At 62.1% G+C, this 49,946-nt stretch carries 42 protein-coding genes and 3 tRNA genes; 32 read left to right on the top strand and 13 right to left on the bottom strand.

Annotated elements, in window-relative coordinates; genetic code table 11:
* Positions 1-137 precede the first annotated feature (137 nt).
* Positions 138-2,852: a M10 family metallopeptidase gene (locus JKL45_RS30860; protein ID WP_376771058.1), complete on the top strand. Its 2,715-nt coding sequence runs from the start codon at positions 138-140 to the stop codon at positions 2,850-2,852.
* Positions 2,853-2,941: 89 nt separating this feature from the next.
* Here JKL45_RS30860 and JKL45_RS22010 read toward each other — a convergent pair whose 3' ends face one another.
* On the bottom strand, positions 2,942-3,598 hold the full coding sequence (locus JKL45_RS22010; RefSeq protein WP_201863759.1) for an alpha/beta hydrolase: 657 nt from the start codon (positions 3,596-3,598) through the stop codon (positions 2,942-2,944).
* A 233-nt stretch (positions 3,599-3,831) separates the two neighbouring features.
* On the opposite strand from JKL45_RS22010, the gene JKL45_RS22005 reads away from it, so the two are divergent.
* From JKL45_RS22005 to JKL45_RS21980, 6 genes are all read left to right on the top strand, one after another.
* A complete protein-coding gene (locus tag JKL45_RS22005; protein ID WP_201863764.1) occupies positions 3,832-5,004 on the top strand; it encodes a cysteine desulfurase family protein in 1,173 nt (390 codons plus the stop codon).
* 69 nt (positions 5,005-5,073) lie between these two features.
* On the top strand, positions 5,074-6,546 hold the full coding sequence (gene sufB / locus JKL45_RS22000; protein WP_201863757.1) for a Fe-S cluster assembly protein SufB: 1,473 nt from the start codon (positions 5,074-5,076) through the stop codon (positions 6,544-6,546).
* Positions 6,547-6,675: 129 nt separating this feature from the next.
* Positions 6,676-7,428 carry a Fe-S cluster assembly ATPase SufC gene (gene sufC, locus JKL45_RS21995; protein ID WP_201863754.1) on the top strand — a complete coding sequence of 251 codons (753 nt, stop codon included), beginning with the start codon at positions 6,676-6,678 and terminating at the stop codon, positions 7,426-7,428.
* Between the two features lies 1 nt (position 7,429).
* Positions 7,430-8,743: a Fe-S cluster assembly protein SufD gene (sufD, locus tag JKL45_RS21990; protein ID WP_201863752.1), complete on the top strand. Its 1,314-nt coding sequence runs from the start codon at positions 7,430-7,432 to the stop codon at positions 8,741-8,743.
* 121 nt (positions 8,744-8,864) lie between these two features.
* Positions 8,865-10,100, top strand: a complete 1,236-nt coding sequence (locus tag JKL45_RS21985) for a cysteine desulfurase (protein WP_201863750.1) — start codon at positions 8,865-8,867, stop codon at positions 10,098-10,100.
* Positions 10,101-10,185: 85 nt separating this feature from the next.
* Positions 10,186-10,482: an SUF system Fe-S cluster assembly protein gene (locus JKL45_RS21980; protein WP_376771059.1), complete on the top strand. Its 297-nt coding sequence runs from the start codon at positions 10,186-10,188 to the stop codon at positions 10,480-10,482.
* A gap of 221 nt (positions 10,483-10,703) precedes the next feature.
* Here JKL45_RS21980 and JKL45_RS21975 read toward each other — a convergent pair whose 3' ends face one another.
* Entirely contained in the window at positions 10,704-11,468 is a 765-nt protein-coding gene (locus JKL45_RS21975; RefSeq protein ID WP_201863746.1) for an SDR family oxidoreductase, read from the bottom strand.
* Positions 11,469-11,669: 201 nt separating this feature from the next.
* On the opposite strand from JKL45_RS21975, the gene JKL45_RS21970 reads away from it, so the two are divergent.
* On the top strand, positions 11,670-12,890 hold the full coding sequence (locus tag JKL45_RS21970) for an FAD-dependent oxidoreductase (RefSeq protein ID WP_201863744.1): 1,221 nt from the start codon (positions 11,670-11,672) through the stop codon (positions 12,888-12,890).
* On the opposite strand, the gene ybaL is transcribed toward JKL45_RS21970, so the two are convergent.
* A complete protein-coding gene (ybaL, locus tag JKL45_RS21965) occupies positions 12,789-14,684 on the bottom strand; it encodes a YbaL family putative K(+) efflux transporter (protein ID WP_201863741.1) in 1,896 nt (631 codons plus the stop codon). The genes JKL45_RS21970 and ybaL overlap by 102 nt on opposite strands.
* 168 nt (positions 14,685-14,852) lie before the next feature.
* Here ybaL and JKL45_RS21960 point away from each other — a divergent pair, with 168 nt between their 5' ends.
* Together JKL45_RS21960 and JKL45_RS21955 are read left to right on the top strand one after the other, a co-directional pair.
* Positions 14,853-15,233, top strand: coding sequence for a HesB/IscA family protein (locus JKL45_RS21960; protein WP_201863763.1), 381 nt, complete (start codon positions 14,853-14,855; stop codon positions 15,231-15,233).
* 2 nt (positions 15,234-15,235) lie between these two features.
* On the top strand, positions 15,236-15,631 hold the full coding sequence (locus tag JKL45_RS21955) for a TfoX/Sxy family protein (protein WP_201863740.1): 396 nt from the start codon (positions 15,236-15,238) through the stop codon (positions 15,629-15,631).
* Here the strand turns inward: JKL45_RS21955 and JKL45_RS21950 are convergent.
* The gene (locus JKL45_RS21950; protein WP_201863739.1) at positions 15,624-17,102 is read right to left on the bottom strand and encodes a DEAD/DEAH box helicase; all 1,479 of its coding nucleotides are present in this window, start codon (positions 17,100-17,102) and stop codon (positions 15,624-15,626) included. The two genes, JKL45_RS21955 and JKL45_RS21950, sit on opposite strands and share 8 nt — an antisense overlap.
* Before the next feature lie 185 nt (positions 17,103-17,287).
* Between JKL45_RS21950 and JKL45_RS21945 the strand changes: the two genes are divergently transcribed.
* The 3 genes from JKL45_RS21945 (at position 17,288) to JKL45_RS21935 (ending at position 19,641) form a co-directional block, all read left to right on the top strand.
* A complete protein-coding gene (locus tag JKL45_RS21945; protein ID WP_201863738.1) occupies positions 17,288-17,986 on the top strand; it encodes an alpha/beta fold hydrolase in 699 nt (232 codons plus the stop codon).
* 309 nt (positions 17,987-18,295) lie between these two features.
* Complete coding sequence (locus JKL45_RS21940; protein ID WP_201863737.1) at positions 18,296-18,922, top strand: outer membrane protein; 627 nt, start codon at positions 18,296-18,298, stop codon at positions 18,920-18,922.
* A 230-nt stretch (positions 18,923-19,152) separates the two neighbouring features.
* Positions 19,153-19,641, top strand: coding sequence for an anthrone oxygenase family protein (locus JKL45_RS21935; RefSeq protein WP_201863736.1), 489 nt, complete (start codon positions 19,153-19,155; stop codon positions 19,639-19,641).
* A gap of 90 nt (positions 19,642-19,731) precedes the next feature.
* Here the strand turns inward: JKL45_RS21935 and glnA are convergent, their stop codons facing one another.
* On the bottom strand, positions 19,732-21,141 hold the full coding sequence (glnA, locus tag JKL45_RS21930; RefSeq protein WP_201863734.1) for a type I glutamate--ammonia ligase: 1,410 nt from the start codon (positions 21,139-21,141) through the stop codon (positions 19,732-19,734).
* Between the two features lie 73 nt (positions 21,142-21,214).
* Positions 21,215-21,553: a P-II family nitrogen regulator gene (locus JKL45_RS21925; protein ID WP_036352735.1), complete on the bottom strand. Its 339-nt coding sequence runs from the start codon at positions 21,551-21,553 to the stop codon at positions 21,215-21,217.
* A 180-nt stretch (positions 21,554-21,733) separates the two neighbouring features.
* Between JKL45_RS21925 and JKL45_RS21920 the strand changes: the two genes are divergently transcribed.
* Positions 21,734-23,221 carry an NAD(P)H-hydrate dehydratase gene (locus tag JKL45_RS21920; protein ID WP_201863732.1) on the top strand — a complete coding sequence of 496 codons (1,488 nt, stop codon included), beginning with the start codon at positions 21,734-21,736 and terminating at the stop codon, positions 23,219-23,221.
* Here the strand turns inward: JKL45_RS21920 and JKL45_RS21915 are convergent.
* Positions 23,214-24,554, bottom strand: coding sequence for a multicopper oxidase family protein (locus JKL45_RS21915; protein WP_201863731.1), 1,341 nt, complete (start codon positions 24,552-24,554; stop codon positions 23,214-23,216). The genes JKL45_RS21920 and JKL45_RS21915 overlap by 8 nt on opposite strands.
* A 169-nt stretch (positions 24,555-24,723) precedes the next feature.
* Here JKL45_RS21915 and JKL45_RS21910 point away from each other — a divergent pair.
* From JKL45_RS21910 to JKL45_RS21880, 7 genes are all read left to right on the top strand, one after another.
* Positions 24,724-24,808: transfer RNA gene (locus JKL45_RS21910), tRNA-Leu, on the top strand.
* 115 nt (positions 24,809-24,923) lie between these two features.
* On the top strand, positions 24,924-26,285 hold the full coding sequence (gene tig / locus JKL45_RS21905) for a trigger factor (protein ID WP_201863762.1): 1,362 nt from the start codon (positions 24,924-24,926) through the stop codon (positions 26,283-26,285).
* 77 nt (positions 26,286-26,362) lie between these two features.
* Positions 26,363-26,995, top strand: coding sequence for an ATP-dependent Clp protease proteolytic subunit (locus JKL45_RS21900; RefSeq protein ID WP_201863730.1), 633 nt, complete (start codon positions 26,363-26,365; stop codon positions 26,993-26,995).
* A gap of 225 nt (positions 26,996-27,220) precedes the next feature.
* Entirely contained in the window at positions 27,221-28,489 is a 1,269-nt protein-coding gene (gene clpX, locus JKL45_RS21895; protein WP_201863729.1) for an ATP-dependent Clp protease ATP-binding subunit ClpX, read from the top strand.
* A gap of 229 nt (positions 28,490-28,718) precedes the next feature.
* Entirely contained in the window at positions 28,719-31,145 is a 2,427-nt protein-coding gene (gene lon, locus JKL45_RS21890) for an endopeptidase La (RefSeq protein WP_201863728.1), read from the top strand.
* A gap of 195 nt (positions 31,146-31,340) precedes the next feature.
* A complete protein-coding gene (locus JKL45_RS21885) occupies positions 31,341-31,619 on the top strand; it encodes an HU family DNA-binding protein (protein WP_009490969.1) in 279 nt (92 codons plus the stop codon).
* Between the two features lie 81 nt (positions 31,620-31,700).
* A tRNA-Val gene (locus JKL45_RS21880) sits at positions 31,701-31,776 on the top strand.
* Between the two features lie 36 nt (positions 31,777-31,812).
* Here JKL45_RS21880 and JKL45_RS21875 read toward each other — a convergent pair.
* From JKL45_RS21875 to JKL45_RS21860, 4 genes are all read right to left on the bottom strand, one after another.
* The gene (locus tag JKL45_RS21875) at positions 31,813-32,391 is read right to left on the bottom strand and encodes a DUF1003 domain-containing protein (RefSeq protein WP_201863727.1); all 579 of its coding nucleotides are present in this window, start codon (positions 32,389-32,391) and stop codon (positions 31,813-31,815) included.
* A gap of 239 nt (positions 32,392-32,630) precedes the next feature.
* Positions 32,631-33,242, bottom strand: coding sequence for a DUF4142 domain-containing protein (locus tag JKL45_RS21870; RefSeq protein WP_201863726.1), 612 nt, complete (start codon positions 33,240-33,242; stop codon positions 32,631-32,633).
* Positions 33,243-33,485: 243 nt separating this feature from the next.
* A tRNA-Pro gene (locus JKL45_RS21865) sits at positions 33,486-33,563 on the bottom strand.
* Between the two features lie 99 nt (positions 33,564-33,662).
* On the bottom strand, positions 33,663-34,064 hold the full coding sequence (locus JKL45_RS21860) for a DUF2141 domain-containing protein (protein ID WP_201863724.1): 402 nt from the start codon (positions 34,062-34,064) through the stop codon (positions 33,663-33,665).
* Between the two features lie 172 nt (positions 34,065-34,236).
* Here JKL45_RS21860 and JKL45_RS21855 point away from each other — a divergent pair, with 172 nt between their 5' ends.
* Together JKL45_RS21855 and JKL45_RS21850 are read left to right on the top strand one after the other, a co-directional pair.
* Positions 34,237-35,262, top strand: coding sequence for an ABC transporter ATP-binding protein (locus JKL45_RS21855; protein ID WP_201863723.1), 1,026 nt, complete (start codon positions 34,237-34,239; stop codon positions 35,260-35,262).
* Positions 35,259-36,464 carry an ABC transporter permease gene (locus JKL45_RS21850; protein WP_201863721.1) on the top strand — a complete coding sequence of 402 codons (1,206 nt, stop codon included), beginning with the start codon at positions 35,259-35,261 and terminating at the stop codon, positions 36,462-36,464. Before JKL45_RS21855 ends, JKL45_RS21850 begins: the two co-directional genes overlap by 4 nt.
* 6 nt (positions 36,465-36,470) lie before the next feature.
* Here JKL45_RS21850 and JKL45_RS21845 read toward each other — a convergent pair whose 3' ends face one another.
* Together JKL45_RS21845 and JKL45_RS21840 are read right to left on the bottom strand one after the other, a co-directional pair.
* The gene (locus tag JKL45_RS21845; protein WP_201863719.1) at positions 36,471-38,912 is read right to left on the bottom strand and encodes an AI-2E family transporter; all 2,442 of its coding nucleotides are present in this window, start codon (positions 38,910-38,912) and stop codon (positions 36,471-36,473) included.
* Between the two features lie 96 nt (positions 38,913-39,008).
* A complete protein-coding gene (locus tag JKL45_RS21840; protein WP_201863717.1) occupies positions 39,009-39,980 on the bottom strand; it encodes a threonine ammonia-lyase in 972 nt (323 codons plus the stop codon).
* Between the two features lie 160 nt (positions 39,981-40,140).
* Between JKL45_RS21840 and argE the strand changes: the two genes are divergently transcribed.
* The 9 genes from argE (at position 40,141) to JKL45_RS21795 (ending at position 49,801) form a co-directional block, all read left to right on the top strand.
* Complete coding sequence (argE, locus tag JKL45_RS21835) at positions 40,141-41,295, top strand: acetylornithine deacetylase (RefSeq protein ID WP_201863715.1); 1,155 nt, start codon at positions 40,141-40,143, stop codon at positions 41,293-41,295.
* 152 nt (positions 41,296-41,447) lie between these two features.
* Entirely contained in the window at positions 41,448-43,046 is a 1,599-nt protein-coding gene (locus JKL45_RS21830; protein ID WP_201863713.1) for an ABC transporter substrate-binding protein, read from the top strand.
* 106 nt (positions 43,047-43,152) lie between these two features.
* Positions 43,153-44,133: an ABC transporter permease gene (locus JKL45_RS21825; RefSeq protein ID WP_201863711.1), complete on the top strand. Its 981-nt coding sequence runs from the start codon at positions 43,153-43,155 to the stop codon at positions 44,131-44,133.
* Between the two features lie 10 nt (positions 44,134-44,143).
* A complete protein-coding gene (locus JKL45_RS21820) occupies positions 44,144-45,100 on the top strand; it encodes an ABC transporter permease (RefSeq protein WP_201863709.1) in 957 nt (318 codons plus the stop codon).
* Positions 45,101-45,114: 14 nt separating this feature from the next.
* Positions 45,115-46,107 (top strand): ABC transporter ATP-binding protein, encoded by a 993-nt coding sequence (locus JKL45_RS21815; protein ID WP_201863707.1) that lies wholly within the window; start codon positions 45,115-45,117, stop codon positions 46,105-46,107.
* Positions 46,104-47,108 carry an ABC transporter ATP-binding protein gene (locus JKL45_RS21810; RefSeq protein ID WP_201863705.1) on the top strand — a complete coding sequence of 335 codons (1,005 nt, stop codon included), beginning with the start codon at positions 46,104-46,106 and terminating at the stop codon, positions 47,106-47,108. The genes JKL45_RS21815 and JKL45_RS21810 overlap by 4 nt, the downstream gene beginning before the upstream one ends.
* A 68-nt stretch (positions 47,109-47,176) precedes the next feature.
* The gene (locus JKL45_RS21805; protein WP_201863703.1) at positions 47,177-48,112 is read left to right on the top strand and encodes a bifunctional helix-turn-helix transcriptional regulator/GNAT family N-acetyltransferase; all 936 of its coding nucleotides are present in this window, start codon (positions 47,177-47,179) and stop codon (positions 48,110-48,112) included.
* Positions 48,112-48,999: a DMT family transporter gene (locus JKL45_RS21800; protein WP_201863702.1), complete on the top strand. Its 888-nt coding sequence runs from the start codon at positions 48,112-48,114 to the stop codon at positions 48,997-48,999. Before JKL45_RS21805 ends, JKL45_RS21800 begins: the two co-directional genes overlap by 1 nt.
* Positions 49,000-49,363: 364 nt before the next feature.
* Positions 49,364-49,801, top strand: a complete 438-nt coding sequence (locus JKL45_RS21795) for a hypothetical protein (protein ID WP_201863701.1) — start codon at positions 49,364-49,366, stop codon at positions 49,799-49,801.
* Positions 49,802-49,946: the final 145 nt, after the last annotated feature.

Below are 49,946 nucleotides of genomic sequence, written 5' to 3'. Positions count from 1 at the left end.
GCTTGCCTCCCGGGCCATATCCTAGTCAACGCGCAGCCCACCCGAATGGATTCAAGCCCAGATCAAAAGCGCTTTAGTGGAGCTTGGCAATACATTTATAATGGTATATAGTATCATAAATTAGTTTGGAGAGCCCTATGTGTGTGAGCTGCGCAATGACAGGAGCGTCAACCTCTTGGGGTCTTTTTAGCCACGATCTACCTAGTCCAAGTCCATATGCATTCAGTTATAGCGGTTCGACTTCCGTTACGGACTACTGGGCTGATGTCGCTGAGGCTGTCTCAACAGACGTCCAATATACCAATATGCTCTCTCTCTTATCGGGAGATCGATGGGATCAATCCAACGTTACCTTTAGCTTCCCAGATACCGAGTCGGATTATGGGTGGATCTATCCAGATGCGTCTGGGTTCCGGCCTGTCAGCTTCGAGCAGCAGCAGGTTGTCCGCTTTGTTCTTGAAGGTTCAAGCCCTTATGCTGGTGGTCCTCGCATGTCTCTGAACTCCGTGGAGGCTTTAACCAATCTTTCGATTTCCTTCGCTGGTTCCAACGATGCGAATATTCGGATTGGCAACTCGGATGTTAGTGCAAGCCGGACTTATTATCCGAATGTTCCAGTCTATGGCGGCGATGTCTGGATTCATAAGAATGTCACTAACGTCACTTTAGGTACGTACGGCTACAAGGTTATCCTTCATGAACTTGGCCATGCACTAGGGCTCAAGCACGCCCATGAGGGTAGTTCTTGGTATGCAGGAGTAATCAATAAACCCATCAGTGCAGATCGTGACTCACTTGAGTTTACAGTTATGACATACAGGTCTTATGTGGGAGGGCCTGCTGGCAGTTATTCATTTGAGGAATACGGCGCACCGCAAACTTTCATGATGTACGACATTGCTGCTTTGCAGCATCTGTATGGTGCAGATTTCACAATGAATAGCGGCAATACGGTTTATCGTTGGACTCCGACGACTGGAGAAACATTCGTTAACGGCGTGGGTCAAGGCATCCCCGGTGGGATCGGTGCTTGGAATTCCAATCGCATATTCTTGACGATTTGGGACGGCGGAGGCTCCGATACTTACGATTTCTCGAGCTACGGATCGGGCTTAGTCATCGACCTCACGCCTGGGGGATGGTCAAAGCTGTCGTTCGCTCAAACTGTAGATCTGGGTGGTGGATTTAAAGCCCGCGGAAATGTCTTCAATGCTTTCCAGTACAAGGGAGATTCTCGATCTTTGATCGAGAATGCGAACGGAGGTGCAGGTGATGACCGTATCCAAGGCAACAGCGCTCATAACAACCTCACAGGAAATGATGGTAGCGACTCCCTAAACGGAGGGACTGGATCGGATACACTCGACGGTGGCTCGGGTAACGATGACCTTCAGGGTGGGGCCGGCGGCGATCACCTCTCCGGCGGCGCGGGCTACGACTTTGCGAGCTACTACCATGCGTCGGGCGCGGTGGTGGCCAACCTGACGAATGCCGGTGCCAACACGGGCGAGGCGGCGGGTGACACCTACAGCGGCATCGAGGCTCTCGGCGGTTCGCGGTTCAACGACACCCTCACCGGCGACGGGGACGGCAACAACCTCTACGGCCATGACGGCAACGATCGTCTGGTGGGTCTCGCCGGGCGCGACTACATGGTCGGCGGTGCTGGCGACGACGTGCTCGAGGGCGGGGCTGAGGGCGACTGGCTGATCGGCGGCGATGGCTACGATGCCGTGGCCTACACGACGGCCGTGACAGTCAACCTGTCCGATGCTTCCCAGAACACCGGCGAGGCTGCCGGTGACACGTACGAGAGCATCGAGGGCCTCTACGGCTCGAACTTCGCCGACCGGCTCACCGGCAATGCCGTCGACAACACCATCTATGGCGGCTGGGGCGAGGACATGCTCGCAGGGCTTGCTGGCAACGACCGGCTGTATGCCGGCGACAGCAACGACAACCTGGTCGGCGGCGCTGGCGCCGACGTGCTCGATGGCGGCAATGGCTTCGACTATGCCGAGTACCATACGGCCACAACCGGCGTGGTGGTCGACCTGCTGAGCGCCTGGCGCAACACCGGGGATGCGGCCGGCGACAGCTATGTCTCGATCGAGGGCATCGGCGGCTCGGCCTACAACGACGAGCTGGTGGGCAACCATCTTGGCAACGAGCTCTACGGCCATGGCGGCTGGGACTCGCTCGAGGGCCGTGGTGGCGCCGACTGGATGTATGGTGGTGCCGGCTATGACTTTGCCACCTACTACGCGGCCACAGCAGGCGTGAAGGCCAACCTGTCGAATTCGTCCGGCAACACCGGCGACGCCGCTGGCGATATGTACTTCGACATCGAGGGGCTGGGCGGCTCATCGTACAACGACGTGCTCACGGGCAATGGTGGCTACAATGAGCTGTTCGGGCACTGGGGTAACGACGAGCTCTTCGGCCTGGCGGACGGCGACTATCTGTCCGGTGGCGAGGGGCATGACCTATTAGTCGGCGGTGCCGGCTCGGACTGGCTCACCGGCGGCAACGGCTCGGATCTGTTCCGGTTCGACACCGCCTTGAGCTCGGCGAACGTGGACATCGTCAATGACTTCACGGTTGGAGCGGACAGATTGCAGCTAAGCCGGTATGTGTTCACGGCCTTCCAGAACGTGGGTGAGGTGAGCGCGTCTCAGTTCACCATCGGGGCTGCGGCCAGCACGAGCGCGCACCGCCTGATCTACAACAACGCCACAGGTGCGGTGTCGTACGATGCCGATGGCGTGGGCGGAGCGGGTGCGATGCAGTTTGCCACCATCGGCAAGTATCAGGCCCTGTCGGCCTCCAGCTTTGCCCTGATCTGGCCGTAAGCACAGCAACTAGGCCTAGCCCCAAACAACAAAGCCGGTGTCGTGAGACACCGGCTTTTTGCATTAGTGAATTCTGCTTGGGAGAAGGTTCAGGCAGCTTCCTCGGCCGTTCCCAGCCGCTTGTCGAGATACTCGTCCACAGACACCATCAGCTCATCGACGCGGCCGTCGAAGAAGTGGTTGGCGCCTTCGATCACGGCGTGTTCGAGCTTTACGCCCTTCTGGGTTTTCACCTTCTCGATCACGCTGACCACGTCCTTGACCGGGGCAACGCGGTCTTCCGAGCCGTGCACGAAGAGGCCGGAGGATGGGCAGGGGGCGAGGAAGGAGAAATCGTAGCGGTTTGCCATGGCGGCAATAGAGATGAAGCCTTCGATTTCCGGGCGGCGCATGAGGAGCTGCATGCCGATCCAGGCGCCGAAGGATACGCCGGCGATCCAGCAGGCGCGGGCGTCCGGGTTCATGGCCTGGGCCCAATCGAGGGCTGCTGCCGCGTCGGAGAGTTCGCCCTGACCATGGTCGAAGGCGCCCTGGCTGCGGCCGACGCCGCGGAAGTTGAACCGCAGCACCGAGAAGCCGCGCTTCGCGAAGTCATAATACAGGTTGTAGACGATCTGGTTGTTCATCGTCCCGCCGAACTGCGGGTGAGGGTGCAGGATGATGGCGATGGGAGCGCCCTTTTCCTTGGCGGGCTGATAACGCCCCTCGATGCGACCGGCAGGACCCGTAAAGATGACTTCAGGCATAGACGCGAACCTCTTGCTCACCCCTCCATTGGGAGAGGGAAAACCCGTGACAGCCTTGACTCCAGGCTGCGGATCCTCATAAAAGAACCCTTAGAATAGTTCTAAATTGTTCCAATGTTTCATTTGAACGGAGCGGCTTCCGCCTCCGACGAGACATCGGACAGATGTGGTTGCGGTGCTTTAGCACGGCAACCTAGGTCGATTGCAAGAATTTCGTGAGGCTCACGGCAGCTATGGCGGCAGGCCAGCGCACATATCTCGACCATAATGCGACCTCGCCCATGCGGCCTGCGGTTGCCGAGGTCGTCCTGCGCGCCCTTCAGCTTCCTGGAAATGCCTCCTCAGTCCATGCCGAGGGCCGCGCTGCACGAGCCGAAGTGGAAAGTGCCCGTGAGCGAGTGGCACGCCTCGTCGGGGCCCGGACCAAGAATGTCATCTTCACGAGCGGCGGCACCGAAGCTGCGAATCTGGTTCTGACTCAGGGCTTCCGCCGCCTCGGTCAGCCAGGGTGCTCCCGGCTGCTCCTGGGGGCTATCGAGCACACCTGTGTGCTCAACGGTCACCGGTTCCCTTCGGACGCGGTTGAGATCATCCCGGTCGATGCCAACGGAATCCTTGATCTGGCCTGGCTCGAAGCTCGTCTCCGGAAGGCTTGCGACGAGCGCGTCCTTGTCTCCATCCAACTGGCCAACAACGAGACCGGGGTGCTCCAGCCCGTGGCCGAGGCGGCCCGGATTGTTCATGAGCATGGCGGGTTGATCCACACCGATGCGGTTCAGGCCGCTGGGAAGATCCCGGTCGATATGGCCGGGCTCGAGGTCGATGTGCTCACCCTTTCGGCTCACAAGATTGGCGGACCGAAGGGAATCGGCGCTGTCGTTCTCGCCTCCGACCAGTACGAGATCGCCGATCGGCTGATCCGGGGCGGCGGGCAGGAGAAGGGCTTCAGGGCTGGCACCGAAAACGTGGCGGCCATCGCAGGCTTCGGTGCTGCGGCCGAGATCGCTCTATCCGGACTGGCGCAGGAAGCGGAAAGGCTCGGGGCGCTGCGGGACGACGCCGAGACGCATGTCCGACGGATTGCGCCGGATGCGGTTGTTGTGGGTGCGCAAGCTGAGCGGTTGCCTAATACCTTCGCCTTTGCCATACCCGGCCTCAAAGCCGAAACGGCATTGATCGCCTTCGATCTGGCGGGGGTAGCCCTGTCCTCCGGCTCGGCCTGCTCGTCCGGAAAGGTCAAGCGATCGCATGTGCTCGACGCCATGGGCGTGGAGCCCGCCCTCGCGGAGGGCGTTTTGCGCGTGAGTTTGGGGTGGTCGACCACGAAAGAGGACGTTATCCGCTTTGCGGAGGCGTGCGAAAGGGTGGTCGGCACCTTATATAAGCGGAAGGCGAGCGCAGCCTGAAAAGGCTCCGCTTCGCATTCCAGGTCATCAACCCGCGGTCCTTGAAGCCGTGAGCGGTGGGAGAGACACATGCCTGCAGTGCAGGAAACGATCGATCAGGTCCGCCTGATCGACGTCGATCAATACAAGTACGGCTTCGAGACCGAAGTCGAAATGGAGAAGTCCCCGAGGGGGCTCTCCGAGGACGTGATCCGCTTCATCTCGGCCAAGAAGGGCGAGCCCGAGTGGATGCTCCAGTGGCGCCTCGACGCCTACAAGCGCTGGCTCACTATGAAGGAGCCGAACTGGGCGCGGGTGTCGTACGACAAGATCGACTACAACGACATCTACTACTACGCCGCGCCGAAGAAGAACCCGGCGCCGAAGTCCCTGGACGAGGTCGACCCTGAGATTCTCAAGACCTACGAGAAGCTCGGCATTCCCTTGCGCGAGCAGGAGATCCTGGCGGGCGTCGAGCCGCAGCGCCGGGTCGCCGTGGACGCGGTGTTCGATTCTGTGTCGGTGGCCACGACCTTCAAGGAAGAGCTCGCCAAGGCCGGCGTGATCTTCATGCCGATTTCCGAGGCGATCCGTGAATACCCGGACCTCGTGAAGCAGTATCTCGGCTCGGTCGTGCCAGTGACGGACAACTTCTTTGCCACCCTGAACTCGGCCGTGTTCACGGACGGGTCGTTTGTCTACATTCCGCCGGGCGTGCGCTGCCCGATGGAGCTGTCCACCTACTTCCGCATCAACGAGAAGAACACTGGTCAGTTCGAGCGCACCCTGATCATCGCCGACAAGGGTTCCTACGTGTCGTATCTCGAGGGCTGCACGGCCCCGAAGCGCGACGAGAACCAGCTCCACGCTGCCGTGGTCGAACTCGTCGCTCTCGACGATGCCGAGATCAAGTATTCCACGGTCCAGAACTGGTATCCGGGCGACGCGGAAGGCCGGGGTGGCATCTACAATTTCGTGACCAAGCGCGGCGATTGCCGGGGTAAGAACTCGGTCATCACCTGGACTCAAGTCGAGACGGGCTCGGCCATCACCTGGAAGTACCCGTCCTGCATTCTGCGCGGCGACGGCTCCCGCGGCGAGTTCTACTCGATTGCGGTGTCGAACGGCATGCAGCAGGTCGATTCCGGCACCAAGATGATCCATCTGGGCAAGAACACCACGAGCCGGATCATCTCGAAGGGCATCGCGGCGGGCCGCTCCGAGAACACCTATCGCGGTCTCGTCTCGGCCCACCGCAAGGCGACCGGCGCGCGCAACTTCACGAACTGCGACTCGCTCCTCATCGGCAACCAGTGCGGCGCGCACACAGTGCCTTACATCGAGTCGAAGAACGCCACCGCCGTGTTCGAGCACGAGGCAACCACATCGAAGATCTCCGAAGATCAGATGTTCTACTGCCAGCAGCGCGGCCTCTCGGCAGAGGAGGCGACGGCGCTCATCGTGAACGGTTTCGTGAAGGACGTGCTTCAGCACCTCCCCATGGAGTTCGCAGTCGAAGCGCAGAAGCTGATCTCGATCTCGCTGGAAGGCTCGGTCGGTTAGTCGAAAACCAATGGTTTCATCCCGGCCGAAGCGCAGCGGAGAGCCGGGATCGTTCAAACCAGTTTAATTCGGATAGCGATCCCGGGTCTCGCTAAGCTCGCCCGGGATGACGCAGATGGAAGTGTAAAGATGCTCGAAATCAAGAACTTGGTTGTCCAGATCGAGGACAAGCGCATTCTCAACGGCCTCAACCTCACCGTGAACAAGGGCGAGGTCGCCGCCATCATGGGGCCGAACGGCTCCGGCAAGTCGACCCTGTCTTATGTGATCGCCGGCAAGGAGGATTATGAGGTCCTCGACGGTGAGATCCTGCTCAACGGTGAGAATGTGCTGGAGATGGAGCCTGACCAGCGCGCCGCCGCCGGCGTGTTCCTGGCCTTCCAGTATCCGCTGGAGATCCCCGGCGTTGCCTCGATGACGTTCCTGAAGGCCACCCTCAACGCGCAGCGCAAGGCCCGCGGCGAGGCGGAGCTGACCACGCCGGACTTCATCAAGCGCGTGAACGCTGCAGCCACCCAGCTCGAAATCCCCAAGGACATGCTCAAGCGCGCCCTCAACGTCGGCTTCTCCGGCGGCGAGAAGAAGCGCATGGAAATCCTGCAGATGGCGCTGCTCCAGCCGTCCTTCTGCATCCTGGATGAGACCGATTCTGGCCTCGACATCGATGCGCTGCGCATCGTGTCCGAGGGCGTGAATGCTCTGCGCTCGCAGGACCGCGCCTTCCTGGTCATCACCCACTACCAGCGCCTGCTGAACCACATCGTGCCCGACACCGTGCACGTGATGTCGTCCGGCCGCATCGTGAAGACGGGCGGTAAGGAGCTGGCGCTCGAGCTCGAAGCCAATGGCTATGCCGATTACCGGGAAACTGAGGCTGCTTGATATGGCTGACGTCACCCTCATGAAGACGCCGGCGGAAACCGCGCTGGCGCAGGCTTTCGAGAGTGCGAAGACCAGTCTGCCGGGTCAGACCGAGTCGCGCGCGCAGGCCTTCGAACAATTCACCCAGCGAGGCTTGCCGCATCGCCGGGTGGAGGAGTTCAAGTACACCGACCTTCGCGCCATGATGCGCGAGATCGCACCTTTCGCCGGTGTTCCCGCCGCGGACGAGGTGAAGGCGGCCCTAGCCGGCGCGAAAGCGCTTGCAGGCGTCGAGGCGCTGCAGGTGCCGTTCGTGAATGGCCACTTCGTTCGCGACGCGGTGGACTTCCACAATCTGCCCGAGAATGTCGAGATTGTACCTCTGGCGGAGGCTTTGGCGGATGGCCATGAGTGGCTCGCCCGTCTGAGCCCGGTTCCGTGGGCGAACGACAATCCGGTCTATCAGCTCAACACGTCCTTCATGGCTGACGGCGTGATGATCCGGATTGCTGGACCCGTCGAGGCCCCGGTGCACCTGCGCTTCGTCACGGCGGCCAGCTCCGCTGTCGCTACCGCGACCCGTATCCTCGTGGTCGTGGAGGAGGGCGCTTCGGTGACCCTGCTCGAAACGCACGAGAGCACGAACGGCGCCAACCACCAGCCGAACGACGTGATCGAGATGATCGCGGGCGATCGCACCAACGTGCAGCACGTCCGCGTCAACGCCGAGGGCGACAAGGCGCTGGCTCTCTCCACCCTTGCCGCCAAGATCGGCGGGGAAGCGTTGTTCAACAGCATCAACGTGGTGGCCGGTTCCGCCACCTCGCGGCATCAGGTCTTCGCCATTCTCGATGGTGAGAACACGAACCTTCGCGTCAACGGCGCGACCATGCTGAAAGGCACGCAGCACGCCGACTCGACCCTGGTGGTCGAGCATGCGGCTCCCCATTGTGAGAGCCGAGAGCTGTTCAAGACGGTCATCGACAACGAGGCGACCGGCGTCTTCCAGGGCAAGATCATTGTCCCACATCACGCCCAGAAGACCGACGGGCGCATGATGTCGGCGGCGCTCCTCCTGGAGGAGGGCGGCTCCATGAACAACAAGCCGGAACTCGAGATCTTCGCCGACGACGTGCAGTGCGCCCACGGCGCCACCTGCGGTCAGCTCGACGAGGACCTCCTGTTCTACCTCATGGCCCGCGGCCTGCCGAAGAAGGAGGCCGAAAGCCTCCTGGTTCAAGCCTTCCTGGGCGAGGCGCTGGAGTTCGTAGAGAACGAGGCCGCTCGCGAAGCGCTTGTGGGTACGGTCGAAGGCTGGCTGAAGGCTCGTTCGTAATACTCAATGCGTCATGGCCGGGCTTGGCCCGGCCATCTCGACTGGAAGGGTAAAACGCCTTCCCTAATCGAGATCACCGGCACAAGGCCGGTGATGACGAAAGAGGAAGACAGGTAAGGCAATGAACGCTCCTGTGAAGCCATACGACATCGAAGCCGTCCGGGCGGAGTTTCCGATCCTGGCGCAGCAGGTCTATGGCAAGCCGCTCGTCTATCTCGACTCTGCCGCCTCGGCCCAGAAGCCGCGCGCGGTGATCGACGCCATGGTGAACACCATGGAGACGGGCTACGCCAACGTTCATCGCGGCCTGCACCACATGGCGAATGTGGCGACCGAAGGCTTCGAGCGCGCCCGCGAAACCGTACGCGAGTTCCTCAACGCCGGGTCCATCGACGAGATCGTGTTCACCAAGTCGGCCACGGAAGCCTACAACTTGGTGGCGGATTCCTTCGGGCGCATGAATATCGGGGAGGGCGACGAGATCATCCTCTCCATCATGGAGCACCATTCCAATATCGTGCCCTGGCACTTCCTCCGTGAGCGCAAGGGCGCAGTGATCAAGTGGGCGCCGGTGGACGATGAGGGCAACTTCCTCGTCGAGGAGTTCGAGAAGCTCTTTTCCCCCCGCACCAAGATCGTCGCCATCACCCACATGTCGAACGTGCTCGGCACCGTGACGCCGATCAAGGAGATCATCCGGATCGCCCATTCCCATGGGGTTCCGGTTCTGGTGGACGGGGCTCAAGGGGCAGTCCATCTCCAGGTCGACGTACGCGATCTCGATGCGGACTTTTACGTCTTTACCGGTCACAAGGTCTATGGGCCGACTGGCATCGGCGTTCTCTACGGCAAGCGCGAGTGGCTGGAGAAGATGCCGCCCTATTCCGGCGGCGGCGAGATGATCCGCGAGGTGCTCTGCGAGGGCATCACCTATAATGACCCGCCGCACCGTTTTGAGGCGGGAACTCCGCCGATCATCGAGGCCATCGGTCTCGACGCAGCCCTCCGGTTCATGATGAGCCTCGGGCGCGAGAACATCCAGGCTCACGAGGCGGCGCTCTCCGCCTATGCCCATGAGCGTTTGCGGGCCATGAACTCGGTGCGCATCATCGGGCAGGCCAAGGGCAAGGGCGCCATCATCGCGTTCGAGATGAAGGGTGCGCATGCCCACGATATCGCCACTGTCATCGACCGGCAGGGCGTTGCGGTCCGGGCCGGCACCCATTGCGCCATGCCGCTGCTGAACCGCTTCGGCGCGACCTCGACCTGCCGGGCCTCGTTTGGCCTCTACAACACCATGCAAGAAGTCGATAAGCTGGCGGACGCCCTGCAGAAGGCGGAAGCCCTGTTTGCTTGAGGATGAACCTGTGAACGACCAATCCCCGTCCAACGCGCCGCAGGTGACCCCTGGCTCCGCGATCCCGCCGGAAGAGCTCGACCGCATGACGGACGACATCGTCTCGGCCCTGAAGACCGTTTATGACCCGGAGATACCGTCCGACATCTACGAGCTCGGCCTGATCTACCGTGTCGACATCGACGACGACCGCAATGTGGCCATCGACATGACCCTGACCGCCCCGGGCTGCCCCGTGGCGGGCGAGATGCCTGGCTGGGTGGAGAATGCCGTCGCGACGGTCCAGGGCGTCCAGAGCGTCAAGGTCAGCATGGTCTTCGATCCGCCGTGGGATCAAAGCCGCATGTCTGACGAGGCGCGGGTCGCGCTCGATATGTGGTGAGGCTTCACACCTTTTGAATTTTGCGACGTCATGGCCGGGCTTGTCCCGGCCGTTTTCGTTCAAGCACCACTGTCATTCCCGGGCCGCGCAGCGGAGCCTGGCATCTATATCTACTGGTCGTGCAGGAAGGGGCGTAACGGTGTTTACGCTGTCATGAAACGTCGTGTTTATGGATTCCGGGTTCGCACCAGAGGTGCGCCCCGGAATGACAGTGTGGCTCCTCAGGTTCGGTTGATGGACACGCCCCCGTCGACGAGCAGCGCCGTGCCCGTGGTGAAGCTCGATGCGTCGGAGGCAAGGTAAAGCGCCGACTTGGCGATCTCCTCGGGCCGGGCTCGGCGCTTCAGAGCGTGAAGACCCTCGACGAACGCCAGGGCTTCTGGCGTACTGACCCAGGCTTCGGCCAGAGGCGTATCCGTGCCGCCCGGGAGCAGCGCATTGACGCGAACACCTCTTGGACCGAACTCGCTGGCGAGAGACTGGGTCAGCCCGATCAAGCCCGACTTGCTGGCAGCGTAGGAGGCCACACCGGGCATCCCTGCCGTGTAGCCGACGAAGGTCGAGGTAAAGATCACAGAGCCGCCTCCACGGTCGAGCATGGCCGGGATCTGGTACTTGGCGCCTAGAAAAGCAGCCGTGAGATTCACCGCGAGGGTCTCGTTCCATCCCGCGAGCGATACGCCCGGCGTCGGCCCCATTTCGCCATTCATGCCGGCATTATTGAAGGCAATGTCCAGACCGCGGAAGTGGCGGATGGCGGTTTCGACCAGCGCATGCGCCAACGTCTCGTCCTTGATGTCGCCAGCCAAGGCGACGGCGCGTCCGCCCTCCGCCTCAATCTCTGAGACCAGCTTATCCAAGGCATCTGAACTCCGTGCGGTGACGATGACGTTGGCACCTTCACGCGCAAAGAGCCGAGCCGTCGCATAGCCGATGCCTGAGCTGGCGCCGGTCACAATGGCGGTCTTGTTTTTAAGTGTTGTCATAGCTGAGATCTTTCCTCATCGAGCTCATGGCTCGACATTGGGGATCTCAAATTCCTTCACGGCTTCCGACCCGCTTTCTGCGCCCGATTCCTGTGATGGGGCATGGTTTCACGTCATACGCCCGACGGACTTTGGCCTGGGAAGGAAAGACGGTAGACTCGGCTTGCATCCGAGCAGTTGCGGTTTTTCCCGAGGGAGCCGATGAACACGCCTCACGCAGCCGAAACCCTCCACGTCCGCTGCTGCATTGCCGGCGGTGGGCCAGCCGGGATGATGCTCGGGCTCCTGCTGGCCAGGCAGGGCGTCGAGGTGCTGGTTCTCGAAAAGCATGCAGATTTCCTGCGCGACTTCCGCGGCGACACCATCCACCCCTCGACCCTTGAGGTCATGGGTGAACTCGGCCTGCTCGACGAATTTCTCACCCGGCCCCACCAGCGGGCGCAGACGGTCAGCCTCGTGGTCGGCGGCGTGCCGCTGACGCTCGGCGACTTTTCGCATCTGCCGACCCGCTGCAAGTTCATTGTTTTCATGCCGCAATGGGAGTTCCTGGACTTCCTGGCCGATCACGCCCGCGAGTATCCTCACTTCAAGCTTCGGATGCAGGCGGAGGTAACTGATCTGCTCGAGGAGCAGGGCAGGGTGACGGGTGTGCTGGTCTCGACCCCCGAAGGTCTTCTCGAGGTAAAGGCTGATCTCCTAGTGGCGGCCGACGGTCGCCGCTCCGTGGTGCGAGAGAAGGCAGGCCTCGAGGTGATGGATCTAGGCGCGCCGATGGATGTGCTGTGGATGCGGGTATCGAAGCGCCCTGGTGATCCGAGCCAGCTGCTCGGGCGGATTGAAGCCGGGCAGATGCTCGTGATGATCGACAGAGGCGATTACTGGCAGTGCGCCTACCTCATCGCCAAGGGTTCGCTGGAACGGCTCAAACAGGAGGGGTTGCCGGCTTTGCGCGCAAAGCTCACGAAGCTTGCTCCGTTTCTGGGGGATCGCCCTGAAGAGCTGCAATCCTGGGATGACATCAAGCTTTTGACCGTCGCGGTCGATCGGCTCAAGCAATGGTACAGGCCCGGGCTGCTCTGCATTGGCGATGCGGCCCATGCCATGTCGCCCGCCGGCGGGGTTGGCATTAACCTGGCGATCCAGGACGCGATTGCGGCAGCCAACATTCTCGGGCCGGAGCTGAAGCGCGGTTCCGTGGAGCCTGAACAGCTCGCTCAGGTGCAGAAACGGCGCGAGTGGCCGACCAGGATGACCCAGAGGCTGCAGGTGATGCTTCAGAACCGGATGATCACGCCGGTCCTCAACAGCACGCAGCCGGTCTCACCGCCCTGGCTCATCCGGTGGCTCGCGCAGCAGCCCCTGTTCCGGCGCATCCCCGCCCGCCTTGTCGGCATAGGCTTTCGGCCCGAGCACGTGCGCTGACGCTTCTGCCCCATCGTGAGGCAGCCCAGCATCGTCCTGGTCCTCGTTCAGGACGTCATCCGCTTCTTCGACCGAGGACAGCACCGGCTCGCGCGGGGCATCAGGCACGGCGGCGAACATGGCGCGGGCGATCTCTTGCTCACCCATCACGATTCTGGTCGCACCAAATTTCATCACATGCTCCTCCTGGGCGAAGGAGTGGGCGCGCACGATGATTGGCAGGTCGGCATTGATCCTGCGGGCCTGCTCGACCACTTGGCCGCTCTCGAACGCGTCGGGAATGGCCACCAGGAGGCAGCGGGCCTGCCCGATATTGGCAGCTGCAGCGACTTCGGGATCGGCCGCATTGCCGATGATGACCTCACGACCCTCCTTCTGCAGGTCGGCAACCTGTTCCTTGTTGGTCTCGATCACGAGCAGGGGTGCACCGATCGAAGCCATCTTGCGGCTGATATACTTCCCAACACGCCCGTGCCCTACGAGCACCACGTGATCGGTCAGAGATGTGGTGGGGAGTGGCCCGCGCGCGGCGGCTGCCGCAGCTTCCTCTGCCGCGACGGCTTTCTTCTCCGCGGCCACAGCGTCGGCTTTCGCTTGTGCTCTGATGGTGTCTCCCTTGATGAACCAGCGGTCCAGCAAGGTGAACAGGAACGGGTTCATCAGGATCGACAGGATGGCACCGGCGAGGATCAGATCGTGTCCCTTCTCAGGCAGGATCTGAAGACTGAGGCCTAAACCTGCGAGAATGAACGAGAATTCGCCGATCTGGGCGAGGCTTGCCGCGATTGTGAGCGCAGTCGAGTTCGGGTGGCCGAAGAGCCGCACAATGGCGAAGGCCGCGAGCGACTTGCCGACGACGATGATCAGGAAGGTCGCAACGACAGGGCCGAAATCAGTGATCAGGATCATCGGGTCGAACAGCATGCCGACCGAGACGAAGAACAGAACTGCGAAGGCGTCCCGCAGGGGCAGGGTTTCAGAGGCGGCCTGATGGCTGAGTTCCGACTCGCTCAGCACCATGCCGGCAAAGAACGCTCCGAGGGCGAAGGAAACCCCGAACAGTTCGGCCGCACCGAAAGCGGCCCCCAGGGCGATGGCCAGAACGGCCAGGCGGAATAGTTCCCGCGAGCCGGTATGGGCCACATAGTGCAGGATCCACGGGATGACCCGTCGGCCGACGATCAGCATGATGGCCACGAAGGCAATGACTTTGCCGAGGGTGAGGCCGAGGGAAATCACGATGGATTCGAGATCGGCCGATCCACCGGACGTGGCGTTGGCAAACGCCGGCAGCAGCACCAGGGTGAGCACCATGGCCAGATCTTCAACGATCAGCCAGCCGACCGCGATATGCCCCCGTTCGGTCTCGACAAGGCGACGCTCCTGCAGAGCCCGCAACAGCACGACCGTACTGGCGACCGAGAGCGCCAGGCCGAACACGATGCCGCCCCCGATACTCCAGCCCATCAGCCAGGCGAGACCCATGCCCAGAACCGTGGCGCTGGTGATCTGCACGACGGCGCCGGGAATGGCGATGGCGCGAACCGACAGAAGATCCTTCAGGGAGAAATGAAGGCCGACGCCGAACATGAGCAGGATGACGCCGATTTCCGCCAGCTGGTTGGCGAGGCCCTGATCCGCCACGTAGCCCGGCGTGAAGGGGCCGGCGAGTACGCCGGCAAGCAGGTAACCGATGAGAGGAGAAAGGCGGAACCGATGCGCAACGGCGCCGAGAGCAAATGCCAGAACCAAGCCGACAACGATGGTTGAAATCAGCGGCGTGTGATGCGGCATCTGCTCTCCTCGGATCAGCGGCTTTCGGGATTGGTTCATCCCGATATGGTCGACCTCGGCCGTTGGGGCAATCCTTATTGGCCTCGACGTTTGGCCTTTGACCCCTTATCTATTCATTATGTGAACTCGTTCTGCCCGGGCCTTGAACCCGGCTGTCAGGAGAGAATGATGGCTCTACCCGGCTTCAAGGTCGTGACCTTGACCGACGCGGCAGCAGACCGCGTCAAGGATATCATCTCGAAGGCCGACCGTCCTATCGTTGGCGTGCGCGTCGGCGTGAAGAACGGCGGTTGCGCCGGCATGTCCTACACGATGGAATATGCCGAAAGCACCAATCCCCTGGACGAGGTGGTCGAGGATAAGGGTGTGACCGTGCTCATCGATCCCAAGGCTGTGCTGTTCCTGCTCGGCACCGAAATGGATTTCCAGACGAGCAAGATGTCATCCCAGTTCGTCTTCAACAATCCGAACCAGACCTCTGCCTGCGGCTGTGGCGAATCCGTCGCCATTACGCCCGCGACGCCCCCGGCTCTTCAATCGGCAGGCTAGCCATGGATGCCGAGGCCATTCGCGAAGTCTTTCGCGGCTTCGGCCCCGTTCAGATCCGCCGGATGTTCGGCGGGCAGGGCATCTATCGGGACGGGCTGATGTTCGCCCTAGTGGCCGGCGGCGAGGTGTACCTCAAGGCGAATGAGGACAGCGTCAGGGTTCTCCAGGAGCTGGGCTCCCGGCCCTTCACTTTTGAGACGCGGGATGGCCGCACAACCCTCACGAGCTACTGGCTCATGCCCGAATCGGCTTTGGACGATCCTGACGAAGCGCGAGACTTTGCGGCTACGGCCCTAAGTGTTACCCGACGCGCCAAAACCAGCAAAGCCGGCAAGGCAGGGCGGGCCAAGAAGGCTCCGAAGAAGCCTCGAAAGCCTGCTGCCGAGCCTGCTACTTAACCTTCTTGACTGACACCGGCCGCATGAGGAAGGCCGGAACGTGATCGCCGAGGCCGATGACGCGCTCATCGTCATCCTCGCGCCGGGAGCGACCCTGATACCCACGGTCTGGACTTCTGTTGCGCTCAGGACGATCCCGCTCGCGCCGGGGGCTGCGATTCGGCTGTTCCTCGCGTGGAACCGGGACCGGACGTGGAGCCGGAGCCTCTTCTCTTGCCGCTTCAGCAGGTTCCTGCGAGCGTCCCGAAGACCGGACCTTGACCTTGCGGCCCCGGGACCGTTCCTCGCCCCGTTCACTACGACCGCCACGGCGGCGGGAGGGGCCCTCGGACTGCGGACGCTCCGCCAGGGTCGGACCCTGCCATTCGACCGGCTGGCCGATCAGCTTCTCGATCGCTGCGAGAGATTTCTCGTCGCCCGGACCCACCAGGGTAAACGACTGGCCGGCACGTCCGGCGCGACCCGTGCGGCCGATGCGGTGCACGTAATCTTCGGCATGGTGCGGGATGTCGTAGTTGAACACATGGCTCACGGCGGGAATGTCGAGGCCTCGGGCCGCGACGTCGCTGGCGACCAGGATCGGCATTTCCCCGGTTCGGAAGCTGTCGAGAGCCGCCATGCGGGCATGCTGATCCATGTCGCCATGGAGCGCTGCTGCCAAGAATCCATGCTTCTGCAGAGACTTGTGAAGGACCGCCACGTCGCGCTTGCGGTTGCAGAAGACGATGGCGTTCTGCAGGTCCGTGGCGTTGCGGATCAGCTCACGCAGGGTCTCTCGCTTGTCGAAATCTTCCCTGCCCGTCGCCACGAGGCGCTGGGTGATCGTCGAAGCCGTCGAGGCGGCGCGGGCCACCTCCACCTTGACCGGATTGTGCAGGAAGGCGTCGGCCAGGCGCTGGATCTCCGGCGGCATGGTCGCGGAGAAGAACAGGGTCTGCCGGGTGAACGGCACGAGCTTCACGATACGCTCGATATCCGGGATGAAGCCCATGTCGAGCATGCGGTCGGCTTCGTCGATGACGAGGAGCTCGACGCCCGTGAGTAGAAGCTTACCGCGTTCGAAATGGTCGAGCAGGCGACCGGGGGTGGCGATCAGCACATCGACGCCGCGGGTGATCTTGGCGTCCTGGTCCCCGAAGGACACGCCGCCGATCAGAAGGGCCACAGAGAGCTTGTGGTTGATGCCGTACTTGTCGAAATTGTCCTCGACCTGGGCAGCGAGCTCACGCGTCGGCTCGAGAATGAGCGTGCGCGGCATGCGGGCCCGGGCGCGGCCCGTCTCCAGCAGGGTGAGCATCGGCAGGGTGAAGGCGGCCGTCTTGCCTGTGCCGGTCTGGGCAATGCCCAGCACGTCCTTGCGGGCGAGCACATGGGGAATGGCCTGAGCCTGGATCGGCGTCGGCTCCGTATAGCCTGCGCTGGATACGGCCTGTTGAACTTTCTCGCTAAGTCCGAGTTCGGCGAAGGACATGAATTCTCATTACCGTTGGGGCTGGGCGCGCTCTTCAGTGCCGGCCGCCCTCTACGGCAACAAACAGGCGCGAAACTGGTTTCACCTGAGGCTCTTGCTCAAGTTAAGGAGTGGCGGGACCATAAGATAAGCTATGCGCTTGTCAATCCAAGGAAAGTTACCAGAGGGCAGCGAAGGGATACTTGATGGCTGAAACACTCGTTCTGATTCCCGGTCTGGCCTGCACGGCCCGCCTCTTCGCCCCGCAGGTAGCCGCCTTGGGGTCCGAACGAACGATCCTGGTTGCAGATCACACCCGCGATGATTCGATTCCCGCCATTGCAGCGCGCCTCTTAAGGGAAGCGCCTGAGCGTTTTGCGGTCGCCGGGCTCTCGATGGGCGGATACATCGCCCTGGAAGTCATGCGTCAGGCCCCGGAGCGGGTGGCGCGGCTGGCCCTCCTCGATACGAGCGCGCGCCCGGACTCGGCAGAGGCGAGCCAGGATCGCGAGCGGCTCATTACCCTGGCTCAGGCGGGGCACTTCGAGGACATTCATTCCAAGCTCTGGCCGCGCCTCGTTCATCCCGACCGTCAAGCCGATCAGGACCTTCAGGAGGTCGTGCTCGGCATGATGCGGGAGACGGGCCCCGAGGCCTATATCCGCCAGCAGCGTGCGATCATGGCCCGCGCCGACTCGCGCCCGAACCTTCCAGGCATCGAGGTTCCGACCCTGGTGCTCGTCGGGGAGGGGGACGCCATTACTCCACCGGAGATCGCGCGGGAAATGGCCGAGATGATCGAATGGGCATCCCTCGTCGTCGTGCCTGAGTCGGGCCACCTGTCGACTCTGGAACAGCCCGAGCGCATTACCCAGGCTCTGAGTTTGTGGCTGAACAAGGATTAACCACAATCTCGCACATCGCTTGCGGGGCTCTTCGCAATCATGGTCAATGATTGGTTACTGCTCGTTCGGGCCGGCGAGAGACAAGTGTTGTCTCAATATAAAGCATTGATTTTTATGAATATTTTATGGCGCCGAATTGGCGATAAAGGGTGCCTGACACTGCCCTGATGAGCGAAAACGCACAGGCATGACAGCTGTGAGCTCGGCGAACTCGCCGTTGAGATATCGACTGTGGCAGGAAAGTGACAGACGGAGCGGCAGGCCTGGGTTACAAGCTCCCCACATCCTTCCTACAGATGGACCAAACCAATGAAAAAGATTCTCCTCTCTTCGGTTGCTCTGCTCGGCCTCGCCACCGGCGCTGTCGCTGCTGACCTTCCTTCCCGTCGCGCTCCGGCTCCGATCATTGCCGCTGCTCCGCTCTTCACCTGGACCGGCTTCTACGTCGGTGTGAACGCTGGCTACGGCTGGTCGAACGACGACTTCGACTCCGTTGACCTGGCTGACGAGGACGACGACGGCGGCTTCGTCGGCGGCGCCCAGGTTGGCTACAACTACCAGATCGGCTCGTTCGTGGTCGGTCTCGAAGGCGACATCCAGTACGCCGACTTCGGCTCTGAAGGCGCCTTCATCGGCACCGACGGCGCCACCTACGACCTCGACCGCAGCGACTGGTTCGGCACGGTGCGGGCTCGCGCCGGTGTGGCCTTCGACCGCGCTCTGATCTACGCCACCGGCGGCTTCGCGTTCGCGGACGACGCCAATGGCTGGACCGTGGGTGGTGGTGTGGAGTACGCCTTCACCAACAACCTATCGGCCAAGATCGAAGGCCTGTACGTCAACCTCGACAACGACGACGACTTCCCGGGCTTCGACGGCGAGACCGACTTCGGCGTCATCCGCGCCGGCCTGAACTTCCGCTTCGGCACCTACTAAGATCGTTCGCCTCGGCGATCGACGACAAGGCCCGGGTCACCCCGGGCCTTTTTCTTTGGGCTAACGTTGAGCGAAGCCAGATATAAAATTTGCGACGGACATAATTGAATTACTGAGCTTACCCGGAAGCTTGACCCTTAGGGCGTTTTTGGAGGGAGTGAATGTTGCGTGTTATAAACGCGACGGGATAGTTCTTCTCCGCATCATCCAAGTCGTTTGGAGAGATGAATATGCGCCTCTTCTTTTATATTGCGGCCGCATGCGGAACAGCTGCTTTCACCGGGGCAATGCTCACCATCGGTCTTGTTCTTGGGGCCTACTGGGAAAGCCTGCCACCTGCAGAGTTCATCGAGTGGTTTGCCGAGAATAGCTATCTGATAGGGCGAGTGATCCCTCTGTTCGTCATTCCCGCGCTTATTGGCCTGATCGGGGGATCGTTCTGTGACAGGCGCTCGCCTCAATTGAAGTTCTGGCTGGCTTCCCTCGGATGCATGATCGGAATTTTGATCATCACCATTGTCTTCCATCTCCCAACAAATGCAGCGTTCAACACCAGATCGATCCCGCTCGGGGATGTTGGTTCTATGCTGGATCAATGGCTTTGGTTGCACGCGGTTCGGATCGCCCTTGGCCTGGCCGCAAGCATCTTAAGCGTGGTGGCGATCAGCGGTGGGGCAAAGCAAATTGCTACCGATCCCAAAAGAGCCCTTGCGATCTGAGGTTTTAGTGACCGGGTACAAAAAAGCCGGAGCCCGTAGGCTCCGGCGAAGGAAGGCTGCGGATCCGCAGCCGGGAGGAAAAGTGATCCGTTAGACGGAGTAGTACATCTGGAACTCGACCGGATGCGGTGTCATTTCGAAGCGGGCGACCTCGGCCATCTTCAGCTCGATGTAACTGTCGATGAAGTCGTCGCTGAACACGCCGCCAGCCTTGAGGAACGCGCGGTCCTTGTCGACGCTGGCGAGAGCTTCGCGAAGCGAGCCGCAGACGGTCGGGATCTTCTTCAGCTCGCGCGGAGGCAGATCGTAGAGATCCTTGTCCATGGCCGGGCCCGGATCGATCTTGTTCAGGATGCCGTCGAGACCGGCCATCATGATCGCCGCGAAGGCGAGATATGGGTTGGCGGTCGGATCGGGGAAGCGGATCTCGACGCGCTTGGCCTTCGGCGAGGTCGTCCACGGAATACGGCAGGAGGCCGAGCGGTTGCGGGCCGAGTAGGCCAGCAGCACCGGAGCCTCGTAGCCCGGGACGAGACGCTTGTAGGAGTTCGTCGACGGGTTGGTGAAGGCATTCAGCGCCTTGGCATGCTTGATGATGCCGCCGATGTACCACAGGCATTCCTGGGACAGGTCGGCATACTTGTTGCCGGCAAAGAGCGGCTTGCCGCCCTTCCAGAGGGACTGGTGGACGTGCATGCCCGAGCCGTTGTCACCGTAAACCGGCTTCGGCATGAAGGTTGCCGTCTTGCCGTAGGACTGGGCGACGTTGTGGATGCAGTACTTGTAGATCTGCATCTCGTCGGCAGTCTTCACGAGGGTGTTGAACTTCGTGCCGAGCTCGTGCTGGGCGGAGGCCACCTCGTGGTGGTGCTTCTCGACCGTCACGCCCATGGCCTTCATGGCAGCAAGCATCTCGCCGCGCATGTCCTGGGCCGAATCCAGCGGAGGAACCGGGAAGTAGCCGCCCTTGGTGGGGATGCGGTGACCGAGGTTGCCGCCCTCGTAAGCGGTGTCGCCATTGATCGGAAGCTCGGCGGAGTCGAGCTTGAAGCCGGTGTTGTAGGGGTCGGCCATGAACTTCACGTCGTCGAAGATGAAGAACTCGGCCTCGGGGCCGACATAGACCGTATCGGCGATGCCCGTGGACTTCAGATAGGCCTCAGCCTTCTTGGCGATGCCGCGCGGATCGCGGTTGTAGGGCTCGCCGGTGGCGGGCTCGAGGATGTCGCAGTTGATCGACATGGTGGAGGCCGCGAAGAACGGGTCCATCTGAGCCGTCGTCGGGTCGGGCATGAGGGTCATGTCGGACTCGTTGATCGCCTTCCAGCCGGCGATGGACGAGCCATCGAACATGATGCCGTCGGCGAACATGTCCTCGTCGACCATCGACACATCGAAGGTCACGTGCTGCCACTTGCCGCGCGGGTCCGTGAAACGGAAATCGACGTACTGAACGTCGTTGTCCTTGATCGCCTTGAGCACATCCTTGGCGGTCTGCATGGTCGTTTGGTCCTCTTCTGCCCTTGAGAGTAGTCCTTAGCCTTCACTTCAGGCCTTGGCTTGGAAAGCAAGCTTAGATCGCGTCGGATCCGGTCTCGCCCGTGCGGATACGAACGGCCTCTTCGACCGTCGAAACGAAAATCTTGCCGTCGCCGATACGGCCCGTCTGGGCTGCCTTCCGGATGGCCTCAATAGCGGCGTCCGCCATATCGTCGTTGAGAACGATCTCGAGCTTCACCTTCGGGAGGAAGTCCACCACGTACTCCGCGCCGCGGTAGAGTTCCGTGTGGCCCTTCTGGCGCCCGAAACCCTTGGCTTCGATCACGGTGATGCCTTGCAGGCCAACCTCCTGGAGGGCTTCTTTGACTTCATCGAGCTTGAAGGGCTTGATGATGGCTTCGATCTTCTTCATCCCGTTCAACCGTTCTCGTTCGAGGTTTTGCTGCTTTTAGCACCAGCAGGGAGGAGCCTTCCATGCCCCCGTCGAGTCAAAGCTGGCCATTCTGCTGCCCTGCTGGGCATCTTCTGCTCAAAGTTTGTGCAGTTGCAGAAAACCACGCCAAATCCTCAAGAGCCGCTCCATTTTAATCCCATGACAGCCCCTGAACTCGTTCTGACGCCCCATGAGATGAAGCAAGCCGACCGGGAGACCATCGAAAGCGGGATTCCGGGGATCGAACTCATGCGGCGTGCCGGGCATGCGGTGGCCGATGCTGCCGAAAAATTAGCCTCCCCAGGTTCCAGGATCGTCGTGGCGGCAGGGCCGGGGCAGAATGGAGGCGACGGTTTTATCGCGGCTGCCCTTCTGGCAGAGAGAGGCTATCGGGTGAGCCTTGGCCTTCTGGGCACTCCCGACCGGCTCACAGGTGACGCCGCCGAGGCTGCCAAAGGCTGGACGGGTGCGGTCGAGCGCGCGGAGGAACAGCCTTTCGGGGAGGCGGACGTCATCATCGACGCTTTGTTCGGCACCGGCCTCACGCGCGATCTTGAAGGCGCCGCGCGGCTTACTGTTGAGCGCATGAATGCATCGGATCGGCCGATCCTCGCGGTCGACCTGCCTTCCGGCATCGATGGCGATACCGGTGAGGTGCGGGGCGTAGCGGTCAAAGCGACCTGGACCGTGACCTTCGCCGCCCGCAAGCCCTGCCATCTGCTGATGCCCGGGCGGAGCTATTGTGGCTTGGTCGAGGTGGCGGACATCGGGATCGTTCGAACGACGCTGGAGGCCAAGGGCGGCACGCTTTTCGCCAACAATCCTGACCTTTGGAATCATACCCTGCCGAGGCCCGGGCTCTCTTCCCACAAATATGAGCGGGGCCACACGCTGGTTGCCTCAGGCGGCGCGACCCGGACTGGCGCGGCGCGGCTGGCGGCGAGGGCGGCGCTGCGGATCGGCTCCGGGCTTGTGACAGTAGCCTCACCCCCGGAGGCGCTCGGGGTCAACGCGGCCCATCTCACGGCTGTCATGCTGCGCGGCTGCGACGGGCCGGAGGGGCTCAACACCATTCTGCAGGATCCACGCTTCAATGCCCTGGTGCTGGGCCCGGCGCTCGGCATCCATGCGGGCACCCGCGCCATGGTGGTCGTGGCGGTCCATGCAAGGCGCAGCCTCGTGCTGGACGCCGACGCGCTGACCTCCTTCGAAGGGCTCGCCTCCGAGCTGCATGGCGCCTTCCGTTATGCGCCGACAGTGCTCACGCCCCATGACGGCGAGTTCAGCCGTCTGTTCAAGGGACATGCGGATCTCCTTGATCCTACGTCGAAAATCGAGCGTGCCCGCAGAGCTGCTGCTTATACAGGAGCGGTGATGGTGCTCAAGGGAGCAGACACGGTCATCGCGGCGCCGGACGGTCGCGCTGCGATCAACGAGAACGGCACGCCATATCTGGCAACGGCCGGGTCCGGCGATACGCTCTGCGGTCTCATCGCCGGTCTCATGGCTCAGAGCGTGCCGGCCTTCGAGGCGGCTTGCGCCGGGGTCTGGATCCACGCTGAGGCAGGGGCGAGCTTTGGGCCGGGGCTGATCGCTGAGGATCTGGCGGAGTTGGTGCCGGGAGTGCTGCGGGACCTGCTCACGTAACCTCGATCCAGGTCCATAAGCCCGCATCGAACCGCTCGAGCACGGTCGAGGCCAGAAGCCACTTGCCGGGATTGTCGGCCACGAAGGCAATGCGGACAGTCTTGTTCTCCGGCACCTGGACCGTATCCAACCAGTAAGGTTCCCAGCCATCGTCGAGAGCGTGGAGCAGGCGGACGCTGTGGCCATGTAGATGGAGCGGCTGCAGGAATCGGGTCTGATTGGTGAGCGTCAGCACCACGGGACTGCCCCGCTTGACCTTCACAAGCGGAGCGCCGCTGGATTTTCCCGCCGTGCCGTTGATGGTCCAAGGGGCGTTAGGCGCCTCCGGATCTCCTTTCATCACCACGTCCTTGCGGCTGGCATTCTGCAGCTTGATCGTCTCCGGTTGCTTCGTGTTGGGCGCCAGTGGAGCGACCGCAGGCAGGGCCGGGCGCTTCTCGCCGACGGTCTGAACTTCAAGAAGCGCCAAGCCGTCGCCGATCAAGGCCATCACGGCGCCGGTCGCTCCGGCCTCTGGCGCAAGGTCCACGAGCAGGTCGTAACGGGTGCCAGGCGCGAAAGGCAGGGAGGCTCTCAGCGGCTCGAAGGTGCTGGTCGGTTGTCCATCGATGGCGATCACATAGGCTTTCAGCCCATCGAAGCGCAGGCGCATGGCGCGGGCATTGCAGGCATTGGCCAGCCGCAGCCGCAGGCGTCCGCCGGGAGGTGCCTCGACCCTTTGGGGCGTGGCTTTCCCATTGACACTGAGCCAACTGCCGAGGCGACCGGCGGGGGCAGCTTCCGCCACCTTTTCAAAGGGCGCGAGCGAGCCGTCATCGCTCAGGCGCCAGTCATCAACCAGCAAGGCGAGATCCTGGTCGACGGGCGGAGGGTTGGCTTCCTCCACGATCAATAGTCCCGACAGACCCCTTTCCTGAGGCTCGGCGCTGCCGCCGAGCACGCAGGATCGGATCAGGAAGGTGCCGGAATCGACCGGAGTGAAGCGATACTCATGGGACCCGCCTGGGGTCACCGGCTCCTGGGTCAGTCCTCCGACGCCGTCCATGGCGTTCGGTCCGCGAACCCCGTGGAAGTGCAGGGACAGGGGCAGGGCGGTGTCGTTCCGCAGCCTTAGGCGCAGCTCGGCGCCCTGTTTGATCCGTACAGTGGGCGCGAGCGATCCGTTGAAGGTCCAGGCCTCGACCTCGGCTCCCGCATCGGGGCGGAGCCGCAGCTTGTTGGGCGCTGCCGCGAACTCATGGACGGGGGAGCCTGCCTCCTGAGCCGAGCCTGCGCGGGGAAGTCCGATCAGGGAAGTGGCGAGGCCGGCGGTGACGGCGCGGCGGGTGATCATGCAGAGGCTCGCGAATGGCTCGAAGGTGCTGATACGGGTACAGCGTTGAACGTGAACGGCCAAGTTTGGTTGCCGATTGATTGCCCACGAACTTTTTTGATGCACACTTTCTCAACCATGCTATAGAGCCGCGTCCCGGAAGAGGGGCGCGTTCGCGCGCCGCTTACGCGCGGGCGTGGCGGAATTGGTAGACGCACTGGATTTAGGTTCCAGCGACGCAAGTTGTGGGGGTTCGAGTCCCTCCGCCCGCACCAATCCCGTCAGGGTTGGATCCGGAGGCTCCGAGCGGCTCAGGTGACGGCATGACGCCGCATCGACCGGAGCCTGGATTTGAGATTCATATTCGAGTGGATGAAGGCGAATAGTACCATGCAGGTGACGGAAACACTGTCCCAAGGCTTGAAGCGAGAGTTCAAGGTCGTGCTCCCGGCCACCGAGTTGGAAGAGCGCCTGAACAGCGAATTGTCGACCCTCAAGGACCGGGTTCGGCTCAACGGGTTCCGCCCGGGCAAAGTGCCGATGGGGCACCTGCGCAAGGTCTATGGCCGCTCCGTCATGGCCGACGTCATGCAGAACGCCGTCAACGAAGCCAACCGCAAGATCGTCGAGGACAACAGCCTGAAGCTCGCCAATGAGCCGCAGGTCCAGTTCCCCGAGAGCCAGGAAGAGGTCGAGAAGGCCATGGACGCCAAGGGCGACCTGGCCTTCACCGTCGCCCTCGAGGTTCTGCCGGACTTTGAGCTGGCCGATCTGTCGGACGTGGCGGTGACGAAGCCGGTGGCCGAGATCACCGATGCCGAGATCACCGAATCGCTTGAGCGCATGGCCAAGCAGAACCGCTCCTTCGAGACGAAGGACGGCGAGGCCGTGTCCGGCGACCGCGTGGTCGTGGACTTCGTGGGCCGCATCGACGGCACCGAGTTTGAAGGCGGCAACGGCCAGGACATCCGGGTCGAGCTCGGCTCCAACACCTTCATCCCGGGCTTCGAGGACCAACTCCTCGGCCTCAAGGCCAACGACACCAAGCTCGTGAAGGTCACCTTCCCGGTGAACTACATGGCCGCTCATCTGGCCGGCAAGGACGCCGAGTTCGACGTGACCGTGAAGGAAGTCGAGGCTCCTGGCGAGCTGAAGATCGACGACGAGATGGCTAAGGGCTTCGGCATGGAATCCCTGGACAAGCTCAAGGAAGCGGTCCGTGACGCCATCCGCAAGGATTTCGACACCCAGTCCCGCCGCAAGGTCAAGAAGGACCTCCTGGACGCCTTGGACGCCAAGTACAGCTTCGAGCTGCCGCCGACCCTGGTCGAGCAGGAGTTCGGCGCCGTGTGGTCGCAGGTCATGGGCGACATGAAGTCCAACAACCGCACCTTCGAGGATGAGGAAACCACCGAGGACGAGGCCAAGGCTGAGTACCGCAAGATCGCCGAGCGTCGCGTGCGCCTCGGTTTGGTCCTTGCACAGATCGGTGAGAAGTCCGATATCAAGATTTCCGACGACGAGGTGACTCAGGCCCTCATCGAGCGGGTCCGCCAATACCCCGGCCAGGAGCGCCAGGTTTGGGAGTTCTACCAAAAGAACCCGCAGGCCCTAGCTGAAATCCGGGCTCCTCTGTTCGAAGAGAAAGTCGTCGACCAGATCCTGTCCCAGGTGAAGGTGAACGAAGAGACCGTCTCCAAGGACGCGCTGTTCAGCGACGAGGACGAAGAGAAATCCGGCAAGGGCGAGTAACGCTCCCTTAAGCGTCTCGTTGCTTGCATGACATGCACGGCCGCGAATCTGCGCGGCCGAACTGGAGCAGTGAGACAATGAGAGATCCGGTAGCGCTCTTAAACAATACGCTTGTCCCGATGGTGGTCGAGCAGTCGAACCGCGGCGAGCGGGCATTCGACATCTATTCGCGCCTCTTGCGCGAACGGATTATCTTCCTCACGGGCCCTGTCGAAGACTACTCGGCCTCGCTGATCGTGGCACAGCTTCTGTTCCTCGAGGCCGAGAACCCGAAGAAGGAAATCTCCTTCTACATCAACTCGCCCGGCGGCGTAGTGACATCGGGCCTGTCGATCTACGACACCATGCAGTTCATCCGATGCCCGGTCTCGACCCTCTGCGTCGGCCAGGCGGCCTCCATGGGCTCCCTCCTGCTGACCGCAGGCGAGAAGGGAATGCGCTTCGCCCTCCCGAACGCTCGCATCATGGTCCACCAGCCCTCCGGCGGCTATCAGGGTCAGGTCACGGATATCATGATCCACGCCCGCGAGAGCGAGGCCCTCAAGCGCCGGCTGAACGAGATCTACGTCCAGCACACCGGCCAGCCCTACGAGGCCGTCGAGCGGGCCCTGGAGCGCGACAACTTCATGACCGCTGAGGCAGCCCGGGAGTTCGGCCTGATCGACCAGGTCGTCTCCAAGCGTCCCGAGCCGGCAGCCACTCCGGCCTAACCCTTAAATCCTGGGGACAAATTCCTCCAGGGTGCGTCTTTTTGGCGGGCAATTCCGTTTCTATTGATCACGCGGCTCCCGCGTGATTGCATGTGGATTCGGAACACGTGGCGATTTGATCGTTCAATTCTTAGCGACGGAACCTTTCGTTAGGCCCGTCGCTCATAAACTTAGAAGAAGTGCTGGGCCGGAAGGGCCGTCCCGGTGCGGATTGGAGATGTGATAATGACCAAGGCTGGCGGCAACGACTCTAAGAGCACGCTGTACTGCTCCTTTTGCGGCAAGAGCCAGCATGAGGTTCGCAAGCTGATCGCTGGCCCGACGGTTTTCATCTGCGATGAATGCGTCGAGCTCTGCATGGACATCATCCGCGAGGAATCGAAATCGTCGCTTGTGAAGTCCCGCGACGGGGTTCCGACCCCGAAGGAAATCAGCCGCGTTCTGGACGACTACGTGATCGGCCAGGAGCACGCCAAGAAGGTGCTCTCGGTAGCGGTCCACAACCATTACAAGCGTTTGGCCCATGCGACGAAGCACAACGACGTCGAACTGGCCAAGTCGAACATCCTGCTGATCGGTCCCACCGGCTCGGGTAAAACCCTGCTGGCCCAGACCCTCGCCCGGATCTTGGACGTCCCGTTCACTATGGCGGACGCCACGACCCTGACCGAGGCCGGGTACGTCGGCGAGGACGTGGAGAACATCATCCTCAAGCTGCTCCAGGCTTCCGACTACAATGTGGAGCGGGCGCAGCGAGGCATCGTCTATATCGACGAGATCGACAAGATCTCCCGCAAGTCGGACAATCCCTCGATCACCCGCGACGTGTCGGGCGAGGGCGTGCAGCAGGCACTTCTGAAGATCATGGAAGGCACTGTCGCATCCGTGCCTCCCCAGGGCGGCCGCAAGCACCCGCAACAGGAGTTCCTGCAGGTCGACACCACGAACATCCTGTTCATCTGCGGTGGCGCCTTTGCGGGTCTGGAGCGGATCATCGCCAGCCGCGGCAAGGGCACGTCCATCGGCTTTGGCGCCTCGGTGAGCTCGCCTGACGACCGCCGGACGGGCGAGATTTTCCGCGAGGTGGAGCCGGAGGATCTGCTGAAATTCGGCCTGATTCCCGAGTTCGTCGGCCGTCTGCCGGTCCTGGCAACCCTGGAAGACCTCGATATCGACGCCCTGAAGACCATTCTGCAGGAGCCGAAGAACGCCTTGGTGAAGCAGTACCAGCGGCTCTTCGAGATGGAGAACGTTCAGCTGACGTTCCAGGACGAGGCCCTGACCCTCATCGCCAAGAAGGCGATCGAGCGCAAGACAGGTGCCCGCGGCCTGCGGTCCATCATGGAAGGCATCCTGCTGGAGACCATGTACGACCTGCCGGGCCTCGATTCCGTCGAGCAGGTGGTGATCGGGCCCGAGGTGGTGGAGGGCAAGGCCAAGCCGCTCTTCATCCACGGCGAGCGCAACGATCAGGCTGCCAGCGCCAGCGCCTAAGGCAGGCTCAGGGGCTCCCTATGAACCAACCCGTTGCGGGCCATCTTCTTGAAAGGAATGGTCCGCAACGCCACATTATCTCTTGCGCCGGAGCTGTCCGCTCATCTCCCGAGGGAGGGCCCGGCGTACCGGATGCAGCCCATAACAAGAGCCTGAGCATTCCGGTTATCCGTCTGAGGTCCAGCTCATGCGAGGGGATCCCCGGACGCAGTCAAAAGGAAGTCACCTCATGACACAATCGAAGCCACGTCAGCCTGTTGTTCCAGGCTCGACCGGAACCTATGCGGTTCTGCCTCTGCGCGACATTGTTGTCTTTCCGCATATGATCGTGCCGCTCTTCGTCGGCCGCGAAAAGTCGATCCGCGCGCTTGAGGAGGTGGTCAAGGGGGATCGTCATATCCTTCTGGCAACCCAGATCGATGCGACGGATGACGATCCGGCAACGGATGCGATCTATAAGGTCGGTACCCTGGCCAACGTGCTCCAGCTCCTGAAGCTGCCCGATGGCACCGTGAAGGTGCTGGTCGAAGGCGCGAGCCGGGCCCAGGTGAAGACCTATACCCGCACGGACGAATATTACGAGGCCGAGGCCGAGGCTCTTCCTGATGCGCTTGGCGATCAGGTCGAGGCCGAGGCGCTTGCCCGCTCCGTCGTGTCCGAATTCGAAAACTATGTGAAGCTGAACAAGAAGGTCTCGCCGGAAGTCGTCACCGCCGTGACCCAGATCGACGAGCCGGCCAAGCTCGCCGACACCATCGCTTCGCACCTGGCCATCAAGATCGCCGACAAGCAGGCGATCCTTGAGACCCCGACCGTTGCCCAGCGCCTGGAGAAGGTACTCGGCATGATGGAGAGCGAGATTTCGGTTCTCCAGGTCGAGAAGCGGATCCGCACCCGCGTGAAGCGTCAGATGGAGAAGACGCAGCGCGAGTACTACCTCAACGAGCAGATGAAGGCGATCCAGAAGGAGCTCGGCGACGACGAAGGTCGCGACGAGCTGGCCGAGCTCGAGGACAAGATTGAGAAGACCAAGTTCACGAAGGAAGCCCGCGAGAAGGCGATGGGCGAGCTCAAGAAGCTCCGCCAGATGTCGCCTATGTCGGCGGAAGCGACCGTCGTGCGCAACTATCTCGATTGGCTGCTCGGGATCCCGTGGAACCGCCGCTCGAAGATGAAGAAGGACCTGAAGGCCGCGCAGGATCTGCTCGATTCGGATCACTACGGCCTCGAGAAGGTCAAGGAGCGCATCGTCGAGTACCTGGCCGTGCAGCAGCGCGCCAACAAGCTCACGGGCCCGATCCTCTGCCTCGTCGGTCCTCCCGGCGTGGGCAAGACCTCGCTCGGCAAGTCGATCGCCAAGGCCACGGGCCGCGAGTTCGTGCGCATGTCGCTCGGCGGCGTCCGTGACGAGTCGGAGATCCGCGGTCACCGTCGGACCTATATCGGCTCGATGCCCGGCAAGATCATCCAGTCGATGCGCAAGGCTAAGACGTCCAACCCGCTCATCCTGCTCGACGAGATCGACAAGATGGGGATGGACTTCCGCGGCGACCCGTCGGCGGCCCTGCTCGAGGTTCTCGACCCTGAGCAGAACTCGACCTTCAACGACCATTATCTGGAGGTCGATTACGACCTGTCCAACGTGATGTTCGTGACGACGGCCAACACGCTCAACATTCCCGGCCCGCTTCTCGACCGTATGGAAGTGATCCGCATCGCGGGTTACACCGAGGAAGAGAAGGCCGAGATTGCCCGCACGCACCTGATCCCATCTTCCACGAAGAAGCATGGTCTGGCGGAGAAGGAGTGGAAGATCGGCGACGAGGCTCTCCTCATGCTGATCCGCCGCTACACCCGCGAGGCGGGCGTGCGTAACCTCGAGCGCGAGCTGGCCAACCTCATCCGCAAGGCCGTCAAGGAGATCCTGATCTCCAAGGTCAAGTCGGTGGAGGTCACGACCGCCAACCTGCCGGAATTCCTTGGTCCCCCGCGCTATCGCTATGGCGAGGCCGAGACCGAGGACATGGTGGGCGCAGTCACGGGCTTGGCCTGGACCGAGGTGGGTGGCGAGCTGCTGACCATCGAAGGCATCATGATGCCGGGCAAGGGCAAAATGACCGTCACGGGCAACCTTCGTGATGTCATGAAGGAGTCGATCTCGGCTGCGGCGTCCTACGTCCGCTCCCGGGCCCTCGATTTCGGCGTCGAGCCGCCCATGTTCGACCGTCGCGACATCCACGTGCACGTGCCGGAAGGTGCGACGCCCAAGGATGGTCCGTCCGCCGGCATCGCCATGGCGACCGCCATCGTATCCGTCATTACGAGCATCCCGGTTCGCCGCGATATCGCCATGACGGGTGAGGTGACGCTGCGGGGCAGGGTGCTGCCTATCGGCGGTCTTAAAGAGAAGCTCCTGGCGGCCCTTCGCGGCGGCATCAAGAAGGTCTTGATTCCCGAGGAGAACGCCAAGGATCTGGTCGACATCCCGGCCAGCGTGAAGAACGGCCTGGAGATCGTGCCGGTCTCCATGATGGATCAGGTTCTCCAGCACGCCCTCGTGCGCATGCCGGAGCGGATCGAATGGGACGAGGCTTCGGTTCTCAAGGGTCCGAAGCCCGCCGTCGAGGACGACTCGACCGGGGTCGTGGCTCACTAAAGCCAGACGCTGACGTAACGACAGGAGCCTCCGGACGCGAGTTCGGGGGCTTCTTTTTGACGTGAAGTGCCAAAAAACACATGATTCCAGCGACTTCGGGGCTTGCCTACGGACAAGCTTTGCGCCAAACGGTTTGTCCCTGAAACGGTGGACCATTTCCTTTTGCGGCTGCCGTGATCACTGGAGGATAAGACTATGAATAAAGGCGAGCTCGTTGCGGCCGTCGCCGACAAGGTGGGCCTTTCGCGTGGCCAGGCTGGTGATGCGATCGACGCCGCCATCGAGGCGATCACCGGCGCTCTGAAGAAGGGCGACGAGGTCAAGATCGTCGGTTTCGGCACGTTCGTGGTGACCAACCGCGCCGCCGGCGAAGCGCGCAACCCGCGCACCGGCGAGAAGGTCAAGGTTCCCGCATCCAAGACCCCCAAGTTCCGCGCAGGCGCCGGCCTGAAGGACGCCGTCAACGCGAAGTAATCGCTTTTTGATAGCGTTTGGTTGCAAAGAAGGCCGACGGCGCTTGCGTTGTTGGCCTTCTGTTTTTATGTCAGGCCTGTCGGGCGGTTAGCTCAGCTGGTAGAGCATCGGTTTTACACACCGCAGGTCGGGGGTTCGATCCCCTCACCGCCCACCATTTCCCCACGAGATCCTGATCCTCTCAAGGCATCTGTCAGGACGAGCGGTTCTCGCCGTCCTCCGTCAGCCGGTCGAGCACCTTCTCTGGCGCAACATGCCGTTCCAGCTCCTCCAAGGTCGGGTCATTGGCTTCCTTGATGCCCAGATGCTCGGCGATGGCCCGGGTCAGCGTCAGGAGCCGCGTGATTTCATGTTCCGACAGAAGGTTCGTCTGAAGATCCAGCTCGGAACGACGGTCAGCTTCTGCGGCGGCGCGATTCTGGCTGATCAGGACGAAGGTGGAGAGAAAGATCGCCTCGACCGACGCAAAGGTCGCAAGGATCACAAAAGTCGGGTCGAAGATGGGCACACCTGGGATTATCCCAAGGTTGGTAGCAATCCACCCGCTGACCAGCGCAAGGTGCGCGTAGACAAACGCCATGCTGCCCGTGAAGCGGGTAATTGTCTGGGCAATACGATCCTGAAGACTGGCTCTTCTTTCCTCCTCCTGGCGCTTCTGGCGCAGGGCATCGATGTTCCTCTCCAGTACGGAGGTGAAGCCGGGTGGCTGAACCGGAGGCGTGCTTGGGCTTCCTCTAGGCACTGCTTCCCGCTGCTTCAGGCTGCTCTGCATGCTGGCACCATTCCATCTCTCGCTAAGGAGGCAGCATGAGAACGAATGGTACTCTGAAGAAGTTCACCAGTCAGGCGAAGGTGAGGGACCCGATCGGGATGATGAGGTCGAACGCCGCACCCCGCATATGAAACAATCCGTTTTCCAGACGGTTGGTCAAGATCCCTCCAAGGATTGCTCCTGAGACTCAAACCCGCTCCAGCCTTCACTGGAGCGGGCTTTTTATGCGCTCCGGCGCTTTACTTCATCGTCTTCTGCATGACTTCGAGCATTGCGATGTGCTCACGGATGTGCCCACGGGCCATCTTGGCGACATTCATATGCTCGCGGTTCTGCGGGTTCGACTGCAGATAGCGCTCCTGCACTTGCAGCAGGTCGCGGTGACCCTGAAGCTGCGCTTCCAGGTACATCTTGTCGAATTCGGCACCGGCCTGCTGGTTCTGCATTTTCTGCATCATGTCGCGAGCGCTGGGGTCCATCTGCATGGCCGGTTGGCCGGACTGGCTGCTCGCGGAGCCTGTGGCGGCAGTCGCTCCAGGGTCCATCATCGACCGCAGAACTTCTGAGAGAGTGGTCTGCTCCTGGACCTCGAAATTGGCAAACCGCTTGAGGTCGTCATTGCGGATTTTGCTCATGGCCATGCGGCTCGATTCCAGAGCCACCATGCCGAGCTGCATGGTCTGCTGCATGTGCTGCATGTCCGCCTGGCTCATCTGTCCGCCAGCACGGTTCATGGGCATGTTGCCCGATGCGCCTGATTGCATGGTGGACGAGGAGCCACTCGTCTGGGCAAGGGCAGGGGCGACGACAAGCACGGCGGCCAAGCCGCCGAGGAGGGCACGACGATCCATAGGTATCTCCTGCTGATAGTCCGGCTCGGCCGCGACACGCTGAGGGAGCGCTCGACTCTGGGCCGCCGTTGCCATGCGAACGCCACGGCCGCAGCTTTGTTTCAGCTCGGCTGCAGGGGAATCAACGGCTTGTGAACAACGGCAGGAAAAACAGGCGTACGTTGGGAAAACCAGTGCCAAGAACATGGGGGGCTCACCGGCGGTCGCCGTCTGGAGCTCTGTTCCAACAATCTTTGAAGTAAATGGTCGGAGCGAGAGGATTTGAACCTCCGACCCCTAGTCCCCCAGACTAGTGCGCTAACCGGGCTGCGCTACGCTCCGACGCCTTTAACGGCCCGTTTCAATTAGCTCCGGCGCTTGCGCTGTGCAACCCCTGAAATTCACTTTGGTGCCGGCCTCGGCGTATCGAAGAGAGAAATCCTATCGCGCCAGAGGCGAGCGGGCGACCCGGACCCTCGCGAGGGTGGGGCCGGCGACGCTGATGCGCGCAGCCTCGAATGAAGGCGGGGCGGTGCGGCCCGTGCCATTGCTGAAGCCATAGGGCTCCAGGGGTAGGCCTCTTTGATCCCGGTCGAGGTTGTTGTTGCCGTTCGTATCCTGAAAGACGGCGATGGCGTAGAACCCGTCCTGTACATCCGGGAACACAACCTGGAACTCTGCCGCCGGGGGCTGCACATTCTGGCTGTACCGGCAGGATCCGAGATCGAGGGAGCCGGAGCAGATGCCTATCAGAACGGAACCCTGACCAGGATTGGCGCCCTCCACCTGAACGGTCAGCGGGGCTGCTTCCGCCCCGGTCGTGAGCATGAGAACAGCGATCATTCCAATGGTCGATCGAAGCATTGATGGTGCCCCTCGTTGAAGCCCACGCCATGAGGGGCCAGTCAGTACAAACCTGGAGCTTGGCTTCAAGAATGCGAGAGCCACGAGCAGCCCCGGCGATCACATGAACGCGTGCTCTTCCCGAAAGCGGAATCGGAGCTAGGTTCCTGACGTGAGGCAGCCTGCCTACATTCATCGCCTGTACTATGCCATGGAGGCCAACATCCCGGCGCGCCAGAACCTCTCGACAATCCAAATGCCAGCGCACCAGCGGACGCTGATCGCATTTCTGACCGGGGTTCATGTTCAGCTGGGAGCGCGCGAGGTTCTGCGGGGGGTGGACTTTTCCCTGCACCAAGGCGAAATCTTCGCCCTACTCGGGCGCAATGGGACAGGCAAGACCACCCTGATGCGCCTTCTCACAGGCCAGCTCCGACCGACATCCGGTGCCGTACAGGCGTTCGGCGGCGACCCTGGTCGTGAGGCCGCACCTCGGCGAATGATGAGCTTGGTTCCGCAGGACATCGCCCTCTATCCCCGCCTGACGGTCCGGGAGAACCTGGAAATCATGGCTGGGATGGCAGGGCTGCCGAAGCGCGAGATTTCCCTGCGGGTCGAGGAGGCTATGGCGCTCGTCCAGGTGGAGGGCCGGCAGCGGGATCTGATCGACCATCTGTCCGGCGGATACAAGCGCCGGGCCAACATCGCCGCAGCCCTGCTGACGCGCCCGCGGCTCCTGCTGCTGGACGAGCCCACCGTCGGCGTCGATGTGGAAGCCCGGCTATCGCTGCACAGAGCCCTGATGCGTCTGAGGGATGACGGCACGTCGATTCTGCTCACGACCCACGACCTTGATGAGGCCAGGGTCTTGGCCGACCGGATCGGCATCATCGCATCAGGCCGGATGGCCGAGGAGGGGCCTGTCCATGATATTCTGCATCGCATGTTCGGAGACAGGCGCGAGGTTGTGGTGACCTTGGGCCGGGAGCCGGACGACAGCATAAGGAGCATTCTCGAGCGTCTGGGGTTCACGCCCAGCACCCACCCGCTCGAATGGACCTCGTGGTCCACCGGCATGGAAGGCTTCGCCGCTCTGCCGGCAGCGATCCGGCGGCATGGTATCGACCTGCACGAGATCCGCCTGCGGGAGCCGGGGCTCGAGCATGTGCTGGCCCATGTGGAAGGGGCACGCTCATGATCTTCCCGGCAGCCCGCGTCATGTTTCTGACCCTGCTCAGGGATCGCGGCGCGCTTGCCATGGCATTCGTGCTGCCGCCGCTCATCTTCGTGATCTTCGCGGCGATCTTCTCATCCGCCGGCGGCGACCAGCTTCGCCTCCATGTGGGTGTCGCCGATCTTGCGCGAACCCCGACGACCGCGCAGCTCGTCCAGGTGCTTCGTCAGGAGCCGACCCTGCGCGTCACTTACAGCGACGATGCCTCGGCGGAGAGCGTGCGCGGCATGGTCAAGGACGGTGCCGTCGATCTGGCGCTCATCCTCAGAAGCGATCTCAACGCGCGCGATGCCGGCGCTCCCGTCCTCCTCGTCACTCACGAGGCGCGGGCGATTGCAGGTGCGATCATGGCAGGCCAGCTGCAACGGCTGCTCGCGGTCCACATGCCGGACGTGGCCTTTGCGCAGGTGCTGGCCGACTTGGAGGCTATCGGTGGCATCACGTCCGAGCAGCGGGCCTGGATCGACGATACATTCAAGGAAAAGGCGAACGAGACACGGGACGATCCGCGGATGCAGAACGCAGGGCTGATGGCCAGCGAATCGGCCCTGCCGCAGAATGCCGGCTGGGCCGTGTCCTACTACGCCGGTGCCGTCGCTGTGATGTTCCTGCTTCTGGCCGCCGTGCAGGGGGCAGTGGGGCTCATCGAGGAGCGACGGCTCGGCGTCTATGATCGACTGCTGGTGGGACCCGGAGCCATCGTAACGATCATCCTGGGCAAGTTCCTGTTCCTCGTGGTGCAGGGGAGCGTGCAGGCCGCGCTGGTCTTTGCCGCCGCTTATCTGCTCTATGGGGTGGATTTCATCGCCTCTTTCGGCCCGTGGCTCACCACGACCCTTGCAGTCGCGGCGGCGACGTCCGCTCTTGCTTTGAGCCTTTGCGTGATTTGCTCTTCGCGCCAACAGGCGCAGGTTCTGTCCACCTTCGTGGTCCTCATATTGTCCGCCGCCGGCGGCAGCATGGTCCCGCGCTTCTTTCTGCCGCCCTGGCTGCAGGGGGCCGGATGGTGGACGCCGAACGCCTGGTCGATTCAGGCCTACTCGTCGGCGCTGACGCCGGGATCATCCTTTACATCCCTGTGGACGGCCTGGGCGATCCTGATTGCGATGGCAGCCGCGGCGCTGCTCTTCAGCCTAGCGATCTCGGTTCGGCGCCGTTCGATCTAACGATGTTCAGGAAGGTGCATCCTGCTTCTGCCTCTGGGCTGACAGGTGCGTGAAATCCCTCGTACCGTCGTCTTTCGCGGAACCGTTTTCGAGTTCAGCCATCAGATCATCGGCCATGTTCTGAAGCCTGACGCGCTCCTCATCGGAGAACTCGCGCGGTTCCATATCGATGACACACAGAGAGCCCAGGACCAGACCGGCGGACGTGCGCAAAGGTGCTCCGGCATAGAACCGAATGCCCTTCTCGAGCACGAGAGGGTTGTTCGTGAAGCGGGGGTCCTTGGTCACGTCCTCTGACACGACAACTTCATCGGTCGCTACCACATGGCCGCAGACCGATTCCTCCCGGAGAACCTCGCGGCTGGCATTGAGATCCGGCGGCAGGCCCTGAGCTCCCGGCATGAGCTGCTGATCGGTCGTGATCATCGACACGAGAGCGATTGGAGCCCCGAACGCCTCCGCTACCTGCTTTGCCACCTCGTCGAAGGAGTGTCGGCGCGCTCCGGCAAGACCAAGATTCTGCATGGCGGTGAGCCGCTCGTGCTCGTTATCGATGACAGCAGGCGCCTGACTTCCATCTGCGTCGGAGGAGCTCTGCTGATGGACAGCCCACGCAGTGACTTGGTTGACGCAGACATCGAGCGACAGGATCGCCGCATCGGCGGACATCTGGCGGGCCATGTCCTCCGTATGGGTGCCCTGGGGAGGCGCGTTCCAGCAGCAGACGACCAGCTTCACGTGAGGTGCTCGCCGGCGAAGGCGCCGGCAGATGTAGCGGGCGAAAACCTGCGGTTGGGAATGAAGGTAGGAGAGGCAGACCACCTCGACCCCGGTGAGATCGAGCTGCGCCAAGGCTCCCTCGCTGATCGCAATGGGAGGCAGAACGCGTGCGCCTGTTCCGTTTTCCTCCAGCACTTGGGCCAGCATTTCGGCCGCGGCCCGGTCGAGCTCCGTCCGTCCCGCGATGCAGAGAACAGGCTTGCTGGAGATGGCCGCTGTCGGGTTCTGGTCGGCTTCATCCGCGTCCTTCGAGGATTCGGCCTTCTCTTGAATGTGATCCTCCACCTCTCTCACGACGCAGATGGCGGTGTTCGCCACAAGGCGCCTGTAATTGGTGTCGGTGGTGCTGCGCTGGCGGTCGTTCTCTGCCAGGCGGAGGGCAGGAATGCCCACATGATCGTAGAACTCGCGGGAGGAATGCTCGTCCACATAATCCTCGGCGATCTCGGTGGCTTCTTCGAGATTGCCGGCAAGCAGGCGCTGATAGAGACGCTCCTCGGGAGCGAGGACCGGGTCGCTGCCGAGCAGAATGCCGAGAAATTCCAGCCGAGGCACGTAGCGGCCGATCACCACGAGGCACACGGTGAGGGGTGTCGCCAGGAACAGCCCGACCGGGCCCCAAAGGGTGGTCCAGAAGATAGCCGCCATGATGATAGCGAGCGAAGACAGACCCGTGCTGGAGCCGTAGAGCCAGGGCTCGATGACGTTGTTGCTGATGAGTTCGGCGAGGAGAAACAGCCCGATCACCCACAGGAGCATCGACCATCCCGGATCGACGGCAATTGCCAGCGCTATGGGGAATAGTGCTGCAAGGAACGGGCCGAGATAGGGGACGAAGCGCAGGACGGCCGCCAGCAGGCCCCAGAGCACGGCGTTGGGAACCCCGATGAAGTAAAGGCCGATGCCGATGGGAATTCCATAGGTGAAGTTCACAACCATCTGCATCAGCAGGTAGCGGCTCACCCGCGCGGCGGCATCGTTCAGAGCCTGCGTACTCTTCTGGAGGTCGCCTGCGCCCGCGAGCTTGATAAAGCGGTCGCGCAGATCCTCCCGTTCGAGCAGCACGAAGATCACGAAGATGATGACAAGCCCGGCTGTGGCCAGAGGAGCGAGCAGGGGACCAACGATGGTCTGAATGATCTCAAGTGGCTTGGCTTGCGGTGGCTCGAGCCTGACTGTCACGGGCTCTTGCGGAGCAGGGGCGCTGCCGATGGCTGGCGGCCTCGTGGGCTCGGCAGGCTTGTCCTCGCCGGAGATTTCTTTGCTGAGATCCTGGATAGTCGTGGTGACCTTGTCGACCACGCCGCCTCCCGGCGCTGAAGCCTGGAGGGAACGGATCTTCTCGGTGATCGTGGTCTGATAGCTTGGGAGGTTGTTGGCGAGCTGAATCACCTGACGGCCGACCACGAAGGCAATGCCACCGATCAGAATGAACGCGAGGGTCACCGCGACGATCACCGCGGCGATCCTCGGAAGCCTCAGCCGTCTGAGCCAGTTGACCAACGGTGTCAGGGCAAAGCTCAGAAGAATCGCCAGAGCAAACGGAATGAAGATGTCCCGTCCGAAGTACAGCCCGCCGATCGCCAGGACGACGCCGCCCACAGTGAACATGGAGGAACTCGCGGGCGGTGGAGCCGGCTGAGGAGGGGCAAGAGCCGGGTCAGCCATGTACGGTTACTTTCCAGTTGAGCTGTTCTGCAGACAACTCGGCAGCACCTCGTTGGATCCGGCACCCTTGGGCTAGCTGGGACGTGGCTGGCGGGATCAGGCTCCTTTCGCCGCCTGACGCCATCCATCGAGGTCGTCGAGGGACAGGTTCGAGCCGCAGAGCACGAGGCCTATGATGCTGTCCTCGGGCAGCGACGAGGCGACGGTTTCGGCTGCCGTCAGCACGCAGGCAGCGGCCGGCTCGCAGAGGAGCTTCTCCTTCTGCAGAAGCCAGCTCACATCGGCAATTACCGGCTCGTCTTCCACCAGAAGAATTTCCTTTAGGAAGAGCTTGGCTCCGGCGACTGTTCTGTGGGTCGCGAACGGCGCGCCGAGCGTTCTGGCGATGGAGGTCGGGCGGATCGTCACCGGTTCACCGGCCTTCAACGCCTCGGTCATGGTCGGCGCACCGACGGTCTCAACACCATAGATAGTCAACGAGGGCCGCTTTGCTTTAAGAGCCGCTGCAACGCCGGACATGAAGCCACCGCCGCCGATCGAGACGAAGACGTGGGTAAGGTCGGGGATATCCTCCAGGAATTCGAGCCCGAGGGTGCCGTGGCCCGCAATGATCGCCGGGTCGTCGTAAGGGTGGACGAAAAGCCTGCCTTGGCGCTGGTACTCCTCCGCCTTGGCGAAGGCCTCAGCCGCGTCGTCGCAGAGCTCGATCCGCGCGCCGTATTTCGTCGCGAGATCGACATTGAAGCGCGGCGTCACCTTCGGCATCAGCACGAGGGCATCGAGGCCAAGGGTTCCGGCGACGCGGGCGACCGCGATGGCATGGTTGCCGCCCGACACGGTCACCAGCCCGCGGCGGCGCTCCTCGTCGCTCAAGGTGAGCACCTTGTTGAAGACCCCGCGCACCTTGAACGATCCCGCTAGCTGCAGCGCCTCCATCTTCAAGGCTGTGCGCCGACGGAGCCGCGCCGAGACATCTGCGCTCTCGAAGGCTTGCGTACGCCTGACCCGTCCGGCGATGCGGCTGCGGGCGGCTTCAATGTCGGCAAGCGTGACGTCGAAGGTGGTCATGGGGTCCCCGTCGGAGCGGAATGGGAAGAGGGGCCGGATCATGGTGGCGCGCGGCCTGCCGCGTCAACAGGCAGCTACCGGTTGATTGACGATAAATCCGGCTTGACCGGCCACATCTTGGGATCGGATGCTCCACCCCTGTCCTTGGGAGAAGCACGACATGTCCTTATCGCCCCGCGAGATGCTCGCGCGTCTGGTTGCCTTTCCGAGCGTTTCAACGAGCAGCAATCTCGACATCATCCACTTCTGCCGGGACTGGCTGAACAGCCACGGGGTGGAAAGCACCCTTGTGATGAGCCCCGAGGGCGACAAGGCCAATCTCTACGCCACCATCGGCCCGCAGGTGGAGGGAGGGATCGTGTTTTCCGGCCATACGGACGTGGTGCCGGTAGAAGGGCAGAACTGGACCACCGACCCATGGACGCTGACCGAGAAGAATGGCCGCCTCTACGGGCGCGGCTCGGCAGACATGAAGGGCTTCGATGCCCTCGTGCTGGCGCTCGTGCCTGAGATGACGAAAGCGCCCCTGAAGCGCCCGGTCCATATCGCGCTCTCCTATGACGAGGAGATCGCCTGCCGGGGCGCGCCGTCCATGGTGGAAGCCATGGCAAGGTCGCTTCCACAACCCGCTGCCGTGATCGTGGGCGAGCCAACCCGGCACGCGGTGGTCACAGGCCACAAAGCCTCCGTGCAGCTACGTACCCAGGTGACTGGCTATGCGGTCCATTCCAGCCGGATCGATCAGGGTGTGAGCGCGGTCATGAATGCGGCCCGCCTCATCGCTTGGCATGAGGATATCATGGAGGAGAATCGGCGCCGGGCCGATACGGCCAATCCGTTCGAGCCGCCCTATACCACGCTGCATTGTGGCATGGTCGCCGGCGGCAATGCCGCCAACGTTGTCTCGTCCTCGGCATGGTTCTTTAGCGACATCCGGGCGATCCCGACGGAGAGCCCGCGCGATTATCTGGACCGCTACGAAGCCTATATTCGCGAGGTCGTCGAGCCTCGCATGAAGGCGATCAGGCCTGAGACAGGCATCGCGGTCGAACTGATCGCCGAGGTGCCGGGGCTCAGGCCGGAAACCGACGGTGAGACCGAGCGTCTTATGCGCCGGCTTACCGGAGACAACGGCACCCATGTGGTCTCCTACGGCACGGAAGCAGGCATTTTTCAGAGGGCAGGGTGGTCGACCGTCGTCTGCGGACCCGGCGACATCGCCCAGGCCCATCAGCCAGACGAGTATATCGAGGTCAGCGAACTGGAATCGGGCGAGCGTTTGCTGCGCCGCATCATCGGTGAGCTCTGTGCCTAATTGGTAAGCAAGGTGGTCCAAGTCAGGGCTAGACCGCCGGCCACTTTCCTGCCTAACTTCATGCCCGACGGAAGGAACACGGCCTAAGCCGGGCTTCCGACAAGAAGAACTCCGCGCAAAGACGTGGAGCTTCCAGAGGAGAAAGACATAACATGACGAAGCGTTCGAAATTTCTCGCTGCCACGGTTGCGACCCTCATGGTCGGCGCAGCCCTGCCGGCCATGGCCGTAACCCTGCGCTATGCCAACCAGGGCGACCTGAAGTCGCTCGACCCCTATACCCTCAACGAGACCACCACGATCGCGCATCACGGCCATGTCTACGAAGGCCTGACCAAGCGCGACAAGGATCTCTCCATCATCCCAGGCCTCGCCGAGCGCTGGGAAATCAGCGAAGACGGAATGACTTGGCGCCTGTTCCTGCGCAAGAACGTGAAGTTCCACAACGGCAATCCGTTCAACGCCGATGACGTGATCTTCTCGGCCACCCGCGTGCGTGCACAAGGCTCCAACTTCCAGACCCGCGTGCCGAGCGGTTCTGAGTGGGTGAAGGTGGACGATCACACGGTCGATGTGAAGCTGAAGTCTCCCAATCCGATCATGAATGCCCAGTGGGATACCTGGTACATCATGGACAAGGAATGGGCGGAGGCGAACAACAGCGTTGCCCCGACCCCGGCTGCCGCCACGACGCCGAGCTATGCTTCGCTGAATGCTAACGGCACCGGCCCGTTCAAGATCGAAAGCCACCAGCCGGGCGTGAAGACCGTCTTCAAGCCGCACAAGGAATGGTGGGGCAAGGTCGAGCATAACCTGGACGAGATCGTCTTCACCCCGATCGCATCGGACGCGACCCGCGTGGCGGCGCTGCTCTCCGGCGAGGTGGACGTAGTCGAGCCGGTTCCGTTGCAGGACGTTCAGCGCGTCAACAGCAGCGCCAACGCCAAGGTGCAGGCAGGCCCCGAGCTGCGCACCATCTTCCTCGGTTTCGACCAGACCCGCGACGAGCTTCTGTTCTCGAACGTGAAGGGTAAGAACCCCTTCAAGGACAAGCGCGTCCGTGAAGCCTTCTACAAGGCCATCGACATCGAGACCATCAAGTCCCGCGTCATGCGCGGCATGTCCACGCCGTCCGCGCTGATGATCGCGCCGCAGCTTTTCAGTCTCTCGAAGGATTTTGAGCGTCCGAAAGCCGACATTGAGGCTGCCAAGAAGCTCCTGGCCGATGCCGGGTATCCGAACGGCTTCGAGGTTGGCATGGACTGCCCGAATGACCGCTACGTCAACGACGAAGCGATCTGCCAGGCTGTTGTGGGCATGCTCGCCCGCGCCGGCGTCAAGGTGAACCTGATGGCACAGCCGAAGGCGCAGTACTTCGGCAAGGTGCTGAAGTCCGGCAACTACAACACTTCGTTCTACCTGCTAGGCTGGACGCCGGGCACCTTCGACAGCCACAACGTGCTGTTCGACATCGAGGGCTGCCGCAACGATCCGAATTCATCGCGCGGCGAGTCCAACCTCGGCAACTTCTGCAACAAGCAGCATGACGAGCTGACCGATAAGATCCTGGTCGAAAGCAACAAGGAAAAGCGCGACCAGATGATCAAGCAGGCCTTCCAGATCACCTTCGACGAGTACGGCTATATCCCGCTGCACCAGCAGGCTCTCGCCTGGGGTGTCTCGAACAAGGTGAGCCTGACCCAGCGCGCCGACAACCAGGTGCTGCTCTACTGGGCCCAGAAGAAAGAATAGTCTGCGCCTGATCGCATGTCCCGGGCGGCGAGCTGCCCGGGACAATTCATTCGAAGGCCCCGGACGGGCAAGCTCGCCCGAGGCGTAGCGATCAAGAGATTTGTGCATGTTTGCTTTTGTCATCCGACGCGCCCTCCAGGCTATCGGCGTTCTTCTGGCCGTCGGCATCATTTCCTTTGCGATGTTCCGCTTTGCCGGCGACCCGGTGAACCAGATCGTCTCCCTCGACACCCCCGCGGCAGAGCGGGAACAGGTCCGCCGCTCTCTCGGCCTAGACGATCCGGTTCCCGTCCAGTTCGCGCGCTATCTTGCCAGGGCCGTGCAGGGCGAGTTCGGGGTGTCCTACCAATTCCGGCAGCCGGTCTCGGATCTACTGGCCGAGCGCATGCCGGCGACACTGGAACTGGCCTTCTGCGCCACGCTCTTCGCCATCGGCTTTGGCGTGCTGATGGGAGTCTATTCAGGCCTGAAGCGGGACAGCTTCATGGCCAAGGTCTTCCAGACGATTTCGCTGATCGGCATCTCGCTGCCCACCTTCCTGATCGGCATTCTGCTGATCTATCTCTTTTCCGTGATCCTCGGCTGGCTGCCTTCCTTCGGCCGTGGCGACACGGTCCGCCTCGGCTGGTGGTCGACGGGTCTTCTCACCGCGTCGGGTTGGAAGGCTCTGATCATGCCTTCCATTACGCTTGGCCTTTTCCAGATGACGCTGATCATGCGGATTGTCCGGGCCGAGATGCTGGAGGTGCTGCGCACCGATTACATTAAGTTCGCGCGGGCGAGGGGGCTAAGCACCCGTGCCATTCACTTTGGGCACGCGCTCAAGAACACGCTGGTGCCGGTCATCACCATCGTGGGGCTGCAGTTCGGCTCTGTCATTGCCTTCGCAATCATCACGGAAACCGTGTTCCAGTGGCCCGGCATGGGTCTTCTGTTCGTGCAGGCGGTGCAGAACGTCGACATCCCGATCATGGCGGCCTACCTGATGCTGGTGGCGCTCATTTTCGTACTGATCAACCTCGCCGTCGACATCCTGTACACGATCGTCGACCCTCGCCTGAGAACGTCCATCCGGCAGCCGGCCTGAGGAGGGAACCATGGCAGACGCAATCCAGGCGGCGCCCGCGCCGCATTCTCCACCCACCACATGGACCGGCCGCTTCTTCGACAGCGACATCTGGGCGAGCTTCAAACGCTCCAAGCTCACCATGGTGGCGGCCTTCCTGACGGCACTCTTCATGGCTTCCGCCATTCTGGCAGGACTCCTGTCGCCGCAGGATCCGTTCGATCCGGCGCAGCTCGAGCTCATGAACAGCCGGCTTCCACCGATCTGGGACGCGGAAGGGCAGATGCCCTTCGTGCTCGGCACGGACGAGCAGGGCCGCGACATCTTCTCGGCCATCCTCTACGGCCTGCGCATCTCGCTCGCAGTCGGCATCCTTGGCGTGGCTTTCTCGGCCACGCTCGGGATTACTCTGGGCCTCATCGCCGGTTATCTGGGCGGTACCGTCGATGCCATCATCATGCGCATCGCCGATGTGCAGCTCACCTTTCCGGCCATTCTGATCGCGCTTCTCGTGGACGGCGTGGTGAAAGCCGTTCTCGGCGGTCAGCTCGATGAGGTGACGACCCTCTCCGTGCTTGTCTTCTCCATCGGCCTGAGCTTCTGGGTGCAATACGCTAGAACCGTGCGCGGATCCGTGATGGTGGAGAAGAACAAGGACTACATCGCAGCCGCCCGGCTCATCGGCCTGCCGACTCCGGTGATCATGTTCCGCCACGTGCTGCCGAACGTCCTGGGTCCGGTGCTCGTGATCGCCACCATCAACTTGGCGCTTGCCGTCATCACGGAGGCGACCCTGTCGTTCCTCGGCACCGGCATGCCGGAAACCATGCCGTCGCTCGGCACGCTCATCCGCATCGGCAACAACTACCTGTTCTCCGGCGAGTGGTGGATCGTCGCTTTCCCGGGCATTGCGCTCGCCGTTCTCGTGCTCGCCATCAACCTTTTGGGCGATTGGCTGCGCGATGCCCTTAATCCGAAGCTGCGATGAGAGAGGCGAAACCCATGGCTCAACCTGTCCTCTCCGTTCGTGATCTGCGCGTCGAGTTCGTCACGCGTCGCGGCATCTTGAAGGCCATCGACGGCATCTCGTTCGACATCGGCAAAGGCGAGGTGCTCGGCGTCGTTGGCGAATCCGGTGCCGGCAAATCGGTGACGGGCTCCGCCGTCATCGGTCTCATCGACCCGCCGGGGCGTATCGCCGGCGGTGAGGTCCTTCTGTCCGGCATGCGCATCGACAACCTGCCGCCCGAGGAGATGCGCCGGGTGCGAGGCAAGCGCATCGGCATGATCTTCCAGGACCCGCTAACCAGCCTGAACCCGCTCTACCGGGTCAGCGAGCAGCTCATCGAGACCATCCGCACCCACACGAACCTCTCCGCCCCGGGGGCCCGAAAGCGCGCCATCGATCTTCTGGCGGAAGTCGGCATCCCGGCACCCGAAAGGCGGATCGACAGCTACCCACACGAGTTCTCCGGCGGCATGCGCCAGCGCGTCGTCATTGCGCTCGCCCTGTGCGCCGAGCCGGAGCTCATCATCGCCGACGAGCCCACGACGGCTCTCGACGTCTCCGTGCAGGCTCAAATCATTTCGCTCCTGAAGCGCCTCGGCCGCGAGCATGGCACCGCCATCATGCTGGTCACGCACGACATGGGCGTGATTGCTGAAACCGCCGACCGTGTGGCCGTGATGTATGCGGGCCGCATCGCCGAGATTGGTCCGGTGCGGGATGTGGTGCAGAACCCGCTGCATCCTTATGCCAAGGGGCTCATGGGCGCGATCCCCTCCCTGGAGAGCGAGACGGATCGCCTCGTGCAGATCCCGGGCTCCATGCCACGCCTGTCGGCTATTCCGCCCGGCTGCCCCTTCAATCCACGCTGCCCCTATGTCTTCGACCGCTGCCGGGTCGAGCGGCCGGAGCCGATTCAGCACAGCGAGCACCGCGTGGCCTGCCATCTCTATGACCAATCTTCCGCCCGATCGGAGGCTGTCGCGTGACCGAGCGTTCCTATGTCGAAGTCAAAGACCTGCGCCGCGAGTTTGACGTCTCCAAACCCTGGCTCAATCGGGTGCTGGAAGGCGGCGAGAAGCAGTATCTGAAAGCGGTCGACGGAGTCTCCTTCTCCATTGCCAAAGGGGAAACCTTTGCGCTCGTCGGCGAGTCCGGCTCGGGCAAGTCCACGGTCGCCCGCATGGTGGTGGGATTGCTGCCGCCGACAAACGGCGAGGTGGTGATCGACGGCGTCTCTATGTCGAGCAAGGCTGCTTTGGCCGAGCGCCAGCGCCTGCGGCGGCGCATCCAGATGATCTTCCAGGATCCTTATGCCAGCCTCAACCCCCGCTGGCAGGTGGACCGTATCGTCGCCGAGCCGATCCGGGCCTTCCGGCTGATCGAGCGGGAGAAGGAAATCGACGCGCGTGTCGGCGAACTGCTGACCTTGGTCGGCCTCCATCCGGCGGACGGCAAGAAGTATCCGCACGAGTTCTCCGGCGGCCAGCGCCAGCGTGTCGCGATTGCGCGCGCGCTCGCGTCGAATGCGGAATTCATCGTCTGCGACGAGCCAACCTCGGCCCTCGACGTGTCGGTGCAGGCGCAAATCCTGAATCTTATGCGCGACCTGCAGGATCGCCTTGGCCTGACCTATCTGCTCATCAGCCACAACCTCGCCGTGGTGCGCCACATGGCAAGCCGGATCGGCGTCATGTATCTCGGTCGCATCGTCGAGATTTCCAACGGGCGCGAACTCTTCGCGCAGCCAAAGCATCCTTATACCCGCATGCTCCTCGATGCAGTGCCGGATGTGGGCATGACGGGGCGCCAGCGCATTCCGGTGAGCGGTGAGATCCCGAATCCGATCAGCCCGCCCTCCGGCTGTACGTTCAACCCGCGCTGCCCCTTCGCCAACGAACGCTGCCGGGCAGAAATCCCGCCGCTCCTCGGCGGCGTTGCCTGCCACGCCATTCATGAAGGGCGTTTGGCGGTGGATGCCGCTGCATAAGAACGAAATGCAGCCTAGATAGTTGACTGAGTCAACTATCTAGGGGGTGTTATGGCAGGGAGGCGGCTATGTCTCAACTGCCCAAACTGTCTGCGGATGAACGGGTCCAGAGGGTCCGACAATTCAACCGCTTCTACACGCGCCAAATCGGGCTTCTGAACGAGGGGCTGCTCGACAGTGAGTATGCTCTGACTGAGGTGCGCGTTCTCTACGAACTTGCTCATCGCGGCCCGATGACTGCGGCGGTGCTGGGCCAGGAACTAGGTCTCGATCCAGGCTACCTCAGCCGGATTCTCAAAAAGTTCGAGAGCCGCGATCTCCTTCGAAAGTCCCGTTCGGGGGAAGACCGGCGCCAGGTTTTTCTCTCCCTCACCGATGTGGGGCAGGCCGCCTTTGCGCCTCTCAACCGAGCTTCCGCCGATCAGATCGGCGCCATGCTGTCCAAGCTCTTGAGCGCCGAGCAGGAGAGGCTGGTACAGGCTATGGCCGTCGTTGAGCGCCTCATCGGCGGCTCGGTGCAGGAAGCTTCCTACACCCTGCGCCCGCACCGGGTTGGGGATATAGGCTGGATCGCGCACCGGCAGGGTCTGCTCTATGCCGAGGAATATGGGTGGGATGAGACCTTCGAGGCGCTGGTCGCGGAGATTGCCGCCGCGTTCGTCAGGAACTTCGATCCGGAGCGCGAGCACTGCTGGATCGCGGAGCGGGACGGCGAGATCGTCGGCAGCGTCTTTCTGGTGCGCCACTCGGATGAGATCGCCAAACTCCGACTGCTCTATGTGGAGCCCTCAGCGAGGGGGCTCGGCCTCGGGCGGCGCCTCGTCGAGGAATGCATCGCCTTTGCCAGAGCCAAGGGATACCGGACGCTGACCCTCTGGACCAACGACGTGCTCGTGGCCGCACGGGGAATTTATCAGGCGACGGGCTTCCGGCTGGTCAGGCAAGACGCGCACCATTCCTTCGGCAAGGATCTCGTCGGGCAGACCTGGAATCTCGACCTGTGATGCGGCGCGAAACGCTTGCCCTTGGGGCCGCAGCAGTGACGGGCGTGCAGGTCGGGGCCGCCCTCGTGGCGAGCCGCTTCGTCATCCATGACATTGGCCCGGCATCGCTGGCTTTCCTGCGCTACCTCATTGCCATCCTGTGCCTTGTGCCGTTCCTGATCGCAGCTGGACGCGTGCGGTTCGCACCACGCGATCTTCTCGTCGTGATGGGACTCGGAATCGTCCAGTTCGGCATTCTCATCGCGCTCCTGAATCTCGGTCTTCAATTCATCTCGTCGACGCGGGCGGCGCTTCTGTTTTCCACGCTTCCGCTGATGACGATGATCGCCGCAGCCTTGCTCGGGTGCGAGCGCCTGACCGGCGCCAAGTCGGCCGGGGTGATATTGACCGTCATCGGTGTTGCAATCGCCTTAGGCGAGAGGCTGGTTACCGAGAGTGGAGCGAGCGACGGACTCGGTGCAGTGCTCGTGCTGGCTGCGGCACTCTGCGGGGCCGTCAGCTCCATTTTCTACCGGCCCTATCTCTCCCGCTATCCTACGCTCCCTGTCGGGGCTTCGGCGATGCTGGCGTCGGTCGTGTTCTTGGCGGGTCCGGCAAGTCTGGAAGGGCTCTTTACGGAAGGAACCGGCCTCGATCAGCACGGCTGGCTGATCGTTCTCCTGATCGGTCTCTCAAGCGGCATCGGCTATGTTCTGTGGCTCTGGGCTCTCAAGCACACGACCCCGACGCGGGTAACGGTTTTCCTCTCGCTGAGCCCTGTTACGGCGTCGTTGCTCGGTGGGCTCGTCCTCGACGAGCCATTCACGCTTGGCGTGCTTCTTGGGCTCGCAGGTGTCGTGGGCGGGTTGTGGCTTGCGACCAGAACGGGTGCGAGTGAGACGTTGTAACAAAAAGTGGCGTGCTCCGACAGCGAACGGGAGATTGCTTGTGTCCCGTCTTGCCTGCCAATCAAAGACGGGATGCTTTAAAATAGAGCTTTGCCTGTTAATAAGCATCATGGCTTAGAAAGTATCTAATCTGAAATTCACGAATATTATGGTTCAGTTTGGTGCGGTTCCGCACACTAACATGCATGTTATCGCTGCTAATATATTCTACATAGGCTTAGCAATACGCAATCTTAGCCTTATATAGCTCACCAATCACAACTCTGTGGGTCGAAAATACACCTGGAAACCTATTGGCTTGAATGCGTTAAGCCTGTGTTCTTATGGCGAGAAGCCATGCCTAAACCTAGCACAGGAGACTTCTATGAAGAGGATCGCACTCATTGCTGGCGCCGGTCTGATGGCACTTTCCGGTATCGGCTCTGCCGTCGCGCAGCCGGTCTCCGGAACGCCGGACTCGCCCTTCCCCTATGCGGCTCCGCATGAGATCCGCTGGATCAATGGTGTGCCTTGCCGCACCGTCTACGACTACAGCTCGAAGACGAGAATTCCGGTGGCCTGCGACGGCCCGGTGGCCGGCGTCTCAGGCGCTCCAATGCCTATGGACACTGACGTCCTCGCAACCGGCAGCATCGCCCCAGCTCCCGTCGGTCCCATGATGGGCGCTCCCGTGTCCGGCACCCCAGGTTCACCGTTCCCTTATGCGGCTCCTCATGAGATCAGGACGATCAACGGTGTGCCTTGCCGCACGGTTTATGATCACAATTCAAGCACTCGGATTCCCGTCGCCTGTGCGCGATAATCCGTAGGCTTGCCCATGAAGGGCGTGGACCTTGTGGGCCACGCCCTTTTTCTTGTCCTGTTCCCTAACTGTCTGGATGCGAGACCTCCTTTGCATGAGCGACGACCTGGAGGGCTTGCGGCAAAGCGTTTGGATCGGGCGGCTT

It is taken from the genome of Microvirga soli (genome assembly GCF_016734765.1).
GTDB lineage: Bacteria > Pseudomonadota > Alphaproteobacteria > Rhizobiales > Beijerinckiaceae > Microvirga > Microvirga soli.
The sequence above is the reverse complement of the archived record's forward strand: the minus strand, read 5'-3'. Positions and strand labels throughout refer to the sequence as shown.

Bases quoted from the DNA above. Each gene is read 5' to 3' on its own strand.
- JKL45_RS21915 (WP_201863731.1), bottom strand. From the start codon at position 24,554: ATGATCACCCGCCGCGCCGTCACCGCCGGCCTCGCCACTTCCCTGATC.
- JKL45_RS21935 (WP_201863736.1), top strand. From the start codon at position 19,153: ATGCGCCTCTTCTTTTATATTGCGGCCGCATGCGGAACAGCTGCTTTC.
- JKL45_RS21825 (WP_201863711.1), top strand. From the start codon at position 43,153: ATGTTTGCTTTTGTCATCCGACGCGCCCTCCAGGCTATCGGCGTTCTT.
- sufB (WP_201863757.1), top strand. From the start codon at position 5,074: ATGCCTGCAGTGCAGGAAACGATCGATCAGGTCCGCCTGATCGACGTC.
- JKL45_RS21960 (WP_201863763.1), top strand. From the start codon at position 14,853: ATGGCTCTACCCGGCTTCAAGGTCGTGACCTTGACCGACGCGGCAGCA.
- JKL45_RS22005 (WP_201863764.1), top strand. From the start codon at position 3,832: ATGGCGGCAGGCCAGCGCACATATCTCGACCATAATGCGACCTCGCCC.
- JKL45_RS21795 (WP_201863701.1), top strand. From the start codon at position 49,364: ATGAAGAGGATCGCACTCATTGCTGGCGCCGGTCTGATGGCACTTTCC.
- clpX (WP_201863729.1), top strand. From the start codon at position 27,221: ATGACCAAGGCTGGCGGCAACGACTCTAAGAGCACGCTGTACTGCTCC.
- sufC (WP_201863754.1), top strand. From the start codon at position 6,676: ATGCTCGAAATCAAGAACTTGGTTGTCCAGATCGAGGACAAGCGCATT.
- JKL45_RS21875 (WP_201863727.1), bottom strand. From the start codon at position 32,391: ATGCAGAGCAGCCTGAAGCAGCGGGAAGCAGTGCCTAGAGGAAGCCCA.
- JKL45_RS21975 (WP_201863746.1), bottom strand. From the start codon at position 11,468: ATGACAACACTTAAAAACAAGACCGCCATTGTGACCGGCGCCAGCTCA.
- glnA (WP_201863734.1), bottom strand. From the start codon at position 21,141: ATGCAGACCGCCAAGGATGTGCTCAAGGCGATCAAGGACAACGACGTT.
- JKL45_RS21940 (WP_201863737.1), top strand. From the start codon at position 18,296: ATGAAAAAGATTCTCCTCTCTTCGGTTGCTCTGCTCGGCCTCGCCACC.
- JKL45_RS21950 (WP_201863739.1), bottom strand. From the start codon at position 17,102: ATGTCCTTCGCCGAACTCGGACTTAGCGAGAAAGTTCAACAGGCCGTA.
- JKL45_RS21860 (WP_201863724.1), bottom strand. From the start codon at position 34,064: ATGATCGCTGTTCTCATGCTCACGACCGGGGCGGAAGCAGCCCCGCTG.
- JKL45_RS21830 (WP_201863713.1), top strand. From the start codon at position 41,448: ATGACGAAGCGTTCGAAATTTCTCGCTGCCACGGTTGCGACCCTCATG.
- JKL45_RS21840 (WP_201863717.1), bottom strand. From the start codon at position 39,980: ATGACCACCTTCGACGTCACGCTTGCCGACATTGAAGCCGCCCGCAGC.
- JKL45_RS22010 (WP_201863759.1), bottom strand. From the start codon at position 3,598: ATGCCTGAAGTCATCTTTACGGGTCCTGCCGGTCGCATCGAGGGGCGT.
- JKL45_RS30860 (WP_376771058.1), top strand. From the start codon at position 138: ATGTGTGTGAGCTGCGCAATGACAGGAGCGTCAACCTCTTGGGGTCTT.
- JKL45_RS21870 (WP_201863726.1), bottom strand. From the start codon at position 33,242: ATGGATCGTCGTGCCCTCCTCGGCGGCTTGGCCGCCGTGCTTGTCGTC.
- JKL45_RS21820 (WP_201863709.1), top strand. From the start codon at position 44,144: ATGGCAGACGCAATCCAGGCGGCGCCCGCGCCGCATTCTCCACCCACC.
- JKL45_RS21925 (WP_036352735.1), bottom strand. From the start codon at position 21,553: ATGAAGAAGATCGAAGCCATCATCAAGCCCTTCAAGCTCGATGAAGTC.
- JKL45_RS21945 (WP_201863738.1), top strand. From the start codon at position 17,288: ATGGCTGAAACACTCGTTCTGATTCCCGGTCTGGCCTGCACGGCCCGC.
- lon (WP_201863728.1), top strand. From the start codon at position 28,719: ATGACACAATCGAAGCCACGTCAGCCTGTTGTTCCAGGCTCGACCGGA.
- JKL45_RS21955 (WP_201863740.1), top strand. From the start codon at position 15,236: ATGGATGCCGAGGCCATTCGCGAAGTCTTTCGCGGCTTCGGCCCCGTT.
- JKL45_RS21850 (WP_201863721.1), top strand. From the start codon at position 35,259: ATGATCTTCCCGGCAGCCCGCGTCATGTTTCTGACCCTGCTCAGGGAT.
- JKL45_RS21980 (WP_376771059.1), top strand. From the start codon at position 10,186: ATGACGGACGACATCGTCTCGGCCCTGAAGACCGTTTATGACCCGGAG.
- JKL45_RS21845 (WP_201863719.1), bottom strand. From the start codon at position 38,912: ATGGCTGACCCGGCTCTTGCCCCTCCTCAGCCGGCTCCACCGCCCGCG.
- JKL45_RS21815 (WP_201863707.1), top strand. From the start codon at position 45,115: ATGGCTCAACCTGTCCTCTCCGTTCGTGATCTGCGCGTCGAGTTCGTC.
- tig (WP_201863762.1), top strand. From the start codon at position 24,924: ATGCAGGTGACGGAAACACTGTCCCAAGGCTTGAAGCGAGAGTTCAAG.
- JKL45_RS21920 (WP_201863732.1), top strand. From the start codon at position 21,734: ATGACAGCCCCTGAACTCGTTCTGACGCCCCATGAGATGAAGCAAGCC.
- JKL45_RS21970 (WP_201863744.1), top strand. From the start codon at position 11,670: ATGAACACGCCTCACGCAGCCGAAACCCTCCACGTCCGCTGCTGCATT.
- JKL45_RS21805 (WP_201863703.1), top strand. From the start codon at position 47,177: ATGTCTCAACTGCCCAAACTGTCTGCGGATGAACGGGTCCAGAGGGTC.
- JKL45_RS21800 (WP_201863702.1), top strand. From the start codon at position 48,112: ATGCGGCGCGAAACGCTTGCCCTTGGGGCCGCAGCAGTGACGGGCGTG.
- JKL45_RS21985 (WP_201863750.1), top strand. From the start codon at position 8,865: ATGAACGCTCCTGTGAAGCCATACGACATCGAAGCCGTCCGGGCGGAG.
- JKL45_RS21885 (WP_009490969.1), top strand. From the start codon at position 31,341: ATGAATAAAGGCGAGCTCGTTGCGGCCGTCGCCGACAAGGTGGGCCTT.
- ybaL (WP_201863741.1), bottom strand. From the start codon at position 14,684: ATGCCGCATCACACGCCGCTGATTTCAACCATCGTTGTCGGCTTGGTT.
- JKL45_RS21900 (WP_201863730.1), top strand. From the start codon at position 26,363: ATGAGAGATCCGGTAGCGCTCTTAAACAATACGCTTGTCCCGATGGTG.
- sufD (WP_201863752.1), top strand. From the start codon at position 7,430: ATGGCTGACGTCACCCTCATGAAGACGCCGGCGGAAACCGCGCTGGCG.
- argE (WP_201863715.1), top strand. From the start codon at position 40,141: ATGTCCTTATCGCCCCGCGAGATGCTCGCGCGTCTGGTTGCCTTTCCG.